Origin of the sequence: Streptomyces sp. NPDC048106 (assembly GCF_040706415.1) — a bacterium.
Lineage (GTDB): Bacteria > Actinomycetota > Actinomycetes > Streptomycetales > Streptomycetaceae > Streptomyces.
The window spans coordinates 113,648-171,318 of record NZ_JBEZND010000007.1; the positions used below are offsets into that span (position 1 = coordinate 113,648).

General features: G+C 74.2%; 39 protein-coding genes (2 of these 39 running past the window's edge). 16 read left to right on the plus strand and 23 right to left on the minus strand.

From position 1 onward, the window contains the following. Positions 1-1,510, plus strand: the 3' portion of a protein-coding gene (locus tag AB0927_RS09685) for an endo-1,4-beta-xylanase (protein ID WP_366666985.1). Its footprint begins 323 nt before the window's first position; only the last 1,510 of its 1,833 coding nucleotides appear in the window; its start codon lies off the left edge, out of view; the stop codon is at positions 1,508-1,510. A gap of 88 nt (positions 1,511-1,598) precedes the next feature. Here AB0927_RS09685 and AB0927_RS09690 read toward each other — a convergent pair whose 3' ends face one another. The 5 genes from AB0927_RS09690 to AB0927_RS09710 form a co-directional block, all read right to left on the minus strand. Then, complete coding sequence (locus tag AB0927_RS09690; RefSeq protein WP_366666986.1) at positions 1,599-2,174, minus strand: rhodanese-like domain-containing protein; 576 nt, start codon at positions 2,172-2,174, stop codon at positions 1,599-1,601. A 131-nt stretch (positions 2,175-2,305) separates the two neighbouring features. After that, positions 2,306-3,055, minus strand: a complete 750-nt coding sequence (locus AB0927_RS09695; RefSeq protein ID WP_366666987.1) for a sulfite exporter TauE/SafE family protein — start codon at positions 3,053-3,055, stop codon at positions 2,306-2,308. Continuing rightward, the gene (locus AB0927_RS09700; protein ID WP_366666988.1) at positions 3,052-3,417 is read right to left on the minus strand and encodes a rhodanese-like domain-containing protein; all 366 of its coding nucleotides are present in this window, start codon (positions 3,415-3,417) and stop codon (positions 3,052-3,054) included. The genes AB0927_RS09695 and AB0927_RS09700 overlap by 4 nt, the downstream gene beginning before the upstream one ends. 46 nt (positions 3,418-3,463) lie before the next feature. Beyond that, positions 3,464-4,822: an MBL fold metallo-hydrolase gene (locus tag AB0927_RS09705; RefSeq protein ID WP_366666989.1), complete on the minus strand. Its 1,359-nt coding sequence runs from the start codon at positions 4,820-4,822 to the stop codon at positions 3,464-3,466. Positions 4,823-4,917: 95 nt separating this feature from the next. Further along, positions 4,918-6,147, minus strand: coding sequence for an FAD/NAD(P)-binding oxidoreductase (locus AB0927_RS09710; protein WP_366666990.1), 1,230 nt, complete (start codon positions 6,145-6,147; stop codon positions 4,918-4,920). A 286-nt stretch (positions 6,148-6,433) separates the two neighbouring features. On the opposite strand from AB0927_RS09710, the gene AB0927_RS09715 reads away from it, so the two are divergent. Further along, complete coding sequence (locus AB0927_RS09715; protein WP_366666991.1) at positions 6,434-6,829, plus strand: hypothetical protein; 396 nt, start codon at positions 6,434-6,436, stop codon at positions 6,827-6,829. A gap of 90 nt (positions 6,830-6,919) precedes the next feature. Next, entirely contained in the window at positions 6,920-7,987 is a 1,068-nt protein-coding gene (locus AB0927_RS09720) for a sodium-dependent transporter (protein ID WP_366666992.1), read from the plus strand. Here AB0927_RS09720 and AB0927_RS09725 read toward each other — a convergent pair. The 3 genes from AB0927_RS09725 to AB0927_RS09735 form a co-directional block, all read right to left on the minus strand. Continuing rightward, positions 7,962-9,248 carry an MFS transporter gene (locus AB0927_RS09725; RefSeq protein ID WP_366666993.1) on the minus strand — a complete coding sequence of 429 codons (1,287 nt, stop codon included), beginning with the start codon at positions 9,246-9,248 and terminating at the stop codon, positions 7,962-7,964. The two genes, AB0927_RS09720 and AB0927_RS09725, sit on opposite strands and share 26 nt — an antisense overlap. A 75-nt stretch (positions 9,249-9,323) precedes the next feature. Continuing rightward, positions 9,324-9,479, minus strand: coding sequence for a hypothetical protein (locus AB0927_RS09730; protein ID WP_366666994.1), 156 nt, complete (start codon positions 9,477-9,479; stop codon positions 9,324-9,326). A gap of 70 nt (positions 9,480-9,549) precedes the next feature. Then, positions 9,550-10,923, minus strand: a complete 1,374-nt coding sequence (locus AB0927_RS09735; protein WP_366666995.1) for an MBL fold metallo-hydrolase — start codon at positions 10,921-10,923, stop codon at positions 9,550-9,552. A gap of 278 nt (positions 10,924-11,201) precedes the next feature. On the opposite strand from AB0927_RS09735, the gene AB0927_RS09740 reads away from it, so the two are divergent. Then, positions 11,202-11,696, plus strand: coding sequence for a hypothetical protein (locus tag AB0927_RS09740; protein ID WP_366666996.1), 495 nt, complete (start codon positions 11,202-11,204; stop codon positions 11,694-11,696). Positions 11,697-11,765: 69 nt separating this feature from the next. Here the strand turns inward: AB0927_RS09740 and AB0927_RS09745 are convergent, their stop codons facing one another. The 5 genes from AB0927_RS09745 to AB0927_RS09765 are packed head-to-tail and all read right to left on the minus strand — an operon-like array spanning position 11,766 to position 16,920. Beyond that, on the minus strand, positions 11,766-12,311 hold the full coding sequence (locus tag AB0927_RS09745) for a gluconokinase (RefSeq protein ID WP_366666998.1): 546 nt from the start codon (positions 12,309-12,311) through the stop codon (positions 11,766-11,768). Positions 12,312-12,323: 12 nt separating this feature from the next. Next, a complete protein-coding gene (locus tag AB0927_RS09750) occupies positions 12,324-13,772 on the minus strand; it encodes a glucose-6-phosphate dehydrogenase (RefSeq protein WP_366666999.1) in 1,449 nt (482 codons plus the stop codon). Next, positions 13,769-15,598 carry a glycoside hydrolase family 15 protein gene (locus AB0927_RS09755; protein ID WP_366667000.1) on the minus strand — a complete coding sequence of 610 codons (1,830 nt, stop codon included), beginning with the start codon at positions 15,596-15,598 and terminating at the stop codon, positions 13,769-13,771. Before AB0927_RS09755 ends, AB0927_RS09750 begins: the two co-directional genes overlap by 4 nt. A gap of 48 nt (positions 15,599-15,646) precedes the next feature. Continuing rightward, on the minus strand, positions 15,647-16,702 hold the full coding sequence (locus AB0927_RS09760; RefSeq protein ID WP_366667001.1) for an NAD(P)-dependent alcohol dehydrogenase: 1,056 nt from the start codon (positions 16,700-16,702) through the stop codon (positions 15,647-15,649). Continuing rightward, complete coding sequence (locus AB0927_RS09765) at positions 16,699-16,920, minus strand: hypothetical protein (protein WP_366667002.1); 222 nt, start codon at positions 16,918-16,920, stop codon at positions 16,699-16,701. The genes AB0927_RS09760 and AB0927_RS09765 overlap by 4 nt, the downstream gene beginning before the upstream one ends. Before the next feature lie 47 nt (positions 16,921-16,967). Between AB0927_RS09765 and AB0927_RS09770 the strand changes: the two genes are divergently transcribed. Continuing rightward, positions 16,968-18,017 (plus strand): lactonase family protein, encoded by a 1,050-nt coding sequence (locus AB0927_RS09770; RefSeq protein ID WP_366667003.1) that lies wholly within the window; start codon positions 16,968-16,970, stop codon positions 18,015-18,017. Positions 18,018-18,069: 52 nt separating this feature from the next. Further along, a complete protein-coding gene (locus AB0927_RS09775; protein WP_366667004.1) occupies positions 18,070-18,528 on the plus strand; it encodes a universal stress protein in 459 nt (152 codons plus the stop codon). 12 nt (positions 18,529-18,540) lie between these two features. On the opposite strand, the gene AB0927_RS09780 is transcribed toward AB0927_RS09775, so the two are convergent. The 9 genes from AB0927_RS09780 to AB0927_RS09820 all read right to left on the minus strand — a co-directional run bounded on the left by AB0927_RS09780 (position 18,541) and on the right by AB0927_RS09820 (position 26,510). Then, positions 18,541-19,503 (minus strand): hypothetical protein, encoded by a 963-nt coding sequence (locus AB0927_RS09780; RefSeq protein WP_366667006.1) that lies wholly within the window; start codon positions 19,501-19,503, stop codon positions 18,541-18,543. A gap of 105 nt (positions 19,504-19,608) precedes the next feature. Then, on the minus strand, positions 19,609-20,046 hold the full coding sequence (locus AB0927_RS09785; RefSeq protein WP_366667007.1) for a glutaredoxin domain-containing protein: 438 nt from the start codon (positions 20,044-20,046) through the stop codon (positions 19,609-19,611). 46 nt (positions 20,047-20,092) lie between these two features. Continuing rightward, entirely contained in the window at positions 20,093-21,181 is a 1,089-nt protein-coding gene (locus AB0927_RS09790) for a DUF5954 family protein (RefSeq protein WP_366667008.1), read from the minus strand. 149 nt (positions 21,182-21,330) lie between these two features. Continuing rightward, the gene (locus AB0927_RS09795; protein ID WP_366667009.1) at positions 21,331-22,506 is read right to left on the minus strand and encodes a DUF3103 family protein; all 1,176 of its coding nucleotides are present in this window, start codon (positions 22,504-22,506) and stop codon (positions 21,331-21,333) included. 182 nt (positions 22,507-22,688) lie between these two features. Then, positions 22,689-23,156, minus strand: coding sequence for a nuclear transport factor 2 family protein (locus tag AB0927_RS09800; protein ID WP_366667110.1), 468 nt, complete (start codon positions 23,154-23,156; stop codon positions 22,689-22,691). 203 nt (positions 23,157-23,359) lie between these two features. Further along, positions 23,360-24,427: a P1 family peptidase gene (locus tag AB0927_RS09805; RefSeq protein ID WP_366667010.1), complete on the minus strand. Its 1,068-nt coding sequence runs from the start codon at positions 24,425-24,427 to the stop codon at positions 23,360-23,362. Positions 24,428-24,460: 33 nt separating this feature from the next. Continuing rightward, on the minus strand, positions 24,461-24,631 hold the full coding sequence (locus AB0927_RS09810) for an MbtH family protein (RefSeq protein WP_366667011.1): 171 nt from the start codon (positions 24,629-24,631) through the stop codon (positions 24,461-24,463). Positions 24,632-24,656: 25 nt separating this feature from the next. After that, positions 24,657-25,487, minus strand: coding sequence for an ABC transporter permease (locus AB0927_RS09815; RefSeq protein ID WP_366667012.1), 831 nt, complete (start codon positions 25,485-25,487; stop codon positions 24,657-24,659). 39 nt (positions 25,488-25,526) lie between these two features. Further along, positions 25,527-26,510, minus strand: a complete 984-nt coding sequence (locus AB0927_RS09820) for an ABC transporter ATP-binding protein (protein ID WP_366667013.1) — start codon at positions 26,508-26,510, stop codon at positions 25,527-25,529. 112 nt (positions 26,511-26,622) lie between these two features. Between AB0927_RS09820 and AB0927_RS09825 the strand changes: the two genes are divergently transcribed. The 3 genes from AB0927_RS09825 to AB0927_RS09835 all read left to right on the plus strand — a co-directional run bounded on the left by AB0927_RS09825 (position 26,623) and on the right by AB0927_RS09835 (position 36,903). Then, the gene (locus AB0927_RS09825) at positions 26,623-28,953 is read left to right on the plus strand and encodes a M20/M25/M40 family metallo-hydrolase (protein ID WP_366667014.1); all 2,331 of its coding nucleotides are present in this window, start codon (positions 26,623-26,625) and stop codon (positions 28,951-28,953) included. An 80-nt stretch (positions 28,954-29,033) separates the two neighbouring features. Then, the gene (locus AB0927_RS09830; protein WP_366667016.1) at positions 29,034-29,531 is read left to right on the plus strand and encodes a GNAT family N-acetyltransferase; all 498 of its coding nucleotides are present in this window, start codon (positions 29,034-29,036) and stop codon (positions 29,529-29,531) included. A 109-nt stretch (positions 29,532-29,640) separates the two neighbouring features. After that, complete coding sequence (locus AB0927_RS09835) at positions 29,641-36,903, plus strand: amino acid adenylation domain-containing protein (protein ID WP_366667017.1); 7,263 nt, start codon at positions 29,641-29,643, stop codon at positions 36,901-36,903. A gap of 59 nt (positions 36,904-36,962) precedes the next feature. On the opposite strand, the gene AB0927_RS09840 is transcribed toward AB0927_RS09835, so the two are convergent. Continuing rightward, on the minus strand, positions 36,963-37,736 hold the full coding sequence (locus tag AB0927_RS09840; protein WP_366667018.1) for an alpha/beta fold hydrolase: 774 nt from the start codon (positions 37,734-37,736) through the stop codon (positions 36,963-36,965). 220 nt (positions 37,737-37,956) lie between these two features. Here AB0927_RS09840 and asnB point away from each other — a divergent pair, with 220 nt between their 5' ends. The 7 genes from asnB to AB0927_RS09875 all read left to right on the plus strand — a co-directional run. Then, positions 37,957-39,834: an asparagine synthase (glutamine-hydrolyzing) gene (asnB, locus tag AB0927_RS09845; RefSeq protein ID WP_366667111.1), complete on the plus strand. Its 1,878-nt coding sequence runs from the start codon at positions 37,957-37,959 to the stop codon at positions 39,832-39,834. Further along, on the plus strand, positions 39,831-40,589 hold the full coding sequence (locus tag AB0927_RS09850; protein ID WP_366667019.1) for an aspartate/glutamate racemase family protein: 759 nt from the start codon (positions 39,831-39,833) through the stop codon (positions 40,587-40,589). The genes asnB and AB0927_RS09850 overlap by 4 nt, the downstream gene beginning before the upstream one ends. Further along, positions 40,586-42,301: a non-ribosomal peptide synthetase gene (locus tag AB0927_RS09855; protein WP_366667020.1), complete on the plus strand. Its 1,716-nt coding sequence runs from the start codon at positions 40,586-40,588 to the stop codon at positions 42,299-42,301. The genes AB0927_RS09850 and AB0927_RS09855 overlap by 4 nt, the downstream gene beginning before the upstream one ends. Then, positions 42,298-49,059, plus strand: a complete 6,762-nt coding sequence (locus AB0927_RS09860; RefSeq protein ID WP_366667021.1) for an amino acid adenylation domain-containing protein — start codon at positions 42,298-42,300, stop codon at positions 49,057-49,059. Before AB0927_RS09855 ends, AB0927_RS09860 begins: the two co-directional genes overlap by 4 nt. Position 49,060: 1 nt before the next feature. Further along, on the plus strand, positions 49,061-49,798 hold the full coding sequence (locus tag AB0927_RS09865; protein WP_366667022.1) for an aspartyl/asparaginyl beta-hydroxylase domain-containing protein: 738 nt from the start codon (positions 49,061-49,063) through the stop codon (positions 49,796-49,798). Positions 49,799-49,967: 169 nt separating this feature from the next. After that, complete coding sequence (locus tag AB0927_RS09870) at positions 49,968-54,473, plus strand: SDR family NAD(P)-dependent oxidoreductase (RefSeq protein WP_366667023.1); 4,506 nt, start codon at positions 49,968-49,970, stop codon at positions 54,471-54,473. After that, positions 54,470-57,671, plus strand: partial view of an amino acid adenylation domain-containing protein gene (locus AB0927_RS09875; protein ID WP_366667024.1) — the 5' end (the start) only. Its footprint extends 5,459 nt past the window's final position; only the first 3,202 of its 8,661 coding nucleotides appear in the window; the start codon lies at positions 54,470-54,472; its stop codon lies off the right edge, out of view. Before AB0927_RS09870 ends, AB0927_RS09875 begins: the two co-directional genes overlap by 4 nt.

Here is a 57,671-nt window from a genome sequence, read left to right on the forward strand (position 1 = left end):
CGCCCAGGCCCACAACCAGCAGGTGCGCGGCCACAACCTGGTCTGGCACAACCAGTTGCCCGGCTGGGTGAGCAGCCTTCCGTCGAGCCAGGTACAAGCGGCGATGGAGAACCACATCACCAAGGAGGCCACCCACTACAAGGGCAAGGTCTACGCCTGGGACGTGGTCAACGAGCCCTTCAACGACGACGGCACCTACCGGACCGACGCCTTCTACAACGCCATGGGGAAGGACTACATCGCGGACGCGCTGAAAACCGCGCATGCCGCCGACCCCACGGCCAAGCTGTACATCAACGACTACAACATCGAGGGTTCCAGCGCCAAGGCCGACGCCATGTACCAGTTGGCCAGCGACCTGAAGAAGCAGGGCGTGCCGCTGGACGGCATCGGCTTCCAGGGACACCTGGCGATCCAGTACTCGATGCCGGCGAACATGCAGCAGAACCTCCAGCGCTTCGCCGCCCTCGGGCTCGACGTGGCGTTCACCGAGCTGGACGTGCGCATGCAGATGCCCGCCGACAGCACCAAACTGGCGACCCAGGCCGACTACTACCGCCAGGTGACCAACGCGTGCCTCGCCGTCTCCCGCTGTGTCGGCATCACCGTGTGGGACTTCGACGACAAGTACTCCTGGGTGCCGGGCACCTTCCAGGGGGAGGGCGCCGCCTGCCTGTACGACGAGAATCTCCAGACCAAGCCGGCGTACGCCGCGGTCCAGACCGCCCTCGGCGGCGGCGGTGGCGGCGGCACGGACACCACGCCGCCCTCCGCGCCGTCGGGCCTGACGGTGTCGGGGACGACCAGTTCGAGCGTGTCGCTGACCTGGTCGGCGGCCACGGACAACGTGGGTGTGACCGGGTACGACGTGTACCGGGGGTCCACGAAGGTGGGCAGTTCCACCTCGACGTCGTACACGGACTCCGGTCTCACGGCGTCGACGGCGTACTCGTACACCGTGAAGGCGAAGGACGCCGCGGGCAACGTGTCGGCGGCGTCGAGCGCGGTGACGGCGACGACGGCCGCGAGCGGCGGCGGTGGCACTCCGGGCACGGGTGCGGTGAAGGTGCAGTACAAGAACAACGACAGCGCGCCGACGGACAACCAGGTCAAGCCGGGCCTGCGTCTCGTCAACACCGGCAGCAGCGCGGTGGATCTGTCGAAGGTGACGATCCGCTACTACTTCACCGGTGACGGCGGCGCCTCCACCTTCAGCGCGTGGTGCGACTACGCGGCCGTGGGCTGTGCGAACGTGACCCAGAAGGTCGTCGCCCTGTCCTCGCCGAAGGCCGGCGCGGACCACTACCTGGAGATCGGGTTCACCTCCGGCGCGGGCTCCCTCGCCGCGGGGGCGAACACCGGGGACATCCAGAACCGGGTGAGCAAGACCGACTGGTCGAACTTCAGCGAGAGCGACGACTACAGCTACGCGACCAACACCGCCTACGCCGATGTGACGAAGGTGACCGCGTACGTCGGCGGCACCCTCGCGAGCGGCATCGAACCGTAAGCACTGGCGGCACCGAGAGCTCCGCCCAGTACGCCAACGCCCGCGCCAGGGCGGCGGCGTACTGGGCGGCGGCGTACCCGGCGAACGGTCAGAGGCCGCGCAGGCGCGCCAGCGTCGCGTCCAGGTCGGCCTTGGCGGGCCGGTTGTAGGGCAGCTTGGCGAGCATGGCGGCCATGCCGCAGGTGTTGGTCACGGCGGAGAAGATCAGACCGCCCGCGACGCCGGCGGACAGCAGCCGGAAGGCCGGGTGGACGAACTCGCCCAGCGCCAGTCCGGCCAGGACGATCGAGCCGGCGGTGAGACGGACCTGGCGGTCCATGCTCCAGGTCGCCTTGACGTCGCACGCCAGGGGACGGTCCAGCTCGTGGCCCTGGGCGGCCCAGGCGCCGGTGCCGCCCGCGAGGGTCGCCGTGTGGACGCCCTTCTCCGCGAGCTGCCGGCAGGCGTTCTCGGAACGGGCACCCGAGGCGCACACCACGAGGACCTCACCGCGCTCGGCGGCGCCGCGGATCTCGGGCAGCGCGCGGTCGAGCTGGTCCAGGGGGATGTTCAGGGCGCCGGGTATGTGACCGCCGGCGTACTCGCCCGGGGTACGGACGTCGATCACGATCAGCTCGTGCAGACGGTCCTGGGCCTGGCGGGGAGCGAGGGTGGTGAGGGTCATGGCAGATGTCGTCCTTGTGTTGTCGAGGGCGTCCGGAGCCGCGGTGTGCTCCATGGGGTGGGGGTTGTGGCAGGTGGCCCTGTCCGGGCGCCCGGCGCTGTCCACTGTGCCAGGGCTCTGTGAAGGCGAGGTCACACGAGTACGTCGGCGAGCATGAAGACCGCGACCGCGAGCAGTACCCAGGCGAAGACGCGTTGCAGCGTCTTGCCCTTGAGCTTCTCGGCCAGGCGCTTGCCGTCCCAGGCGCCCAGCATGGCCGCCGCGGTGAACGGCGCGATGACCGCCCAGTCCAGGTGCATTCCGGTGCCGGCGCGGGCGCCGAGCGCGGCCAGCGAGTTGATCGTGATGACCAGCAGGCTGGTACCGACCGCGCGGCGCATGGGCAGCGTGAGGACGCTGACCAGCGCCGGTACGGCGAGGAAGCCGCCGCCCACGCCCAGGAACCCGGTCACGGCGCCGAGACCGGCCCCCACCGCTCCGGCCTTGCCCGGGTTGACCCCGGCGCCGGACTCGGAGGCGGTGCGGGCGGGGCGCAGCATCCGCAGGGCGGCGAGCGCGGCGATGAGCGAGAAGGCGACGGTCAGCACGGCCTGGGGCAGATGGCCGGCGGCGGCCCCGGCGGCCATCGCGGGCACGATGCCCGCCGCGGCGAACAGCAGCCCGGTGCGCCAGGCGACGTTGCCGTCCCGTGCGTGCCCGGTCAGCGCGGTGACCGAGGTGAGCGTGACGATGACCAGGCTGGCCGTCGTCGCCTCGGCCGTGGTGAAGCCGAGGAGGTAGATCAGGGCGGGTACGGCGAGGACGCTGCCGCCCCCGCCGAGGCCGCCCAGGGCCAGGCCGATGACGGCGCCGGCGACGAGCGCGAGGATCAGAGCGGTCATGCTATCGAGCCGTTGTTCCCGTGTTCGTCGACGACCGGGTGACCGGCGGCGGCCCATTCCCGCATGCCGCCCTTGACGTCCACCGCCCGCGCGCCGTGTCCGGCCAGCAGTTCGGCGGCCTGCTGCGAGCGCTGTCCGCTGCGGCAGATGACCACGAGCGGCCGGGCCTGCGCCGCACTCGGCAGCGCGGCGCCCGCCACCAGGCCGGACAGCGGCGCGTGTACGGCGCCGGGCGCGTGCCCGGCGTCCCACTCGTGCTGCTCGCGCACGTCCAGCAGCACGGCCGGGGCACCGTCGCCCCGGGTGTGCCGGACGCCCTCGGCGACGGTGACGCGGTCCTCGTCACGGGGGAGGAGGGACATCACTCAACCTCTCAGGAAAACGGATGGATCAGAGCGGGGGAGTCGTTCACCCGGCCACGACGGCCAGTCCGGCGGCGGTGGCGGATTCGAAGCCGTCGTCGACGGCCACCACGTCCCGGCCGGACGCGTGCAGCAGGGAGGCGGCTATGCCGGCCCGCATGCCCCCGGCGCAGTGCACCCAGACGGTGCCCGCCGGGATCTCGTCCAGCCGCGTGTGCAGCTCGTGGATCGGGATGTGGACGGAGTTCTCGATGTGTCCGCCGGCGCGCTCCGAGTCGCGGCGTACGTCCAGGACGACGATGCCGTCCGTGCCGCGCCCGGCCAGGCCGGCGAAGGTGGAGCGGGGGAAGGAGACGAGGTCCTCGCCGTCGGTCACCCACTCCCGGGGCGCACCGGTCGCCGCGGCGGCGGGCCGGTCGATGCCGACCCGGGCCAGCTCGCGCTGGGCGGCGGCGAGCTGCTCGGGGGACTCGGCGAGCAGCGTGACCGGCTTGCCCCACGGGATCAGCCACGCCAGATACGTGGCGATCTTGCCGTCGGCCTCGAAGTTGAAGGACCCGGCGACATGGCCCTCGGCGAACGCGACCCGGTTGCGCAGGTCCACGACCCACTCGCCGGCCGCGAGCCGGGCCGCGATCTCCCGGGCGTCGGCGACGGCAGGCGGCGTGAGGTCCACCGGCGCGGGACCCGCGGCGTTGGCCGGGCCCATGTGCGTGTAGTAAGCGGGGATGTCGTCGAGCCCGGCGAGCAGCTCGGCGACGAAGGAGTCGACGTCCGTGGTGAGTGCGGCGTTGGCCGACTTCTCCTTGCCGATGGTGGTGGAGTCGCCCTCGGCCTGCGCGGAGGAGCAGAAGCTGCCGAAGCCGTGGGTGGGCAGTACGGACGTCTCGTCCGGCAGCTCGGCGGCCAGGCGGTGGGCGGAGGCGTGCTGGGCGCGGGCCAGATGCTCGGTCAGGCGGGGCTCGACCAGATCGGGCCGGCCCACGGTGCCGATCAGCAGGGAACCGCCCGTGAACGCCGCCACCGGCCGCCCCTGCTCCCGCAGCACGTACGAGGTGTGGTGGGGGGTGTGGCCGGGGGTGGCGACCGCCCGCAGCTCCAGCGCGTCGTCGACGGTGACGGTGTCGCCGTCGGCCACCGGCACCCGGGCGAAGGACACCCGCGCGTCGGCGGGCACCAGGTAGGCGGCGCCCGTCACCCGGGCCAGCTCCAGGCCGCCGGTGACGTAGTCGTTGTGGATGTGGGTCTCCACCACGTGGGTGATCCGCACACCGCGTCGCACCGCCGCCGCGAGCACCTGGTCGAAGTCGCGCGGCGGGTCCACCGCCACGGCCCCCTGCCGGCCACCGGCCAGGTAGCTGCGGTTTCCGAGGCCCTCGAGCTCGATGGTGTCGATGAAGAACACGGAGACGTTCCCTTCGATGATTACCCCCCGGGGTATATGTAGACCATAACACGAGTACCCCAGGGGGTATTCCGTACTCATGCGGGACGGGAGCGTCAGAGGCGGCCGGTGAGCATGCCGCGCCAGTAGATCTGCGGCAGCAGGTACCGCTTGAAGACCCACATGTCGCGCCGTTCCTTGAAGGTGTCGATCAGCGGGAAGGTGGGCCGGGGCCGCTGGTCGTAGTCGAACTCGGCGAGCAGCATCCGGTCGCGGGCGGTCACCAGCGGGCAGGACGTGTAGCCGTCGTACCGGTGCGTCGGCGTCCGGCCGTCCATCACGTCGAGCAGGTTGGCGGCGACCACCGGGGCCTGCTTGCGCACTGCGGCGCCCGTCTTCGAGGTGGGCAGGTTCGCCACGTCGCCGAGCGCGAACACGTCCGGGTACCGCGGGTGCCGCAGGGTGTGCTTGTCGGCGGCGACGAACCCCAGCGCGGCGGCGGGATCGGCGAGCGGGCTCCGCTTGACCCAGTCGGGCGCGCTCTGCGGGGGCACGGCGTGCAGGAGGTCGTACGGGACGGTCTCCGCCCGGCCGCCGGCGTGGTCGGTGACGACGATCTCGCGGCGGTCGCCGTCCACGGCGGTCATCTCCGACCTCAGCCGCACCTCGATGCCGTACCGGTCGGCCACCCGCTCCAGGACGCGGCCCCATTCGGGCACCTTGAACAGGGTGGCGTCGGGGATGACCAGGATGATCCGGATGCGGTCCAGGACCTTGCGCCTGCGCCAGTGGTCGGCGGCCAGGTAGGCGATCTTCTGCGGCGCCCCGCCGCACTTGAGCGGCGTGGCCGGGTGGGTGAAGACGGCCGTGCCGGAGCGCATGTTCCTGATCAGCTCCCAGGTGCGCGGGGCGTACTCGGGCGCGTAGTTGCTGGACACCCGGTCGTGTCCCACCGCCTCGGCGAGGCCGGGCACGGCGTCCCAGTCCAGTTGCAGTCCGGGGGCCATGACCAGGTACTCGTAGGTGAGCGCGGCGCCGCCGGAGAGGGTGATCGTGTGCGCGTCGGGATCGACGGCGAGGGCGTGCCGGCGTATCCAGCGCACCCCGTCGGGGATGACGGCGGCCTCGGCGCGGCGGGTGCCGCGCAGGGATGCCTGGCCGCCGCCGACCAGGGTCCACAGGGGCTGGTACCAGTGGCTGTCGGACGGCTCGACGAGCGTGATGTCGGTGACACCCGCACGGCGCAGCCGGGCGGCGACGCTGATTCCGGCGCTGCCGCCGCCGATGATGGCGACGCGGTGCCGGCCGGTGATCGTCTCGGTGTCGGGCGTGGGGCTGGCGGCCATGGTGGAGTCCTTCCTGTACCGGCTCTGGAGCCGTGGGGCCGAGGGCTGTGCCGGTGTGCGGGTCGCGCCGCGCACATCATTTGGTTGTCTCCTCAAATACCCCCGGGGGTTTCCGTGACCGAAGCTATGACCGTCCGGCGAGACGGTCAAATACCCCGTCGGGTATTTGCCCCAGAGGTAAATCCAGGGCCTGCCGCGCCCGCCGTGGACCCGTGCGAGGGGACGCGGCGGCGCGTCGCGCGCGGCGCACGCCCGGTGTCCGCGCGGGCGTCGTAGCGTCCGAGGCGTGCGTCTGTGGGACGAGGAGCCGAGGCCACCGGCGTGCGCGCGCCCCGTCTGGGCGGCCCTCCTCGCCGCCGCGCTCGTCTGCGCCGTCCTCGCCGCCGCGCTCGGCGGCTGCCCGCGCATGCGCGCCCTGGCCGGATCCGCCCCGGACTCCTCGCACCGGGCGTATGCCACGGCCGCGCCCCAGGCCGTGGCGGCGGACACGCGGCAGCCGGCGGGCACCCGGTGCCATGGCGCCAAGACGGTCGCCGCGCCGGCCCCCGCCCCGCGAGCCCAAGTGCGCCTCCCGCACGGCTCGCACCCCGGCGCGCCCGCGAGCGCGCCGCTGCCGTCCCCACCGCCGCCGTCGTCCCGGCGGCCCCCTGACGGCTGTCCGGAACCGCCGCTCAGGGTGTAGGGCGCTCCAGGTGGCGGGTGCCTCTAGGGGGGTGCCTGTCGCACCTTTTCGCGTACCTGAAACCGCCCGCGGCACACCAAGGAACTCCTCATGCCCGCTCGTCCTGCCCTGGGCAGTCGGCTGTCCGATCGGATCCACCGGCGGCTGGGCCCGGCCGTCCTCGTCTGCTACCTGCTCGCCCTGCTCGTGCCCGGGCCCGGTGCTCGGCTGCGGGGGGCCGCGATCGGCCTCCTCGGGCTGCGCCTCGACGCGTCCGCCGTCGCGCTGTTCGTCATCCTCTTCGCTGCCGCCTTCCAGGTGGCGCCCGGGCGGGCCCTGGCCGCCGCCCGGCAGCCCAAGGTCGTGGTCGCGGGGCTGGCCGCGCATCTGCTGACCGCGTTCGTCCTGGCGCCGGTCACCGCCCTGGTGGTGTACGGCGCCGGGCTGCGGGGGCCGGCCGGCGGCCTGGCCGCCGCCGTCGCGCTGGTCACGGCGGCCCCCGTGGCCGCCGCCGCGACGGTCTGGCTCGGCCGGGACGGCGAGGTCACCGCCCTGCTGGCCGTCGTCCTCCTCTCCGCGCTGCTCAGCCCCCTGACCATGCCCGCGACGCTGGACCTGCTGGGCCATGTCCTGCCGTCGGCCGTCCGCACCCGGGCGCTGGTGGACAGCGCGGCCGGCCAGGCGCGGGCGCTGCTCACCGGTGCCGTCGCCCTGCCCTGCGCGCTCGGCCTGCTCGCCCGGAGGACCGTGCCCCGCTCCGCCACGGGACGCCTGCTCGCCGGGGCACCGCTGACGGCGATGGCGGCGATGCTCACGCTGACCTACGCCAACGCGACCGCCGCGGTTCCCGTGCTGCGCGACGAGCCCTGGACGGCCGTCGTGCTCTGCGTCGCCGTGGGGTGGGGCGCCTGCCGGCTGGCCTTCCTCGCCGGTTCGCTCACCGCCCGTGTCCTGCGCCTGCCGCCCGCCGCCGGGGCCACGGTCACCCTGGCGTGCGGCATGAGCAATGTCAGCGTCAGCGCGGTCGTCGTCGTACAGGCGCTGCCGGGGCAGCCGCACGCGCTGCTGGCGGTCCTGGTCTACGGGCTGGTGCAGAAGGTCGCGGCCCACCGCGCCGTCGCGAGGGGAACCGTCGTATCGCCGTGCCGGACGGTCACTGGCCGGCGCGCCGTTCGGTGATCCAGCGGGCCGCGAGCAGACCGGAGACCGCGGTGAGGGCGGCGGCCGCGAGCACGGTCGTCCGCAGGCCGAACGCGTCAGCGAGGACGCCGGCCACCAGGGCGCCGGCGGCGTAGCCGATGTCACGCCAGAAGCGGTAGGTGCCGAGCGCGTTGGCCCGCCAGGCGGGGTGGGCGTGGTCGGAGACGGAGGCGATGAGCGCCGGGTAGACCATGGCGGTGCCGATGCCGAGCGCGACGGCGGACAGGAGGCCCGCGAGCAGCGGGGTGTCCAGCAGGGCGAGGGCGAGGAGGAAACCGGCGGCCTGGACGAGCATCCCGGTGACGATGAGGGGCTTGCGGCCGACGCGGTCGGCGAGCTGGCCGGTGGGGATCTGCCCGAGGCCCCACAGGACGGGGTAGAGGCCCTTGATGAGGCCGACGGCGGCCAGGCCGAGGCCGTGGTCGGTGAAGAGCAGCGGGAAGACGCCCCAGGTGAGGCCGTCGTTGAGGTTGTTGACCAGCCCGGCCTGGCTCGCCCCGCGCAGGGAGCGGTGGCGCCAGGAGACGCGGGCGAAGACCGCGGCCACGCCGGTGCTCTCGCCGCTGGGCAGTGGCTCGGTGTGCCGGGCCAGTTCGAGGGCGACGTGGGCGGCGGTGTCGCGCACGACCAGGGCGAGGGCGAGGCCCGCGACGACGAAGACCGCGCCGATCAGTTCGGGGACGGGGCGCAGGCCGTAAGCGGTGGCGAGGTAGCCGGTGAGCAGGGCGGTGACGCCGACGGCGGTGTAGCCGGCCGCCTCGTTCAGACCGGTGGCGAGGCCCCGGCGGGCGGGCCCTACCAGGTCGATCTTCATGTTGACGGTCATGGACCAGGCCAGGCCCTGGTTGAGTCCGAGCAGCACGTTGGCGGCGACGATCCATCCCCAGGACGGCGCCCAGGCGAGGACGAAGGGGACGGGCACGCCGAGGAGCCAGCCGGCCAGCAGGAGCTGCTTGCGGCGGAAGCGGGCCGTGAGCGCGCCGGCGGCGAGGTTGGTGAGGGCCTTGGTGAGACCGAAGGCGATGATGAAGGAGAAGACGGCCAGATCGCTGGTCAGGCCGAAGGTGTCGGCGCCGATGAGCGGCACGGTGGTGCGTTCCAGGCCGACCAGGCCGCCCACGCAGACGTTGACGACCACGAGCAGCGCGAACTGCGGCCAGTTCGCGCGCAGCCCGAGCCGGACGCCGTCGCCCCGCTTTTCGGCGGCGGGCGGTACGAGGGGGGCGTCGGCGCGGCTCACGGAGGTTCTCCAGGATCGGGGGTGCGGGCGGGGGGCACGGTGATCACCGTGCCCCCTCGTCGTCGTGGCCGGTGATCAGCGGCGGCCGAAGGGCCACCAGGAGCGCTTGGGCGCGGGCGGGCAGGCGCACCGCTGGGACTGCGGCACGCCCGCGAGTACCTGGTCCACGTGGTTCCCGCAGCCCTCGTACGTGGCCTTGCCGCAGGTTCGGCAGGCGATGCGTCGGCACATGGGTGACTCTCCTCGTCGTTGACTTCTCTGTTGTTCGCGTTCGTCTGTGTTGTCTACATGGGCCGGCGGGTCAGGCGGCCGGTTCCCAGGCGCCGTATCCGCCGAGCAGGTCGTAGACGTCGGTGCGGCCGCTGTGCCGGATGAGGCTGGCGGCGATGGAGGAGCGGTGGCCGCCCGCGCAGTGGACCACCAGACGGCCCTCGGCCGGGATCTCGTCGAGGCGCTGGGCCAGCTCGGCCAGGGGGATGTGCAGAGCGCCCTCGATGGAGCGGCCGTCCTCGCGCTCGCCGCAGTTGCGCACGTCCAGCACCAGCGGGGGCCGGGCGGAGGAGAGCTCCTCGCGCAAGGCGTCCGCGGTCAGCCGACCGGCCCGGCGCGTCTGGTCGGGGTGGGCGAGGAAGAGCCGCGCGGGATCGGCCGCGTACCCGTGGACGCGGTCGAAGCCGATGCGGGCGAGACGGGTGACGGTCTCCTCGGCGCGCCCCTCGGGGGCGACGATGAGGATCTCGTCCTCGGGGGTGAGGACGCTGCCGGCCTGCTCGGCGAAGCGGCCGTCGAGCGGGACGTTGACCGAGCCGGCCAGGTGGCCCGCGGCGAACTCGAACTGGTCGCGTGCGTCGAGCACCACGGCGCCCGCGGTGTGCAGGCGGGCGAACTCGTCCGCGTCCAGCGCGGGGGCGCTCTCGACGGCCTGGAACAGGTCGCGGTTACGGCGGTTGAGGTCGGCGTCGTAGGAGAAGTAGCCGGGGGCGGCGGACTGGCCCGCGGTGACGAGCCGGACGAAGGTGTCCTGGTCCATGGGCCGGCAGGCGCAGTTGGTCAGGCGCTGGTTGCCGATGGTCGACTGGAGTTCGGTGGAGAGGTTCTTGCCGCAGGAGGAGCCGGCGCCGTGGGCGGGGAAGACGCGGACCTCGTCGGGCAGGGCCATCAGCTTGTGGTGGACGCTGTCGTAGAGCATCGCGCCCAGTTCCTCGGCGGTGACGCCGGCGGAGGCGAGCAGGTCGGGGCGGCCGACGTCGCCGATGAACAGGGCGTCGCCGGTGAGCACCCCGTAGGGGACGGTGTCCTGGGGCTTCTCGAAGACGAGGATGCTGATCGACTCGGGGGTGTGGCCCGGCGTCTCCAGGATCTGGAGGGTGACCTCGCCCAGGGAGATCCGCTCGCCGTCGGCGAGCTTCCGGATGGGGTACTCGGTCACGGCGCGCCGCCCGTAGCCGATCCAGGCGCCGGTGCGCTGGGCCAGCTCCAGGTGGCCGGCGAGGAAGTCCGCGTGGAAGTGGGTGTTGATCACCGCCTCGACGGTGAACCCGTGCGCCTCGGCGTCCGCGACGTACTCGTCCACGTCCCGGCGGGGGTCGATCACGACCGCTTTGCCGCTGGTGGGGTCGCCGATGACGTACGAGGCCTGGGACAGGCAGTCGAGGTAGTGCTGGGCGAAGTGCACGGGGTGCCTCCTGGTGCAGGCGGAACGGAAGGGCCGGAGGGGCGGCCCTCATACCCAGGGGGGTATATGGAAGCGTAAGGGATACCCAGGGGGGTATCAACTGGGAGCCAGCGTATACCCATGGGGGTATGGGAGGGCAAGTCGTCGCCCTCGGCGGCGGGAGGTGCGGCTGATGCCGATCGTCTCTGGCGGACACGCGGGGATCTCTGGCATCATCCCCAGGCACCACCTGCACAGTCGCCCCATAAGAAGCCCGGCCTAACGCAGGAGGCTCCCCCATGAAGGTCCGCTCGACCCTGACCGCTCTCGCGCTGGTCGTCGCCCCCGGTGTCGCCGTCGTCGGCACCGCGACGGACGCGTTCGCGGTCACCAAGATCACCCAGGCCACCGCGACCCAGATGTTCCGCGACGCCGGCATCACCTGGTCGTCGTCCGGCAACTGCTCGGACCGCAACAACTCGACCTGTACGTCGTTCGACCAGCTCAACCTGGCCACCGCCCAGGGCGCGGTGACCCTCAAGCACGCCAGCGGCTGCGCCCTGAACATCACCGGCGGCACCGAGACCGGGCACGCCTCCGGCACGTACTCCCACTGGAACGGCTACAAGCTCGACTACGGCAAGAACACCTGCATCACCAACTACATCAAGAACAGCTTCACTTACTCCGGCCTGCGCGGCGACGGCTACCCGATGTGGACCGCGGCCAGCGGCAACGTCTACGCCGACGAGGGCACCCACTGGGACGCCCTCTACTACAGCTGCGGCTGCTGACACCCTCGTGGCCGGCATCCGGGCGACCGCCGTCGTCCGGATCCCCGCGCCCTGACGACCCGGCGCCGGTCACGGCTCCTCGGTGTCGGCGCGCCCCTCGGCCATGAGCTCCAGGACCGCCTCGACGACGACCTCGGGAGCCGGGCCCGCGTCCACGGCGCCGCCCCGTTCGTCGGGCCCGAGCGGTTCCAGCGTCGCCTCCTGCGACTCCAGCAGCACGCGCGGCATGAAGTGGCCGGAACGCTCGCTCATCCGCCGCCCCACCTCATCGTGCCGGGCCGTCAGATGCACGAAGAAGGCGTCAGGGCAGGCAGCCCGCAGGGTGTCCCGGTAACGGCGGCGCAGCGCGGAGCAGGGCACCACACCACCCGTGCCGGCCTGGTCGCGTTCGCGCAGCCAGCGGCCGATCGACTCCAGCCAGGTCTGCCGGTCGGCGTCGGTGAGCGGCACGCCCGCCGACATCTTCGCGACGCTCTCGGGGGAGTGGAAGTCGTCCGCCTCCGCGAAGGGGACGCCCAGCCGCCCCGCGAGCAGCCGGGCCACCGTGGTCTTGCCCACCCCGGACACCCCGACCACGACGACGCACGGCGGACGCTGCCCAAGGTCACGGCGCATCGGGCTGCTCCTTCACGGCCGGCCGTCGTCGGACGCCGTGTGCAGCACCGTCTCCTCGTGCAGCAGCGCGTCCCTGGTCAGCGGGCCCGGACCGTAAGGATGCCGGGGCGCCGGTCCGTCCGAGCCCGCCGGGTACTCCTCCAGGGGGACGAGTCCGCGCTCCCACGCCGTGAGGACCGGGGTGAGCACCCGCCAGGCCTCCTCCGCCTCGTCGCCGCGGATGGACAGGGCGGGATCGCCCCGCAGGACGTCCAGCAACAGTCGTCCGTAGGCGGGCAGTTCGGCGGGCTCCAGCTCGGCGGACAGCGCCAGCTCGGTGAGGTGCCCGGCCCGGGAGCCCGTGCCCATCAGATCCAGGGCCAGCCCCTCCGGCTCCAGCCCGAAGCGCAGCACGTTGGGCTCCACCTCCCCGGTGTGCCCGAACGGCAGATGGGGCACGGGCCGGAACCGCACCGCGACCTCCTTGCGGTCCGACCCCAGCCCCTTGCCGCTGCGCAGCCGGAACGTCGTACCCGCCCAGCGCCAGTTGTCCACTTCGAGCTCCACCTCGGCGAAGGTCTCGGTCCCGCGCAGGGGGTCCACGCCCTCCTCGTCGGCGTACGACGGCACGTCGTGGCCCTCGATCCGGCCCGCCGAGTAGCGGGCGCGGCGCGTGCGGTGCACCACGTCGTAATCGGTCAGCAGCCGCACGGAGCGCAGCACGTCCACCTTGCGGTCCCGCAGGTCGCGTTCGCCCAGGGTGACCGGCGGTTCCATGGCGACGAGGCAGAGCACCTGGAGCAGATGGTTCTGCACCATGTCCTTCAGGGCGCCCACCTGGTCGTAGTAGCCGGCCCGGCCCTCCAGCGCGAGGCTCTCGTCCCAGACGATCTCCACCTCGGCGATGTGGGTGCTGTTCCACAGGGGCTCCAGCACCCGGTTGGCGAGCCTGCTGCCCAGCACGTTCTGCACCGTCGTCATGGCCAGGAAGTGGTCCACCCGGAACACCGCCTGCTCCGGCACCAGTTCGGCGAGCAGAGCGTTCAACTCCCGTGTGCTGTCCAGGTCTTCGCCGAACGGCTTCTCCAGCACGATCCTGCTCCCGGCCGGCAGGCCCGCCGAGCGCAGCGCGGAGACCACCCGGGGGAAGAGCACGGGCGGCAGCGCCAGGTACAGCGCCACGGGCTCGTCACCGGCGACGACCGCCCGGACGTCCTCCGGGTCGGTGACATCGGCCCGCTGGTAGTGCGCCGACTCCACGACCGCCCGCCGGGCGTCGGCCGGAAGGTCACCGTCCTGCCGGTCGAGCCACTCGGTGATCCACTCCCGGAACCGCTCCGTGGTCCACTCCTCGCGGCTCGCCCCGGTCAGCCGGAACCCGTCGCCGAGGTGTCCCGCGGCGCGCAGGGCGGCGAGGGCCGGCATGAGGAAGCGCCCGCTGAGGTCCCCCGTCGCACCCAGGACGACCAGACGCCCGATCATCGCCGGCTCGCCGCCCTCGCCCGCTGGAGGTTCACGCCGCTCGCGATGATGCCGATATGGCTGAACGCCTGGGGGAAGTTGCCCATGAACTCTCCTGTGGTGGGGTGGATCTGCTCCGACAGCAGCCCGAGCGTGCTGGCCCGCGCGCACAGGGAGGCGTACAGCTCCCCGGCCTCCTCGGTGCGGCCCTGCCCGACCAGGTTGTCGACCAGCCAGAAGCTGCACAGCACGAACGCGCCCTCGTCACCGGCCAGACCGTCGGGGGCCTCGTCGTGCAGGTAGCGGTAGAGCAGTCCGTCCCCGGCCGACAGCCGCTCCGCGACGGCCTTCGCCGTGGCCACCATCCGCGGGTGACCGGCCGGTACGACCTCACGCAGAGGCAGTGCCAGCAAGCTCGCGTCGAGGACACCGCCGCCGGACAGATGCGCGCTGAGGGTGCGCGACTTCTCGTCCCAGGACTCCTCCAGGATCATGCGGCGCACGTGCTCCGCCGCCGTCCGCCACTGGTCGATCCGGCCGGGCAGACCGTGCCGCTCGGCGATGCGCACCGCCCGGTCCAGGGCCACCTGGCACATCCCGGCCGAAAAGGTGAACGCCCGCCCCTCGCTGCGGACTTCCCAGATCCCCTGGTCGGGAGTGTGCCACGCCTGCTCCGCCGCGTCGGCGAGCCCGGCCAGGCCCGCCCACAGCGCCGGCTGGATCTCCCCGCCCGCGAGCAGCCACCTGTCGGCACAGTCGAGGATCTCGCCGTAGACGTCGTGCTGGCGCTGGTCCGCCGCGCCGTTGCCCCAGCGCACGGGGGCGGAACCGCGATAGCCGGCCAGCTCGCCGTCCTCCACCTCGTCCGGCACCGTGTCGCCCTGGACGGTGTACATGATGCGCGGCTGCCGGCTTTGCTCGAAGGCGTCGAGGACCCAGCCGAGGAAGGAGTCCGCCTCGCCGTCGAACCCGATGCGGCGCAGCGCGAACACGGCGTACGCCGCGTCACGGATCCAGGCGTAGCGGTAGTCCCAGTTGCGGATGCCGCCGATCGGCGCGGGCAGCGAGGAGGTGGGCGCGGCCACCAGTGAGCCGCTGGCCAGGTCGTCGCACATCTTCAGCGTGAGCGCGGCCCGTCTGACCAGGGCCGTCTGGGGACCGGCGTAGTCGCAGTGCCGCATCCAGCGGCGCCAGGCGTCGGCGGTGCCCTGGAGCATGGCGTCGGTGTCGAAACGGTGGTGGCGGTGGAAGCGCCCCCAGGACAGCACCAGGTCGAGGCGCTCGCCCTGACGGAGGTCGTGCGTGCTGTGCAGACCGGTCAGCGGACGGTTGGAGCGCAGGTGCAGGCGCAGGCCGGGCTGCCGGTGGGGTCGTACCCCGAGCCCGCTGAACAGCGCCTGCGTCTCTCCGCCGCCGCGCGGCTCCAGCTCGGCCCGCAGCCGTACGTGCCCGTCCAGGACCACGGCCGAGCGCACGAGTTCCGCCCGCCCGGCCGGCACGTCCTCGGTGAGGTCGGCGCCGGACCGGAGGGCGAGCGCGTCGGTGAGGCGCACCAGGCCGGTGCGGGAGCGCAGTTCGGTGACCAGCACACCCGTGTCGGGCTGGTAGCGCTGCCGCGCCTCCACCAGGTCCTCGGGCGCCACGGTGAAGTGGCCGCCGCGCGCGGGATCGAGCAGAGCGCAGAAGGGCGGGTCCGAGTCGAAGCGGGGCAGGCACATCCACGGGATGGAGCCGTCCAGGCCGACCAGGGCTGCCGTGGTGCCGTCCCCGATCAGGCCGAGATCCTCCAGCGGGAGACAGCCGTCCCGCCTGCGGACGGGCCGGAAGGGCGGATCGGGATCGTACATGCGGCCTCGCTTCTCTGACGCCGAGCGGTGCTGCCGGGCCGGGACGCGTCACTCGTCGAAGCTGATCAGGACCTTCACGGTGTCCTCCAGCTTCTTGTCCGAGACCTCGAAGGCACGCTCCATCTGGCTGAAGGGGAACCGGTGGGTGGTCAGCCGGGTCGGGTCGACACGCTTGGTCTCCAGCACCCGCAGCAGCCGCTCCATGCGGAGCCGCCCGCCGGGGCACAGGCCGGTCGCGATCGTCTTGTCCGCCATGCCGACACCCCATTCGACGCGCGGGATGTGCACGAACTCGCCCTGGCCGAAGTAGCCGATGACGGAGATCGTGCCGCCCGGCTTGGTCACCTTGACCGCGGTCTGGAAGGTCACGTCCGCGCCGAGCGCCTCGATGGCGGTGTCCACGCCCTGGCCGCCGGTCAGCTCATGGATCCGCGCGACCACGTCCTCCTTGCTGAAGTCCACGATCACGTCCGCGCCGTAGAACCGGGCGAGTTCCTGCCGGCTGGGCACCGACTCGACGCCGATGACCAGGCCCGCGCCCCGCAGGCGCGCCCCGACCGTGGCCATCAGCCCGACCGGGCCCTGCGCCAGCACCGCCACCGTGCCGCCGATCGGGATGTTGCCGTGCTCGGCGCCCATGAAGCCGGTGGACAGCATGTCGGCGCAGTAGACCGCCACCTCGTCGGAGATGCCCTCGGGAATCCGCGCCAGGTTGGCGTCCGCGCCGCTCACATGGAAGTACTCGGCGAACACCCCGTCCTTGAGGTTGGCGAACTTGAAGCCGCCCAGCGGTCCGCCCGACTGCGAGGGGTAGCCGTTCTGCGAGGCGAGGTCGCCCCAGTCGGGGGTGATGGCCCCGACCAGCACCCGGTCGCCGGGACGGAAGTCCTTCACCTCGCCGCCCACCGCGTGCACGATGCCGACGGCCTCGTGGCCGAGGGTCAGGTCCGTTCGGGGCCCGATGCCGCCCTGCACGGTGTGCGAGTCGGAGGTGCAGATCAGCGCCTTGGTCGTGCGCACCACGGCGTCGGTCGGCCCCGGCTCGGGAACGGGCTTGTCCATGAAGCCGACGCTCCCGATCTTCTTCATCACGAATGCCTTCACCGGCCTTCGCCCTCCTGTCGGATGACCACCGCCACGGCCCCGGCGGCCGCATGGTTCTCCCGCCGTCTCCGGCGGTCGGCGGCGACGTCGCACACCGTGATCACCGTCTCACGGGGCTGCGGGGAGCGCGCGTCGACCGCGGGGCCGTTGATGCGTTCCGGTGAAAGCAGGGCCATGTCGCACGGCGAATCCGCCGCGCTTTCGCGGTCCGCCCGCATCGTGGTGACTCCGTCGTGCTGCGCGCGGGGCGGAGGGCGGAGGGTTCATGTCCGGCAGTGCCGCAGGGCGCGCCTTCATCGGGTCGTTCACGTCGGCGGGTGGGCCGGGGATCGTCGTGGCCGACATCGACCCGCGCACCGGGGCGCTGACCTGGGCGGGTGTCGTGGAGTCCGTTGCGAACCCGTCGTACCTCGCCGTCGGGCACGGGGAGCCGGGCCCCGTCCTCTACGCGGTCTCGGAGACGGTGGCGGGGGCGGTGGCCGCGTACGACGCCGCCGAGGCGGTGCCCCGCCCGCTCGGCGAGCCCGTGCGGGTGGGCGGCGACGAACCGACCCATCTCGCGCTGATCCAGGGGCATCTGCTGACCGCCAACTACGGCTCGGGCAGCGTCAGCGTGCTGCCGCTGACGGCCGAGGGAGCGCCGCTGCCCCCGAGCGGCGTGCTGCGCCACGAGGGCTCGGGACCGCACCCGGAACGCCAGCGGTCCCCGCACGCCCATCAGGTCGTGCCCGATCCGACGGGCCGCTGGGTGCTCGCCGTCGATCTCGGCACCGACTCGGTACAGGTCTGCTCGCTGGACGAGCGCACGGGCGAACTGCGCCCGCACGGCGGGACCGCGCTGCCGCCGGGCACCGGCCCCCGGCACCTGGCCTTCCATCCGTCCGGAGACCACGCCTACGTCCTCGGTGAACTGCGGCCGACGGTGACCGTGTGCCGCTGGGACGCCGCCGCCGGGGTGCTGCGAGCGGTCGGCGAGACCCCGCTGTTCCCGGACGGGCCGGCCGTCCCGGTGCAGCCCTCCGCCCCGGTGGTGGCACCGGACGGCCGGTATCTGTGGGCGGCGGTGCGCGGCACCGACACCGTGGCCGTCCTCGCGCTCGACGCGTCCGGGGAGCGGGCGGAACGGGTGACGGACGTGCCCTGCGGTGGCCGCCGGCCGCGTGACCTGGCACTCGATCCGTCGGGTCGGCGCCTGTACGCGGCCAACGAGCTTTCGGGCGAGGTGAGCTGGCTCGATCTCGACACCGCGACGGGCGTCCCCCGGCCCGCCGGATCGCTGCCCGTGCCCGCCGCCAGCAGCGTCGCCTTCGGGTGAGGGCACCCCCGTACGCGGACCAGGGACGAGGGACGAGAGACGAGGGAAGAGGATGGCCGAGCGACAGGACGAGAGAGAACGCATCGTGGTCGGCGTGGACGGCTCGGAGGGGTCCAAGCAGGCCCTGAGCTGGGCGGTGCGCCAGGCGGACCTCACCGGCGGGTGGGTGGAGGCGGTGATCGCCTGGGACGTCCCGCAGTTCCACGGCGCCCTCGGCTGGCTGCCGCCGTCCAGCTCCGACGAAGCCGCTCTGGCGGGACGGGCGCAGAGCGAACTCACGGCCGCGGTGGAGGAGGCCGCCGCGGCACACCCCACCGTGCAGGTCAGCACGGTGGTGCGCTACGGCAGCCCGGCCAGCGTCCTGCTTGAGGCCTCCCGCGACGCCGCGCTGCTCGTGGTCGGCAGCCGGGGCCTCGGCGGCTTCCGGGGCCTGCTGCTCGGCTCGGTCGCCCAGCACTGTGTCCAGCACGCCGCCTGCCCGGTCCTCGTCCTGCGGGGCAAGGAGGAGTGAGGCGCGGCGGGCTCACCGAGCCGGCGCGGGGGAGGGCTCGCGCACGGTCCACCGGTCCCGGTCCTCCGCCTCATCGCGCATCGGCACGCCGGCGAGGAGGGCCAGGGCACCCGCCGCCATGCTCAGCGGGAGACCGGCCCAGCCGGGGACGACCCCCAGGGCACAGGGCAGGACGAGCAGGGCGCCGGCCGTCGCGATGACCAGCCGGAAGAAGTGCACCCGGGGGAAGTCGATGTGACGGGACGGCCGGGTGAGCGGCTTCACGGCGAGGGCCGGGTCCGTCTTCCGTACCGGCGCGGCACCGGCACGCAGGTACTTCCTGTGGTCCTTGTCCGGTGTGACGCCCCAGACGACGTGACCGGAGTCGGAGACGAAGGCGGCCGCGGCTCTGCGCTGTGGGTCCGCGCCGATGCTCTCCCGCCACCGCTCGGGCCGGCACAGCCAGCCGCCGTGGCCCACGAGGGCCGCGTGGGCGAGGTGCCGGTCGCCGGGGGAGATGCGGACGTGGCGCTTGGATATCGCCGGTATGGCCTGGAGGCGGATGGTCCGCTGCCGGTCGGCGTCGTCCTCGGGCACCAGTTCGACGCAGTAGGCGCTGGAGGTGGCGACCCTGCGGGCGCGGTCCCCGGTCATGTACGGGTTCGTCTCCCGGACCGGGCAGCGGACCCGGACGCGGATCGCGTGGACGCCGCCCGCGGCCGCGTCCTTCCTGAGGACGCGCTGCCCGGTGCGCAGGGGGCTTCGCAGCAGCACGGTGGCGTACACGGACAGCACTACGCCGAGGAGCCAGGTGAGCACGACGTACAGGGCGGTGAACGATGACTGCCCGTTGTCGAAAGCGCTGTTGGCCGCCGCGTTCGGGGCCCAGACGACGTCCGTCCGGCCCTCGGTGTACGTCATGACCCAGGAGACCGCCGCGGCCGACGGGGCCGCCGCTCCCAGTGTTTTGGCGAGCGGCGTGGAACGACGCTGCATGTGGCCTCCCCCTGGCCGTGGTGTGAAGATCTTGTGCGCGAAAGGAGATTACGCCTCGGCGATCGGCTCCCGAAAGGCCTGTGGACAACTGTCGGCAGCCCCGCCTCAGGGGGACGGAAGGAGCTGCTCACGCACCCAGGCGGGGTCGGGATTGGTGTAAGCCCGGCCCGCCACGACCACGGTCGGCACGGTCTCGTCGCCGTCGTTGGCCGCCCGCACCGCCGCCGCGCCGTCGGGGTCGCGCCAGATGTCGACCCAGTGCAGGCGGCGGGCGCCGAGGCCCAGCCGGAAGCGCAGGCGCAGACAGTATGTGCAGCCCGGCCGCCAGTACACGACGGGCCGGCCGTCGGCCGTGCTGCGCCGCCGGGCCTCCGACGCGCTGACGGAACGCGGGAAGACCAGCGGCGAGTTCACGGCGGCGAGCAGCACGAACACCGAGGCGAAGGCCGTGGCCGTGCCGCGGTCGCCCTTGAGGAACATTCCCGCCGTCGCGACGGAACCGCAGAGGATCAGCACTGTCGGCAGGGACCAGGAGCGTCTCATGGTGACGCAGGCTATCCGTACGGCCGCCGGGAAGGCCCCGCGGCCGTCAGTCGTCCTCCTCGTCGTGGTCGTGATGGACGACGCCGTCCTCGTCGAGCCGGGGGTGGATGCGTTCGGGGCCGTGGTCGCTGGTGTCGGACGGGCGCGGTCCCTCGGGGCCGTCGGATCCCCAGCGCAGCATGCGCCGGGTGCGGATGATCCGGTACGTGGTGTCGAGGACCTCCAACTGGTTGACACGGCCGGAGCGGAGCCGCCGGGAGGCCTCGGCGTACGCGATCAGCTCGGGATCGGCACCGGGGTCGTCGGCCGCGACGGTGCGGGCGTCGACGAGCCGGTCGGCGTCCACGGGGATCAGGCCGCGGGTACGCGGTTCGAGCCACGTCAGGAAGAAGTCCAGCGACTTGCGGGCGCCGAGCGCGGTGGTGTGCGGGCGGCTCACCGGCCCCCAGCCCTTGCCGTCGCGTTCCGCGACCGTGAACGTGGCCGGCAGCAGCACGACGTCCGGATGGGTCCGCCGGGCCCGGCGGGACTCGCGGATCACGAAGTCGGGGAACCGGGAGCCGGCGTAGACGAAGTCGCGCAGCGCCAGCCGCTCGGTGGCCAGGGCAGGGGTGAGCGGCGCGTCCGGGTCCAGGACCAGATCGGCGTCGACCTCCGGCTCCCGGCTGCCGAGGCTCCAGTCGGCGGAGAGGGGCTCCGGGTCGGTCGGGCGCGGCAGTTCGATGCCGCCCGCGCCCGTGCCGGCGTACTCCTCGGCGCGGACGATCCGGTAGCGCGTGCCGAGGACGGTGAGTTCGTCGACGGGCTCGGTCTCCAGCCGGGCGACCGCCGCGAGCAGGGCACGGCGCTCCGCCCTGTCCTTGGCCTCGTCCTTCGCGCGGAACCACAGCCGGGAGTTCAGGCTGTCGCGTGACATCTGCGGGAAGGGGGCCGTGATCGAGGTCACCGCCCGCCAGCGCTGCCCGTCCCGCGCGCTCTGCGCGACGACCCCGAACAGCGGGCCGCGCACGGCCACTTCGCCGGCGTTCACCACGGCGTCGAGGGCGTCGGCCTCCATGGCGGCCTCGACCGGCTCCACCGGCACACGCACGACCACCGGCCGCACCCCGTCCGGCCTCACATTCCCAAGGTCCATGCGCCCTATCCTGCCGACCGGAGGACGCGTCCAGCGCGGTTTTTGGTGAAATGCCGCTCCTCGGGCGAAAAACCAGCCATCCGTGGTGGAATGACGGCGGGGCCTGCCGGGAACTTCTCTCCCGGCAGGCCCCGTTCGGTGCGCGTCCGTCAGAACTGCTCGACGAAGTACGGCTCGACGGTCATCCAGCCGTTGCCCCGGGCGCCGTAGTACGTGCCCTGGTTGCTCTGGGCCAGGGTGTACCAGGAGTCCACGTAGTCGGGGTCGTCGGTCCACCAGTCGTCCGGGATGGCGTCCAGGATCGCGTTCACCAGCGGGATGTAGGTGCCCTGGTCGGTGATGGTGAGCAGCGCCGTGGCGATCGCCTTGGCGAGGTCACGGTAGTTGGTGCTGCCGTCCTCCTCCATCATCACGGCGTCGGCCAGGTTGTACTTGTAGTTCGACCAGTTGACCAGGATCTGGTTGGGCTTGTAGACGGTGCCGGCCTTGTCGAGGTAGGGCATGTCCACGGGGTCGACGCGGACCTTGCCGTCCTGGCCGAAGCCGCTGACCAGGGTGTAGATCTCGGCGTCGCCCTTGATCCAGGGCTCCTCGTCGTCGGCCACCTCGACCGACGTGATCTTCGTCGTCCAGTAGCCGGCGGTGGCCGTCGCCTGCGGGGTGGTCGTGGTGTTCACCGCCGTCGGTGCCGCGGACCGCACCCCGTCCTTCACCAGTTCCTGGCGCAGGACGTCCATACCGGCCGCCAGCGCCTTGGAGCTGTCGACGTCGACGACGTACACCGGGTGCGCCGGGGTCTCGCGGGCGTCCAGGAGGTGGGCGCCGCCCTGGCTGTCGTAGGCGGTGACGGTGCCGGCGTGGTCGTCCGAGGCGGCCGCCGCGACCCAGGGGGCCGTGCCGGCCGACAGTGCGGCGCGCATCGAGGGGTCCCCGAGGCGCAGCTGGAGCAGCGAGCCGGTCTTCGCGTCGAGGCCCTTGGCCGCGGCGATCTGCCCGTCGGCGGCGGCGAGTTCCGACTTCAGCGAGCCGCTCGCCCGCTCGGTGACGGACACCTCGCGCGACGTCAGAGCGGCCGTGCGCAGCCGGGTGTTCCAGGACGCGTCGCCGAGCGAGCGCGCGATGGCCCGGGCGGCCCGGTCCTGGGCGGAGGTGACGGCGGACGCGGTGGCGGAGGGGGCGTGCGCCGCGCGGGTGGCCGCCGGGGTGGGGGCCGGGGCCGCGAAGGCCGAGGGGGCGGCGGCCAGGGTCTGGGCCGCGCAGAAGGTGAGCAGGGTGGCCGCGGCGGCGGTGAGGGTGCTGCGTCCGCGGGTGTGACGAGGTCTCACGAGGATCGATCCTCCGGACGTGGAGTGGTCGGTGACGGAACCGGCTCCCGCAGAGGTCTATGCGAGTAGATGATTCCCCGTCAATAATGACGCGGGCATGTCATATGCACAAGGTTCTCACAGCGTGAACAGACGCACCTTCTACCGGAACTCCCTGCCCCTACAGAGAAATTGACGGTGTATCAGGCAAGAGGGATCTCGTGCCCGGGGCCCCGCTCGCTGTCCGGTCGGGGGCCGAAGTAGCGGCGGTCCGCCTCCTCGATGGGCACGTCGTTGATGGAGGCTTCGCGGCGGCTCATCAGGCCGTTGGCGGCGAACTCCCACAACTCGTTGCCGTACGAGCGGAACCACCGGCCCTCGGTGTCGTGCGACTCGTACTGGAAGCGGACGGCGATGCGGTTCCCGCCGAAGCTCCACAGGCTCTTGCGCAGCGCGTAGTCGAGTTCGCGTTCCCACTTGGCGGTGAGGAACGCGATGATCTCGGCACGGCCGGTGAGGAAGAGGTCGCGGTTGCGCCAGACGGAGTCCTCGGTGTAGGCGAGGGCGACCCGGTGCGGGTCGCGGGTGTTCCACGCGTCCTCGGCGGCCTGGACCTTGGCCAGGGCGCCGTCGAGGTCGAAGGGAGGCAGGGGCGGGCGGGCGTCGGTCATGGCGCGGCTGTCCTCTCGGTCGGTCACCGGATCGGTCGTACCCTCTCGGCGCGCGTCCGGGGCGGCGCGCCCCAGGGGTGGAGGTGCGCCCTGCGGCACCGAAGGCACGGACACGCCTGAAAGATACTCGAAGTGATCATGGGATCACGTGTGCCTGCCCGGGGAGGGGCGGGGGAGCCGTCGTTCCCCGCCTTCGCCGCACGTCAGCCGGGCCGGCCCGGGTCCCGCCCCGCGAGGGCGTCGAGGAGTCGGTCCGCCGGGAGGGCCGGCAGGGTGTGGCCGGCGCGCCCCGTGGTGGTCGTCGCGGCGAGGAGGGAGTTGAGGACCGCCTCCTCGACGGCGTCCATGACGGCCTCGAACAGCGGGCTCAGTTCGCTGTCCGCCACCAGGGGGCCGGAATCCGGGCGGGTGGCGAAGGCGAGGGCGTAGTCCCCGCTGCCGTGGCTGTAGGCGGCGCCCGTGCGGGCCAGGGCGAACACGGCGCGGCGCGCGACCCGGCCGAGCCGGCGGGCGTCGAGCGGGGCGTCCGTGGCCACCACGATCATGCAGGAGCCGGTCTCCGCGGCCGGTCCCGGGGCGCCGGTCAGGCCCAGGGAGCGCGGCGTGACCGGGCGGCCGAGCACCCGCAGCGTGCCGCCGAAGTTCGCCTGCACCAGGACCCCGGCGGTGTACGGCCGGCCGCCGAGGTCCGTCGTGCGGGAGGACGTTCCGATGCCCGCCTTGAACCCCAGGGCGCCGGTGCCGGTGCCCGCGCCGACACAGCCCTCGGCCACCGGGCCGCCGGACGCCTGGTCGAGCGCCGCCCGCACGTGCTCCTCGCGCACCGGGCGGGCGCGGATGTCGGACAGGTACCCGTCGTTGCACTCGCCCACGACCGGGTTGAGGCTGCGCACCTCGCCGCAGCCGGGCCGCTCCAGCATCCAGCCGACGAGGGCGTCGGCGACCCGGAACGCCGACAGGGTCGAGGTGAGCAGGACCGGGGTCTCCAGCGTGCCGAGTTCGGTGAGCTGGGTCGTGCCGATGAGCTTGCCGTAGCCGTTGCCGGTGAACACCCCGGCGGGCAGCGGCGCGTGGGGGCCGACGGTGCCGGGCACCACGGCGGTCACCCCGCTGTGCACGCCGGGCGGCCGGCGGACGGTGGCGTGCCCGACCCGGACGCCCGGCACATCGGTGATCGCGTCGAGCGGCCCGGGGGCGAACTCCCCGATGACGATGCCGAGATCACGGGCCCGGGCGCGCCGTCCCGGCCGCGGACGAGTCGTGGGTTCCATGGGCTCGGACGTCACTCGTCGCCGCCGATCCGGTCAGGCCGCCTGGTTCTCGACATAGTCCAGGCAGGCCTGCCTGGAGTCCTCGGCGTGGACGACCTCCCAGCCGTCGGGCACGGCGATGCCCGCGGGCCAGAGGGAGTACTCGGCACGGGCGTTGCGCAGCACGACGTAGGAACCGTCCGCGCGGTCGAAGGGGTTGGTCATCGGGTGCTCCCGTCGATGGGGTCGGTCAGTCGAACAGGCGGCGGCTCATGCCGCGTACCGCGAGGAACCAGGCGGCCGCGGTGCAGCAGCCGAGCACCGCCAGGTGCAGCAGGTCGACGGCGCCGAGCGTGCCGAAGGCCGCGTGCCGCACCAACCGCATGCAGTGGTAGATGGGGTTGACGGCCGCGACGATCCGCAGCCAGCCGGACAGCCCCGACAGCGGGAAGAAGACGCCCGCGGCCATCACCAGCGGGGTGAGGACGCCGGAGACGACGAGCCGCAGCCAGTCGATCGCCGGGACCAGCGTGGAGACCCACATGCCGCCCAGCGCGAAGGTCAGCCCCGACAGCAGGGTGATCAGCGGCACGAGCAGCAGCGACGGCCCGAGGGGCAGACCGATGGCGATCGTGACGAGCAGCGGCACCGAGCTGTAGACGGCGGACTTCACCGCGATCCACGACGCCTCGGCCGTGACCAGCTCCCACACGTCCACCGGACGGCTGAGCACCGCGTCGTAGAGGTGCTGGTAGCAACGCCGGTTGTAGCTCTCGAACATGCCGGCGAACGCGGAGGCGAACAGGACGGAGGTGACGACCATGCCCACGCCGAGGAACTGCGGGTACGGGCGGCCCTCGGCCGAGTCCACCAGGTGGTTGAAACCGGCGCCGAAACCGGCCAGGTACACCAGCGGCTCGATCAGCGAACCGAAGGTGATGGCGGGCCAGTAGCGCCGGAAGAGCAGGAGTTCACGTCGCCACACCGCGCGCAGCGCCGGCAGCAGGGCGGGGGCCGGGGCGTCGCCGGCGGCCGCGGGTGCGAGGGTGTCCGCCGGGGGAGCCGGTGCGGCACTCGTCATGAACGGGTCCCTTCTGGTGGGGCTGATGAAGTGGCGGCGTCAGACGAACAGTTCGCCGGTCAGGATGACGAACACGTCCTCCAGCGTGGTCGGGCGCAGCACGTCCGCGGGACCCAGCGCCTCGCGCAGCGACGCGGGCATCGTCTCGGCGCGCAGCACCGACACCGACAGTCCGGTACGACGGCTGGGCAGCCCCGCCCGCCGTACCCGCTCCTCCACCTCCGCGCGGCGGGCCGCGTCGCCCCGGTACTCGGCGGCCTGGGCGCCCGCGTGGACGCGCAGCAGTTCGTCCGGGGCGCCCTGGGCGATCAGCCGGCCCGCGAAGACGACGGCGACCTCGTCCGCGAGGCGTTCGGCCTCCTCGATGTAGTGCGTGGACATCAGCACCGTCGTACCCGACTCGCGCAGCGCCTCGATCACGTCCCACAGGCCCTGCCGGATCTGGGGGTCGAGGCCGACCGTCGGCTCGTCGAGCAGCAGCAGCCGCGGCGAGGTGAGGATGCCCCGGGCGAGCAGCAGCCTGCGCCGCATTCCGCCGGACAGCTCCTCCACCCGGCTGTCCGCCCGGTCGGTCAGCCGGACGGCGGCCAGCGCGCGGTCCACCGCCCCGTCGTACCCGGAGGCCGGCAGGGAACTGAACCGGACGAACACCTCAAGGTTCTGACGAACCGTCAGTTCGATGTCGAGGTTGTCCTCCTGGGGTACGACACCGAGCAGCGAGCGCACCCGGCGCGACCCGGACGGCATGGCGTGCCCCAGCACCTCCACCGTTCCGCGGGTCGCCCGGCTCTGGCCGGTGATGAGCCGCATGGTGGTGGACTTTCCCGCGCCATTCGGCCCGAGGAGACCCATGAAACGGCCCGGCGAAATATCGAGACTGAGTCCGTCTACGGCGTTCGCCGAGCCATAGGTCTTTACAACATCCCGAAAAAGGACAGTGGGGACGCTCACCCGGTTAATTCCCCCTTTGGATACGCGGCACGGACGAGGTCCCAAGGCGTCGAGCCCGCCGCAGCAGCCCATACAAGCGTAAGGGGCACCCCCTTGTGAACCCCCTTCTGCCAGCGCGATGTTGTTGGTAGGGTGCCGACATGATCAAGCCCCGACGTGGGCAAGTGCCAATCCGGGGGGTTTGATGAGGGCACGCATAGTCGTGCTTGTCGCCGGGCTGCTGCTGGTGCTCATCGGCGCCGAGTGCGCATTGGCCGTAGGCGCCGTACCCGATCCGGTAGCGGCCGATGCCGCGCCGTCGGTGTTTTCCGCCTATCGCGCCAAGGCCGATATCGCGCAATTCGCGGATGCCCCGCATCCATCGGGCAGCGCGGGGGCGGAACGGACCCGCGCTTATGTGAGTGACCGGCTGACGCGTCTCGGACTGGAACCGGTGGAGGACGAGGCGACCGAGGTGGTCCCCGGAGACGGCGCCTCCCATCTGGCCGGCCGGGTGCACGACATCACCGCCACCATCCGGGGCACCTCTCCCACCGGCCAGGTCCTCCTGGTCGCGCACACCGACTCCGTTCTCACCGGCCCCGGCGCCTCCGACGACGGCCTCGGCGTGTCGTCCCTGCTGGAGATCGCCCGCATCCTGACCAAGGGCCCCCGCCCGCGCAACGACGTCGTCCTGCTGTTCACCGACTCGGAGGAGACCGGCCAGCTCGGGGCGCGCGCCTATGTGCACGGCCTCGGCAAGGCCACCGGCGAACCCCGCGTCGTCCTCAACCTGGAGGCGCGCGGCACCTCCGGACGCGCCGTCATGTTCGAGACGGGCAGCCACAGTTCGGCCTTGGTCGAGGCGCTGGGCGGCCACCCGCCCGTGGCCACCTCGCTGTCCGCCGAGGTCTACCGGCGGCTGCCGAACGACACCGACTTCACCCAGCTCCGCAAGGGCGGCATGACCGGGCTGAACTTCGCGGTCATCGGCGACGGCGCCGACTACCACGCCCCCGGCGACGACGTGGCGCACGTCCACCCGGGCAGCCTCCAGGACCTCGGGGACACCGTGCTCTCCGCCGTGCGCCGGCTGTCCGCCACCGACCTGCGGGCGGTCACCCGGTCCTCCGACGCGACCTGGTTCAACGTCGGTCCCCTGCTGGTGCGTTACCCGGCGGGCGCCGTGCTTCCGCTGGCCGTCGCCGCGCCGCTCGCCCTCGTGGCGGCCGGCTGGTACGCGCGCCGTCGCAAGGCGCTGCGCCCCTCGGCGGTGCCGCGGGCCGCGCTCACCTTGCCCCTCGTCCTCGTGGGCGCGGCCGCGCTCGGCTGGGCCGGCTGGCGGATCCTGCTGCTGATCCGCCCCTATTACGCGTCGTTCCTCACGGGCGACCCCTATCGCACCGCCCCCGTCGTCGTCGGCCTGCTGCTGCTCACCGCCGCCCTCACCGGACTGTGGGCCGCGTGGACGGGCCGGCGCGCCGGTCAACTGGAGACGGCCGTGGGCATCGCGGTGTGGCCCGCGCTGCTCGCCGTACCCACCGCCCTGCTGCTGCCCGGCGCGGCGTACGTGTTCACCTGGACGGCGCTCGGCGTGTCGGCCGGTGTCGCCCTCGGCGCCCGCGCCGCGGAGGACTCCCCGTGGCGCACCACGGCCCTCGTCGGCGCGGCGCTGCCCGCGGTGATCGTCCTCGTGCCGCTCGTCACCCTCCTCTTCCCGACGCTCGGCCTCGCCGCGGCGGCGGCCCCGCTGGCCCTCGCCGCCCTGGTCCTCGCCGTCCTGGCGGCCCCGCTCACCCGCTGGTTCCGCGGCCTGCGGGCCAGGCGCCTGATCGCCCTCGCGGCCGTCGTCGCGCTGGCCGGCACCGTGTGCGTCGGGGGCGCGGTCGCCGCCGACCGGCCCGACGCGGACCACCCGCGGCCGGTCAGCCTGATGTACGCCCTCGACGCGGACCACGGGCGCGCCTACTGGGTGTCCGAGGACGCCGACCCGGTCTCCTGGGTCACCGGCCACACCGGGCACCGGCGCACGGACACGCTGGAGGCCTGGTCGCCCGCCCTCGCCGCGCCGCCGGGCGGCCTGCTCGCCGGACCGGCCCCCGTCGCCCCGGTCGCCACACCCGAGGTCACCAAGGTCTCCGACACCCGCGAGGGCGCCACCCGGACGGTCCGCCTCAAGGTCGGGCCCGGGAGCGGCAAGCCCGCCATGCTCGCCCTGTACGTCGACACCTCCACCACGCACGTCGTGCGGGCCCGCGTCGCGGGCGCGCCCGCCGGGATCCCCGACCTGTCCGGCGGGGAGAACCGCCCGCACGCCGGATCACCGTGGAAGTGGGGCCTGCTGATGGTCGCGCCCGACCCGCGGGGCCAGGAAGTGACCCTCGTCGTCCGCGGCGACAAGCCGCTGCGCCTGCTCGCCATGACGGAGGACGCCGGGCTGCCCGCCCAGGCCCTGCGCAGCCCGCGCCCCGCCGGCCTCACCTGGGAACCCGGCGCGGCCGGCCTCTCCTTCGCCAGCCGCCGCTACACGATCTGACCCGGTCCCCTGGCCGCCATCCGGCCGGGGCCATATCTCCGGCCAGGCGATCCCTGGTCCCGACAGAAGAGAGCGTCCTGATGACGTCCACCCCTCACCACGACGGCACCACCGGGGAACCGGAGCCCTTCCGCCTGCGCGAGGCGGGCGCGGCCGACGCGGCGGCGATCACCGCCGTCTTCCTCGCCTCGCGCGGCGCGGCCCTGCCGTACCTGCCCCGGCTCTACAGCGACGAGGAGACCCTCGGCTTCTTCGAGCACGTCGTCCTGCCCTCCAGCACCGTGTGGGTGGCCGAACAGGGCGAGCCGGCGCGGATCGTGGGCTTCGCCGCCCTCGACAAGACCGTCCTCGACCACCTCTACCTGCACCCCGACGTGCGGCGGCGCGGCATCGGCACCGCCCTGCTCGAAACCGTGAAGCGAGCCTCCCCCGAAGAGCTTTCGCTGCACTGCTTCCAGCGCAACACGGACGCCCGCGCCTTCTACGAGCGGCACGGCTTCACCGCCGGCGAGTTCAACGACGGCAGCCGCAACGAGGAGAACGAGCCCGATGTGACCTACCACTGGACCGCTCGCTGACCCACCGTCGGGGCCCGACCCGACCACGCACCACCACGCAGTGCATCCATCAACGGCGGGCCGCGGCAGAAACCTTCCGGCGGCCGTGATCAGGGGAGGGAACACCCAAGTGCAGGGCGAAGGCACCGTCGCGGGCGAGATCCCACTGTCCTACGCACAGCTCGCGCTGTGGTTCAACGACCGGCTCCAGCAGGGCGACGCCTCCTACAACATGCCGGTGGCGCTCCGCCTGCGGGGCCCGCTCGACATCGAGGTGCTGCGCGCCGCGCTCGCCGACGTCATCGGACGGCACGCCACCCTGCGGACCGTGTTCCCCGACCAGGACGGCACCCCCTACCAGCGGATCCTGGACGCCGCCGACGTCGAGACGCCGCTGACGGTGGAGCCCGCCGACGAGGCCGCCCTGCCGGAGCTGATCGCCGCGGCCTGCCGCGAGTGCTTCGACCTGGCCACCGAAATCCCCCTGCGCATACGGGTGTTCGCGCTCGGACCGCGGGACCACCTGGTCCTGCTGGTCCAGCACCACATCGCCGGCGACGGCTGGTCGATGGCCCCGCTGGCCCGCGACCTGAACACCGCCTACATCGCCCGCCTCGCCGGCGAGGCGCCCGGCTGGCCGCCCCTGACGGCCGACTTCGCCGAACACGCCGTCGCCCAGCACCGCTCCCTGGGGAGCCTGGACGACCCCGACAGCGGCATCAGCGCGCAACTGGCCTACTGGAAGGAGGCGCTCGCCGGAATACCCGACTGCCTGCCGCTGCCCACCGACCGGCCGCGCCCGGCCGTCATGTCCCACGAGGGCGACTACTTCCCCTGGGAGATATCCGCCGGCCTGCACCACGACCTGCTGGCCCTCGCCCGCTCCTGCCGGGTCAGCCTCTTCATGGTCGTCCAGGCGGCGCTCGCCACCGTGCTCAGCCGCTCGGGCGCCGGGGACGACATCCCGCTCGCCAGCCCGACCGCCGGGCGCGGCGACTCCCGTTACGACGACGTGGTGGGCTACTTCGTCAACCCGCTGGTGCTGCGCGTCGACACCTCGGGCGACCCCACCTTCCGGGAACTGCTCAAGCGGGTGCGCCGCACGGACCTCCAGGGCTTCACCCACCAGGACATGCCGATCGAGCGGCTGATCACGGCCCTGAACCCGCCGCGCTCGCTCGCCTGGCACCCGCTGTTCCAGGTCATGCTGGCCTTCCAGAACCTGCCCGAGGCCACCCTGCGACTGCCCGGCGTCGACTGCGAGGTGGTCGAGGCCGACCCCGGTGGCGCCAAGTTCGACCTGTCGTTCAACGTCATGGAACGCAAGGACGCCGACGGCGCCCCGGCCGGGCTGACCTGCTTCGTCGAGTACAGCAGCGACCTGTTCGAGCGGGCGGGCGCCGAGGACTTCACCCGGCGGCTCGTCCTGTTCCTGGAGCGGGTCGCCAAGGACCCCGACCGGCACCTCGGCGAGATCGACCTGCTCACCGACGACGACCACCGCACCCTCACCTCGCTGTGGCGGGGCCCGGCGACCGAGGTCCCCTCCCTCGCCTACCACCAGGCCTTCGAACAGCGCGCCGCCGCCGACCCCGGCGCGCCCGCGCTCGTCGCCGGGGACACCCGGCTCACCTTCGGCGAACTCGACGCCCGCGCCAACCGGTTGGCCCGCGAGCTGGTCGAGCGGGGCGCGGCCCCCGAAGCGCCGGTCCTCGTGCTGCTCGACCGCACGGCCGACCTCGTCGTGGCGCTGCTCGCCGTCCTGAAGTCGGGCGCCGCCTTCGCCCCGCTCACCCCGGACACCCCCGCCGAACGGCTGGCCGCCGTCGCCTCCACCCTGCGGCCGGTCTGCGCCGTCACCACCGCGGACACCGCGCCCCGGCTGCCCGCGGGCACGCCCGCCCTGGTGCTGGACGACCCCGCTACGCGCGAGCGGATCGCCGCCCGCCCGGCCACCGGCCTCACCGACGCGGACCGCGCGGCCCCCGCCCGCCCGCGGGACACGGCCTACGTCATCCACACCTCCGGCTCCACAGGCACGCCCAAGGGCGTCGCCGTCACCCACGAGGCGCTCGGCCACCTCGCCCACCACCACCGGTCCCGCATGGCACGCCGGTACGCGCCCGACGGCACCCCCCGCTTCCAGGTCGGCCTGGTCGCCTCGATCACCTTCGACACCGCCTGGGAGCCGTTCTTCTGGCTGCTCGAAGGGCACTGCCTGCACCTGCTCGCCGACGAGGTGCGCCTCGACCCCGAGGCGCTCGTCGCGCACGTGCGGAGCGAGGGCCTCGACTTCCTCGACCTCACCCCGACCTACGCCCAGGCCCTGCTGGCCGCCGGACTCCTCGACGAGGGCCGGCACCGGCCGCGCGTCCTCATGCTCGGCGGCGAGGCGGTCGGACCCGAGCTGTGGACGAGGCTCGCCGCGGTCGAGGGCACGGCCGTGCACAACTACTACGGGCCCACCGAGTTCACCGTCGACGCGCTCACCTGCGAGCTGAGTGACAGCCCCGCGCCGGTCATCGGACGGCCCCTGGACAACGTCCGCGCCGCCGTCCTGGACGAGCGCCTGCGCCCGGTGCCCCTCGGCGTGCCCGGCGAGCTCTACCTGGCCGGGCCCCAGCTGGCCCGCGGCTACGTCGGCAGCCCCGCGCTGACCGCCGAACGGTTCGTCGCCGACCCCTACGGGCCGCCCGGCTCCCGCATGTACCGCACCGGCGACCTGGCCCGGCTGCTGCGCGACGGCCAGGTCGAGTACCTCGGCCGCGCCGACGACCAGGTCAAGATCCGCGGCTTCCGCGTCGAACCGGGCGAGATCGAGGCCGTACTCGCCCGGCACCCCGGCGTCGCCCAGGCCGCCGTCGCCGTACGCGGCGAGGAGAGCGGCGACCCGTACCTCGCCGCCTACGTCGTCCCCGCCCCCGGCCCCCGGCCGCCCGGCGCCGCCGAGCTGCACGACCACCTCGCCGAGCACCTCCCGGCGTACATGCTGCCCGCCGCCTTCGCCCATCTCGACCGGCTGCCGCTGACCAGCAGCGGCAAGCTGGACCGGCGCGCCCTGCCGGAACCGGACCTGCGCGTCACCGACGGCGGGGGCCGCCCGCCCGCCGACGAGCGGGAGGCCGGCCTGTGCGCGCTGTTCGCCGAGGTGCTGCGCGCCGACCGGGTCGGTCCCGACGACGACTTCTTCCGCCTCGGCGGCCACTCGCTGCTGGCCATGCGCCTGGTCAGCCGGGTGCGCGCGGTGACCGGCGCCGAACTGCCCATCCGCGCCGTCTTCGAGAGCCGCACCCCCGCCCGGCTGGCCCGCCTGCTCGGCGGCACGGAGCGGCGCCCGGCGCTCGTCCCGGCCGAACGCCCCGCCGAGACACCGCTGTCGCACGCCCAGCGCCGGCTGTGGTTCCTGCAACGCCTGGAGACCGAGAGCCCCGCCTACCACATCCCGCTGCCGCTCCGGCTCGACGGCCCCCTGGACATCGGCGCGCTCAGCGCCGCGCTGCACGACGTCGTCGTCCGCCACGAGGCGCTGCGCACGGTGTTCCCCGACCGCGACGGCGTACCCCACCAGCGGGTCCTGGACCCGGCGGAACTGCCCTCGCTGCTGGACATCGCCCCCCTCGACCCCGCCCGCGCCGACGGCGAGGGACTGGCGGCCGAGCTGCGGGCCGCGGCGTCCGTGCCGTTCGACCTGGCGAACCGGCCGCCGCTGCGGGCCCGGCTCTACCTGCTCGGGCCCGGCCGCCACGTCCTGCTGCTGACCGTCCACCACATCGCCTGCGACGGCTGGTCCCTCCAGCCGCTCGCCGCCGACCTCGCCACCGCCTACCGCGCCCGCGCCGAGGGACACGCCCCCGACTGGTCGCCGCTGCCCGTGCAGTACGCCGACTACACCCTGTGGCAGCACCGGCTGCTCGGCGACGTCCGCACCCCGGGCACGCTCGCCGCCGGACAGTGGGAGTACTGGCGTACGGCCCTGGCGGGACTGCCCGACGAGGTCCCGCTCCCCGTCGACCGGCGCCGCACCCCCGAGACCGGCCACGCGGGCGGCACCGTCCCGCTCCGGATCGACGCCGGCACCCACCGGGCCCTCGCGGACCTCGCGCAGGCGGGCGGCGCGAGCCTCTTCATGGCCGTACAAGCCGCTCTCGCCGCCCTGCTGACGCGCCTCGGCGCGGGCACGGACATCCCGCTGGGCACCCCGGTGGCGGGCCGTACCGACGCGAACCTGGAGGAGCTGGTCGGCTTCTTCGTCAACACCCTCGTGCTGCGCACCGACACCGGGGGAGACCCGACGTTCCGGGAGCTGCTGGCGCGGGTGCGGGACCGGGACGTGGCCGACTACGCCCACCAGGACCTGCCCTTCGAGCAGCTGGTGGACCTGGTCAACCCCGAGCGGCAGCCCGGCCGGCACCCGCTGTTCCAGGTCGCCCTCGTGGTGGACCAGGGCGACGGCGTCCGCCTCGACATCCCCGGCGTCACCGCGGAGCGGATCACCGTCCAGCTGGCCCCCGCCAAGTTCGACCTGACGGTGACGCTGGCGGCCGAGCGCGCCGCGGACGGCACCGAGGGCCCGCTGACCGGCACCGTCGAGTACCGCACCGACCTGTTCGACCAGGCGGGCGCGGCGGCGCTGGCCGACCGGCTCGCCCGGCTGCTCACCGCCGTGGCCGCCGACCCCGACCAGCGCATCGGCGGGGTCCCCCTGCTCTTCGACGACGAGCGGCGGCTGATCCTCGACAAGTGGAACGACACGCGGCACGAGCTGGCGCCGACCACGCTCGCCGCCTCGGTGGCCGAGCAGATCGCCCGGACCCCCGAGGCGAGTGCGGTCGTCTTCGAGGGCGAGGAGGTGACGTTCGGCCGGCTCGGCACGCTCATCGACGGCCTCGCCGCACGGCTCACGGCGCACGGCGTGGGCCGGGGCGACAGCGTCGCCGTCGCCGTACCCCGCTCCGTCGAACTGGTCGTCGCCCTGTGCGCGGTGCACCGCGCCGGGGCCGCCTACGTGCCCCTCGATCCGGACTACCCCGCCGACCGGCTGGCGTTCATGCTCCAGGACGCGCGGCCGACGGCGGTCGTCGGCACGCCCGCGGAGGCGGAGCGGCTGAGGGTGCCGCAGGGAGTCCCGCTGCTCTTCCCGGCTGCGGAAGGCACGGTGGACGTACCGGCCCCGGAGGAGCCGGCCGGACCCGCCGACCCCGCCTACGTCATCTACACCTCCGGCTCCACCGGCCGTCCCAAGGGTGTCGTCGTCCCGCACAGCGCCGTGGCCAACCGCCTGCGGTGGGGCCAGGACCAGTACCTGCTCACCGCCGAGGACCGGGTCCTGCACAAGACGCCGTCCAGCTTCGACGTGTCCGTGTGGGAGATCTTCTGGCCGCTGACCACCGGCGCCACCCTCGTCGTGGCCCGGCCCGAAGGCCACCGCGACCCCGGGTACCTGTGCGAGCTGATCCGCGCGGAGCGGGTGACCGTCGCGCAGTTCGTGCCGTCCATGCTGGACGCGTTCCTCCAGCACCCCGACGCCGGCCTGTGCGACTCGCTGCGGCTGGTCATCGTCGGCGGTGAGGCGCTGAGCGCCGCGACCGCCCGCCGCTTCCACCAGGTGCTGCCGGGGATCCGGCTCGTGGACCAGTACGGGCCCACCGAGGCCGCGATCGAGGTGACCGCCTGGACCTGCCGGCCGCAGGACGACGACGGCCGCCCCGTGCCGATCGGGCGGCCCGTGTGGAACACCCGCGTGCACATCCTCGACGCCGGGCTCCAGCTGGTCCCGCCGGGCGTCGCGGGCGAGCTGTACCTCGACGGCGCCCAGCTCGCCGACGGCTACCTGGGCCGCCCGGCGCTGACCGCCGAGCGGTTCGTGGCCAACCCCTACGGGCCGCCCGGCTCCCGCATGTACCGCACCGGCGACATCGCCCGCTGGCGCGCCGACGGCGCGGTGGAGTACCTGGGCCGCGTCGACGGCCAGGTGAAGGTCCGCGGCTTCCGCATCGAACTCGGCGAGATCGAGGCCGCGTTGAGCGACCACCCGGCGGTCGCCGCCGGGGTGGTCCTGGTGCGCGAGGACCGGCACGGCGCGCCCCGCATCGTCGCCTACGTGGTGCCGGTCGCGGAGGGTCCCGAGCCCACGGCCGGGGAACTGCGCGAGCACCTGCGCGCCCGGCTGCCCGAGCACATGGTGCCGACCGGGTACGTCACCCTCGACGTGCTGCCGGTCACGCCCAACGGCAAGCTGGACCGGGCCGCCCTGCCCGAGCCCGCGGCCGTCCCGGACGCCGAGGAGCGGACCGCCCGGGAGCCCGCCACCCCGCTGGAGCGGGTGCTGACGGCGCTGGTCGCCGAGATCCTTGAGGTCCCCGGGGCCGGTCCGGACGACGACTTCTTCCTGCTCGGCGGGCATTCGCTGATGATGGTCCGGCTGGTCGAGCGCATCCGCGCCGAGACCGGCGTGCAGCTCCCCGTGCGCACCCTCTTCGACCATCCGACGGCCGCCGGACTCGCCGAGCGGATCGCGAACGACCCGGGCCTGGACGGCCGGTTCACGCGGGAGCGGGCGGCCTGGGAGCCGGTGCTGCCGCTGCGCGCCCAGGGCAGCCGCAGGCCGCTGTTCTGCGTGCACCCCGTCGTCGGCGACGGCTTCGGCTACGTGGGCCTGCTGCGCGGCCTCGGCCCCGAGCAACCGGTGTACGCCCTCCAGGGCGCGGGCCCGGCCGGCAACGGCCCCCGCCCCGCGACGATCGCCGGGCTGGCCGCCGAGTACCTCGCGCGGATACGGCGGATCCAGCCCGCGGGCCCCTACCGGCTCCTCGGCTGGTCCTTCGGCGGCGTCCTCGTGCACGAGATGGCCGTGCAGCTCCGGGAGGCGGGCGAGCGGGTCGAACTGCTGGCGCTGATGGACAGCGTGCCGCCCATGGAGCACGACCGGCGCGCGCCCGACGACCCGGTGAGCGAGAAGGACGTGGTGCTGGGCCTGCTCGACGGCGTGGGGGCGCCGGCGGCGGACCTCGCCGCCGTACGGGACGGCAGCCGGGTGCCCGAGCCCGCGGAGCTGCTGCGGCTGCTCGCCCCGGCGATGGGGGCCTCCGCCCCGCAGGACCCGGCCGCGCTCGCCGCGATGGTCGACGCCTGCCGCTACCACGGCGAGCTGATGGTCCGCTGGACGCCCCGCGTCTACGACGGCGGCCTGCTCTCCTTCACCGCGACCGCCGAGACCCGGCGGGCGGCCCTGCTGGGCGGGGCGAGCACCGCCGAGCTGTGGGCGCCGTACCTGATCGGCGAGGTCACCGACCATCCGATGGCGGCCCGGCACCTGGAGCTGGTCGAGCCCGGCCACATCGACTTCATCGGCCGCGTCCTGGCCGCCGAACTCGACCGGCTGGAGGAGCGGTGAACCCCGCGTGTACCCGCCGTCCGGGGGCCGCCGCGGCCCCCGGACGGCGGGGCGCGGCCTCAGCCCGCCGTGCCGGCGTGGTCCGTCACGGCGGCGGAGATCTCCGCCATCACCTCGTCCACCCGGCTGTGCAGGAAGAAGTGGTCGCCGGGCAGGACCCGCTGCCGGAAGCCGCCCGCGGTCACCGCGCGCCAGCCGCCGACCCACTCCGCCCCGGACAGCAGGTCCTCGGCCCCGCCGAGCGCGACCACCGGGCACGGCAGCACCGTCGGCCGGACCGTGTCCATGTAGGTGTTGAGCAGGGTGAGATCGGCGCGCAGCACCGGCAGCAGCATCGCGAGCAGGTCCCGGTTCTCCAGGATCTCGGCCGGGGTGCCGCCCAGTTCGAGTATGTCCTTGATCAGCCGCTCGTCGTCGCGGTCGTGCAGGGGCAGCGCGGCCGGGGAGCCGGGCGGCCGGCAGCCGGAGACCACCAGCGCCCGCGGCAGCGGCCGCACCTCGGCCACCAGGCGGCGCGTCGTCTCGTACGCGATCTGGGCGCCCATGCTGTGCCCGAAGAGGATGAACGGCTCGTCGGCCGGCCGCTCCTGGAGCACCGACAGCAGCCCGTCGACCACCTCCCGCATGGAGGTCGGCAGCGGCTCTCCCATCCGGGTGCCGCGGCCGGGCAGTTCGACCGGCACGAAGTGCAGCCCCGGCGCCTGCCAGGAGCGCGCCCAGGCGAGATAGGCGCCCGCCGAGCCGCCTGCGTGCGGCAGACAGTAGACCCGGACCGGATCCGTGCCGCCGCTCGCGGGGGCCGAGTCCCAGGGAGTCCATCGGTTGCGTGTCACTGCGTTGTGCCCTTCTGCCGTCGTGGAGTTCCGTACCGGGCCGGGGCCCGCACCGCGAGCCTATTTGGGTTTTCGCCCGTCAGGCCAGTGCGACGGATCGTCAAATGCCTTGTCGGACCGTGTGGTCGGAAAACTTTCCGTTGATCTCGAAAAACTTGTCGGCTAGTGTGACACTCGCATCCGGCAATGCCGTGCGAACGTGAAACGGGGATTCTCCAACGTGTGTGGAATTGCGGGAATGTTTTCCCTCGGCGGGGCGCGCCATTGTGAAACGGCTGTTATTCGTGAAATGACATCCGAACTGATTCACCGGGGCCCCGACGATGTCGGTCACTACACCGGCGAGGGAATCGCGCTGGGTTTCCGCAGACTCGCGCTCAACGATCTGGAGCACGGAAACCAACCGCACCTGTCCGAGGACGGCGGCCTGGTCTCCGTCTGCAACGGTGAGATATACAACCATCGCCGGCTGCGCGCCGAACTCGGCGCCGCCGGCCACCGGTTCCGCACCGAGTGCGACACCGAGGTGCTGGTCCACCTCTACCGGCGCCACGGCATCGGCCTCACCGACCGGCTCGACGGCCAGTTCGCCTTCGCCCTGTACGACGTGGCCGCCCGCCGGCTGATGCTGGCCCGCGACCACGCCGGCATCGTGCCGCTGTTCTACACGGTCGTGGACGGACTGCTGGTCTTCGCCTCCGAGATCAAGGCCATCCTGCGGCACCCCGCGGTAAGCCCCCGCGTCGACCTGCGCGGCCTCGACCAGGTCCTCACCCTGCCCGGACTCGTCAGCCCCCGCACCATGTTCGAGGGCATCCACTCCCTGCGCCCGGGCGAGCGGCTGCTGGCCGACGCCTCCGGGGTGCGCGTGGAGCGCTACTGGGACCTCGACTACCCGGCCGCCGCCGACCTGGACCCCGCCCCGGCCGGCCTCGACGCCGAACTCGGCCGCGCCGCCGACCACATGGCCACGCTCCTCGACGACGCGGTGCGCGACCGGCTGGCCGCCGACGTCCCCGTCGGCCTCTACCTCAGCGGCGGACTCGACTCCAGCCTCCTCGCCGCCCTCGCCGCCCGCGCCCGCCCCGGCCACGCCTGGCCCAGCTACTCCGTCGTCTTCCCGGGCCACGACTTCGACGAGAGCCGCCACCAGCGGCTGGTCGCCGCCAAGCTCGGCACCCGCCACCACGAGGTGCCCGTGGACGCCGACGACCTCGCCGGCCGGCTCCGGCAGATGGTCCGGCACGCCGAGACACCCGTCCGCGAGTCGTACAACGTCTGCTCCCTTCAGTTGTCCGAGGCGGTCCGCGCGGACGGCACCGTGGCCGTGCTCACCGGCGAAGGCGCCGACGAACTCTTCGGCGGCTACCCCGGGTACCGCTACGACGCGGCCGGCCTGGGCGGCAGCCGCCTCGACGGGCTCGACGCCCTGCTGGAGCGCGAGATACGCGAGCGCATGTGGGGCGTCGACCTCGGCTACGAGCAGGACCAGATCACCGCCCAGGAACTGCGCCGGGACCTCTACGCCCCCGAACTGGCGGCCTTCTTCGAGGAGTTCACCGTCACCGGGCAGCGGCTGGTGGACGCCGACCGGCTCAGGGGCCGCCACCCCCTGCACCAGCGGTCGTACCTCGACTTCCACCTGCGGCTGGCCGACCACCTGCTCGGCGACCACGGCGACCGCATGGCCCTCGCCCACGCCGTCGAACCGCGCTTCCCCTTCCTCGCCCGCCCGGTGGTCGAACAGGCCCAGCGCCTCCACCCCGACCTGATGGTGGCCGGCGGCACCGAGAAGGCGGTCCTGCGCAGACTCGCCGCGCCCCTGGTCCCCGGGGAGGTGCTCGCCCGCCCCAAGTTCGGCTTCCGCGGGCAGACCAGCAGCCATCTGCTGCACACCGGCGCCGCCTGGTTCGAGGAACTCCTCTCACCCGAAGTCGTGCGCAAGCAGGGGTACTTCGATGCGGACGCGGTCTCCGCGCTGGTGCGCCACCAGCGGGCCGGCGGTCAGGTGCACGCGCACCTCGACACCGACTACCTGATGGTCGTCGCCACCTTCGCGCTCTTCGTAGAGGAGTTCGGCCTGCCGTGTCTCGGATGACCCGACTCTCCGTACCACCGGACCTCCCCGTTCCCGCGCCCTCGCACCACGCGTACGACGCACCGCCCGCCCTGCCTCTGGTCGGCGTGGTCGGCGGCATGGGCCCCCTGGCCTCCACCGAACTGCTGCGCAGCGTCTATCTCCCCGCCGACGGCCGCCCCGAACAGCAGGCCCCGCGCGTGCTGTTGTGGTCCGACCCCGCTGTGGTCGACCGCACGGAAGCCATCGGCGCGGGCCGCCTGGAGGCCCTCCGGCGGGCCGTCGAGAAGGCCGTCGAGGGCCTGGTCACCGCGGGCGCCGAACGGGTCGTCGTCGCGTGCGTCACCGCCCACCGCGTCCTCGGCGACCTCCCGCCCGCCCTGCTGCGCCGCTGCGTCTCCCTGGTGGACGTCGTCCACGAGGAACTCGCCCGCGACGGGCGCCCCCATCTGCTGCTGTGCACCAAGGGCACCGCCCAGGCCGGAATCCTCACCTCCGAGGGCCCCGCCGCCCGCCACCTCGTCCCGCTGCGCCCCGACGACCAGGAGGCCCTGCACCGCGAGGTCTACCGCCTCAAGAGGGGCGGCGACCCGCTGGTCACCCTGGACTTCCTGCGCACCGCCCTGCCCCGCTACGGCGTACGGCGGTTCGTCGCGGCCTGCACCGAACTGCACCTCGTCACCCGGGCCATCGAGACCGCGGGACTGTCCGCCGAGTTCCCGGCCATCGACCCCCTGGCCGTGGTGGCCGGGCGGATCAAGAACGGAGAGCTGTGAGCCACACCACGATCCTGCGCCGGTGGGCCGACCACGTGGAGAAGGACCCGCAGGCCCTCGCGATCGCCACGCCGGGACGCCACTGGACCCGCCGTGAACTCGCCTGGCACGCCGCCGGGCTGAGGGAGCGGCTCGCGGACGGCGAGGGGCCCGTGCTCATCGCCTGCGCCGAACCCGTCCCCGTCGTCGCCGCCCTCCTGGCCTGCGCCGCCCTGGGCCGCGCCTTCGCCCCCGTCGACACCCGCCAGCCCGCCGCGCGCTGGACCGCCCTCCTCGAAGACCTCGCCCCGACGGACGCCGTCGTGGACGAGAGCGGCCGCGAGGCCCTCGCCGGACACGCCGTACGACTCGTCGACGCCGGGCAGGCCGAGAACGGCGCCTGGCACGCCGACGCCTGGCGCGACCCCGACGTGCCGGACGCCGGATACGTGTACTTCACCTCCGGCACCACCGGCCGCCCCAAGGGGATCCAGGGCAGCCTCGCGGCCGTGGAGCACTTCCTCGACTGGGAGACCAACGAGTTCGCCGTCGCCGAGGGCACCCGCGTCTCCCTGCTCACCTCGCCCGGCTTCGACGCCTTCCTGCGCGACACCCTCCTGCCGCTGCGCGCCGGAGGCAGCGTGCACGCCGCCGCGCCGGGCACCCCGCCCGTCGATGCCGGACTCGCCGCCTGGCTGGAGGCCGAGCGCGTCGAGGTCCTGCACTGCGTGCCCACCGTCTTCCGCACCCTTCGCGCCGCCGGCCTCACCGCCGGCTCGCTGCCCGACCTGCGGACCGTGCTGCTCGCCGGAGAGGCCGTACGGCCCGCCGACATCGCCTGGTGGCGCGGCCTGTTCGGCGACAGCAAGGCTCTGGTGAACCTCTACGGACCCTCCGAGACCACCATGACCAAGACCTTCCGGCGGCTGCGCGCCGAGGACGCCGGCGCCGGCACCGTCCCGGCCGGACTGCCCCTGCCCGGCGTGGAGATACGGGTCCTGGCCGCCGGCCGCCCCGTCACCGGCACCATCGGCGAGATCGAGATCCGCACCCCGTTCCCGCTCCGCGGCTACCTGGACGGCCGCCCCGGCGGATTCACCGAGAGCCACGCCTACCGCACCGGCGACCTCGGACGGCTGCGCGAGGACGGCGCGCTGGAGGTCCTCGGCCGCCGCGACCAGCAGGTCAAGGTCAACGGCGTGCGCGTCGAACTCGGCGAGGTGGAGGACGTGCTGCGCCGCCACGCGGGTGTACGGGACGCCTGCGCCGCCGCCGTGGCGGAGGGCGACGCCGATCCCGCGCTGTGCGCCTACGTCGTCGCCGACGACACCGTCACCGACGAGGAACTGCGCGCCCACGCCGGCGCCGGACTCCCGCCGGGCAGCCGGCCCGCCGTCTACGTCCGCCTCGCCGCCATCCCGCGCACCCTCAACGGCAAGGCCGACCGGCGCGCCCTGCCGGTGCCCTCGGCGGCGCGGGCGGTCGCGGCGGACGAGCGCCCCCGGGAGGGCGTGGAGGCCGGGATCGCCGCGCTCTGGTGCGAGCTGCTGCACCTGCCCGCCGTGGGCCGGCGGGACAGCTTCACCCTGCTCGGCGGCGACTCGCTGGCCATCGCCCGGCTCCTGGACCGGCTCCGCTCGCGCTTCGGCACGGACGTCCCGCTGCGCGTCTTCGCCGCGGACCCCACCGTCGCCGGTCTCGCCGCCGCCGTGACCGCCGGGAGCAGCCGATGACCGCGCCCTTCCCGCCGCGCCCGCACCGGGACCGCGCCCCGCTGTCCTACGCCCAGCGCGCCATCTGGCGTGCCGAGCAGGTCGTCCCCGGCAGCGCCCTGCACAACGAGACCGCCGCCTTCCGGCTCACCGGCCCCGTGGACGCCGACGCCCTGGAACGCGCCCTCGCGGAGATGGCCGCCCGGCACGAGGTCATGCGGTGCGCGATCGCCACGGACCGCGCGGGCGAGCCGTACCAGCGGTTCGCGGACCGGGTCCGCCCCACCGTCGAACGCGTCGACCTCACCGGCCTGCCCGAACAGCGGCGGGAGGCACGACTTCGCGAACTCGTCGCCCACGCGGCGGCCGAGCCCCTCGACCTCACCAGGCCGCCGCTCATGCGCACCTGCCTGTTCCGGCTGGGGGAGGAGCGGTACCTGCTCTTCTTCGTCGCCCACCACATCGTGGTGGACGCCTGGGCGTTCGGCCTCTTCCTGGAGGAACTCGCCGCGCGGTACGCCGGGAGCGCAGCCCAACTCCCGGCCGCCGACGTCGACTTCGGGGACTACGCGGCCTGGCAGCGCACCGACCCGGATGCCGGGGCGGGCCTCGCCCACTGGCGGGAGCGGCTCGGCACCGACCTGCCCGTGCTGAGCCTGCCCGCCGACGGAACCGCGGGGACGGGCCCGGCCGACGCCCTCGCGGGCGGCATCCACCACTTCGTCATCCCCGCCGATCTGGTCACCGCACTCGCCGCCCTCGCCCGCAGCCGCGTCGCCACCCTGCCCGCGACCCTCCTGACCGCCTACAGCGCGGTCGTCCAGCGCTACACCGGACAGGACGACCTCGTCGTCGGCATGCCGGTGGCCACCCGCAACCGGCCCGCCCTCGGCGCCGTGATCGGCCCGCTGCTCAACGTCATCGCCCACCGCGTCGACCTCACCGGCACCCCCACCTTCGAGGAGGCCCTGGCCCGCACCCGGCGTGGCCTGAAGGCCGACCTCGCCCACCGCGACACGCCGTTCGACCTCGTCGTCGAGGACCTCGCCCACGCCTCCGGCGGCCGCTCACCGCTGTTCCAGCTCATGTACGCCTTCCACAGCGGGCCCACCACGACCCTCGCCCTGCCCGGCGTCGAGACCACGCCGGTGCCCTCGCACAGCGGCGCCGCCAAGTACGACCTCTCCCTGTTCCTGCGGCCCCGGCCCTCCGGCGACCTCGATGCCGCCCTCGAATACCGGAGGGCGGCGCTCTCCACGGCCACCGTCGAGGGCATCGCCGACGGACTGCTGTGCCTGCTGCGGGCGGCCGTCGCCGACCCGGGCCACCGCCTCGCCGACCTGCCGGTGACCACGCCGGACGCCTACGAGCGGATCGTCACCGGCTTCAACACGGCGGACCGGACCCCGCCGCCGTGGGAGACCGTGCCGCAAGCGCTGCGGGCCCTGGCCGCCCGCGAGGGCGACGCCCCGGCCGTGTCCGACGGGGACCGGCTGCTGAGCCGGGCCGAGATGGACCGGGCGGCCGACCGGGTCGCCGCCCGGCTGGCCGGCCGGTACGGCGTGCGCCCGGGGGACCGGGTGGCCCTGCTGGTGCCGCGTGACGCCGCCCTCGTACCCCTGGTGGTCGGGCTGTGGCGGGCCGGGGCGGTGCTCGTCCCGCTGGACGCGGGCCTGCCCGAGGAACGCGTCGCGCAGGTCGTGCGCGACAGCGGGGCACGGCTGGTCGTGACCGGCTCCGGGGAATCGCCGGGGCCGGCCGACGGCCCGGCCTGTGCGGCGGCCGGGACACTGCTGGCAGACGGTCCGGCTCCCGAGACCGCCCCCTTCCCCGACGGCCCCCCGGCCGACGCGCTCGCCTACCTCATGTACACCTCGGGTTCCACCGGCCGTCCCAAGGGCGTGGCGGTACCGCACGACCGCGTCGCCAATCTCCTGCACGGCATCGTCCGCGAACCCGGCATCGGCGCCGAGGACGTCCTGGTCGCCGTCACCGCGCTCACCTTCGACATCTCGGTCCTCGAACTGTTCGCGCCGCTCGTCGCGGGCGCCCGCGTCGTGATCGCCCCGCACGAGACGGTCCGCGACCCGCGCCGGCTCGCCGCCCTGCTGCGCGACAGCGGCGCCACCCTGATGCAGGCCACCCCGTCCCTGTGGCGGGCACTGCTCGACGACGGCTGGCAAGGGCTGCCCGGACTGCGGGCACTGTGCGGCGGCGAGCCCCTCGACCCGGCGCTCGCCGGGCGGCTGCTGGAGCGCTGCGCCGAACTGTGGAACCTGTACGGCCCCACGGAGACCACCATCTGGTCGACGGTCGGACGGGTCCTGCCCGGCGAACCGGTGACCGTCGGCCGCCCGGTGGCCCGCACCTACTGCCACATCCTCGACCGGTACGACCGCCCGGTCCCGCTCGGCGCCGTCGGCGAACTCGTCATCGGCGGCGCCGGTGTCGCGGCCGGGTACTGGAACCGGCCGGACCTCACCGCCGCCGCGTTCGTCCCCGACCCGGTCGCCGCCGACCCGCTCGGAACCGGCGACCCGGGCGCCCTCGTCTACCGCACCGGCGATCTGGCGCGCTATCTGCCCGACGGGCGGATCGTGGTCCTCGGCCGGTCCGACCAGCAGGTCAAGATCCTCGGTCATCGCGTCGAACTCGGCGAGATCGAGGCCCGGTTGACGGCCCACCCGCTGGTGCGCGCCGCCGTCGTGGTCGCGGACCGGGAGCGGCCCGCCGCGCCCCGTCTCGTCGCCTTCGTCGTACCCGGGGCCCAGGACGGCACCGAGGCGGCGGCCGCCTCTGGTTCCCTCGGCGCCGAGCTGCGCCGCCATCTGCGCACCCAACTGCCCGCCGCCGTCGTCCCCGCCGTCTTCGCCACGGTCGGGGAACTCCCGCTCAACAGCAGCGGCAAGGTGGACCGCCCCGCCCTCGCGCGCACGGCCCGCACCCTGCACGAAGCCACCGCGCCCACGGCTCCCGTCACCGACACCGAGCGGACCGTGCTCGGGCTGTGGGCCGAACTCCTCGGCACGGACCCGGAATCCGCCGGCACCACGGACGACTTCTTCGCCGCCGGCGGCCACTCCATCGTCGCCACCCGCCTCCTCGGCCGCGTCCGCGAGACCCTGGGCCGGGCACCCTCGCTCGCCGCCTTCTACGCCGACCCCACCCCGAAGGGCCTGGCCCGCGCGGCCGACGCCGCCGAGGTCCAGGACGCGCTCCCCGGCGAACAGCCGGTTCCCGACGGTCCCGTCCCGCTCACCGACCAGCAGCGGCAGCTATGGCTCACCCAGCGCCTGGCGCCCGAGTCCGCCGCCTACAATCTGGCCGCCGCCGTCCGACTCGACCAGCCCGTCGACCTCGCCGCCCTGACCCTCGCCCTGCGGGACCTGGTCACCCGCCACCCGGTCCTCGCCGCGCGCTGCGCCCTCACCGACGAGGGGCCCGTGCTGCTCCGGCTGCCCGCCGACTCGGTGCGCCCGCGGGTCGTGTCCGGGGAGACCCGCTCCCCGGACGACCTCGCCGAGGCCGAGGCCGGGCGCCCCTTCGACCTGGCCGAAGGCCCCCTGCTGCGGGTCACCGTGCTGGACGGCGACGACGTACACCTGATAGTGACGGCCCATCACATCGCCGTCGACGGCTGGTCGATCGGCGTCGCCGTACGCGAACTGGCCGCCCTGTACGCGCACCACATCGGAGGCACCGGACAACTCCCGCCGCCCACGACCGACTTCCTCGGGTACGCCGCCGCCCAGGCCCGTCCCGCCGCGCTGGCCGTGCAGGACGAGCATCTCGCGTACTGGCGCGACCGCCTCGACGGCCACCCCGGCGTGCTGGAACTGCCCGCCGACCCCGACGCGGGCCCCGCCCCCGCAGGCGCGGGCGGCACCGTGCCGTTCGTCCTGGAGCCCGCCCTCACCGCCCGGCTGCGCACCGTGGCCGCGCGGCTGCGCGTCACCCCGTTCACCGTCCTGCTCGGCGTGTACGCGTCCCTGCTCGGCCGGTACGGCGGTACCGACGACGTCGTGGTCGGGGTGCCCGCCGCCAACCGGGGAACACCCGGGACCGAGGGGCTGATCGGCTCCCTGGTCAACACCCTGCCGGTGCGCGTCGACCTCACGGGCGAGGTGTCCTTCGCCGAGCTGGCCCACCGCACCGCGGCCCTGCTCGCGGCCGACCTCGACCGGTCCCTCGTCCCGCTGGACCGGCTGGTGGACGCCCTCGGCGTGAGCCGCGACCCGGCACGGCCCGCCCTCGCGCAGGCCACCCTCGTGTTGCAGGACGCGCCCGAGGACCGGCTCCGGCTCGGCGACGCCACGGGCGTACTGCGGCCGGTGTCCACCGGCACGGCCAAGTACGACCTGACGGTGGCCCTGGAGGAACACCCCGACCGGATCGAGGGCGTGCTGGAGTACGCCGCGGGCCGCTTCACCGCCGCCTGGGCGAACCGTTTCGGGCACCATCTGCGCACCCTGCTCCAGACGGTCCTGGACGACCCGGACACAGAGGCCGCCCTCGCCCCCGTCGACCCGCACGAGCGGGAGACGCCGTCCCCGCGCCCGGCGGGCACCGGCCGCGACGGCCACACGATCCCCGTGCACGAGCTGTTCCGCGCCCGTGCGGCCGCCCATCCCGACGCCCCCGCCGTCCGCCACGACGGACAGGTCGTCAGCTACGGCGCGCTGGACGCCTGGAGCGACCGGATCGCCCTGCGCCTGCGCGACCGGGGCGCCGCGCCGGGCCGCTTCGTCTCGGTCCTGCTGCCCAGGGGCCCGGCGCAGACCGCCGCGATCCTGGGTGTGGCCAAGACCGGGGCCGCGTTCGCGGTCCTCGACCCCGACACGCCGGAACTGCGCCTGCGGGCCGTCCTCGCGGACGCCGAGCCGGTGTGCGTCCTGGCCGCGGACGAGTGCCTGACCGCCCAGCCGGGTCTGTGGGACGCCGGCCGGGGGACGTTCGGCGAGGTTCCCGTCGAACCGCTGGCATCCCTGGAACCGGGGCCGCCGGAGCCGGGCGTCGCGAAGGCCCTGCCCGCGCCCGCCGTCACCGGCGACGACACCCTGTGCCTGGTGTACACCTCCGGCTCCACCGGGGCGCCGAAGGGCATCGCGCTGCCGCATGCGACGCTCGCGCAGTTCGCCCACTGGCAGGGCGAGTACTTCGGCATCAGACCCGGCAGCCGCGTCGCGCAGTGGGCGCCGTTCACCTACGACGCCGCCTACACCGAGGTGTTCGCCGCCCTGTGCCACGGCGCCACGCTGTCGGTCCCGCCCGAGCACGTCCGGCGCGACCCGGTGGCGATGGCCGGCTGGCTCGGCACCGAACGCGTCACCCAGATCCAGACCGTGCCCGGCTTCTTCGCCGTCCTCACCGAGGCCCTGGACCGCACGGGCGGCGAACTGCCGTACCTGGAACACGTGTTGCTCGCCGGGGAGGTACTGCCGCCGTCCCTCGCGGCCGCCTGGGCCGACCGGGTCGTACGCCCCCGGCTGCACAACCTGTACGGGCCCACCGAGTGCGTCCTCGCGACGTACCGCGAACTCGCGCCCGGGGAACGGTTCTCGTCCTCCGTCCCCATCGGCAGGCCCATCCCCGGACGGCAGGCCCTGGTGCTCGACCACCGGGACCGGCCCTGCCCGGTCGGGGTGGCCGGGGAGATCCATCTGCGCAGCGACTTCCTGGCCGGCTGCTACCACCGCCGCCCCGAGGAGAGCGCGCGGGCCTATGTGCCCGACCCCTGGGTGCCCGGCGGCACCCTGTACCGGACCGGCGACCTGGGCCGCTGGCTGCCCGACGGGGAACTCGCCTTCACCGGCCGCACCGGCAGCCTCGTGAAGATCAACGGCAACCGGGTCGAACTGGAGGAGATCGAGGCGCTGTTGGAGGCCCACCCGGCGGTACGGGAGGCCGCGGCGGCCCTGCACGGCACGGCCACCGCGCCCCGGCTGATCGGGTACGCCGTGGTGAGCGGCGACGTCACCGCCGGGGAGCTGCGGGCCCGGCTGGCCGAACGGCTGCCCGCCGCGGTGGTACCGGAACGGGTGCTGCTCCTGGACGAGTTGCCCCGCACCCGGACCAACAAGCGGGACCGGGCGCGGCTCCCGGTGCCCGAGGACGCCGCCCCGGACACGGCCGCGCCGCCGAGGGGCACCACCGAGCAACTGGTCGCCGACGCCTGGCGGCGGGTGCTGGGCGCCGACCGTCCCGTGGGGCGGCACACCAACTTCTTCGAGGCGGGCGGCAGTTCCCTGCTCGCCGCCCGGCTCCAGCTCGACCTCGCCGACCGCCTCGGCCGCCCGGTCCGCCTCGTGGACCTCTTCGCCCGGCCCACCGTCGCCGAGTTCGTCGCGGGCCTGGACGACCCGGCCGAACCGGGACCCGGCACCCCGGACACCTCCACCGACGCCGCCGCCACACGCGGCACCCGCCGCCGCTCCGCCAACCGCGCCCGGGGCCGCGGCCGGTCGGGTGGACCCGGCGGGCGGGGCGGGGTCGTCGCGCGGGGTGGGGCCGAGGCACGGGGTGGGTCCGATGCACCGGCGGGGTCCGACGCGCGGGCAGGAGTGGCCCCTCGGACGGAAACCGACCCCCGCACCGAGACCGACCCCCGCACCGGCACCACCCCCCGCACCGGCACCGCCCCCGGGACCGCCCCCGGACCGCTCACCGACCCCCCGGCAGAGCCCGCCCCCCGTACCGTCACCGGCCTGCGGCAGGGAGCCGGCGCGCCGGGACGGGGCGGCCCGGCCACGGGGTCCGACACACCGACAGGGAGAGACTGACATGGACGTGCAGAGCATGATGACGGAGCTGCGGAACGCCGTGGGCGGCGATGGCCTGGAGCGGGTCGAGGAGTGCCTGGCGATCCTCGTCGGCGAGAAGGCCCCCGAGTACCTGCACGACGACCAGGAGCCCACCCGGCTCTTCTTCCCCGGGATCAGCGCGCTGCCCTGGCACGACAGCGCGGCCCAGCCCTGGGCGGCCGGCGTGGAGGCCGCCTTCGAGGACATCCGCGCGGAGTTCCTCGCCCTGCGCGAGGCGGAGGCCCGTTTCGCGCCCTACGAGGACCTGTACACCAAGGAACTCGGCTGGCAGGGCTGGGACACCTACCAGATCTACCGCGACGGGAAGTGGCGCGACGAGGCCCGGCAGCGCTGCCCGAAGACCTGTGAGGCACTCGCCGCGACCCCGCACGGGCCCCGCGACGGCATGTTCACCATCCTCAACCCGGGCGTGCACATCACGCCCCACACCGGCGGGGTCAACCTGCTCCTCACCGCGCACCTGCCGCTGATCGTGCCGCCCGGCTGCGCCATCAAGGTCGGCGACGACGAGCGCGGCTGGCAGGAGGGCAAGGTCATCCTCTTCGACGACAGCTTCATCCACGAGGCGTGGAACCGTGGCACCCAGCAGCGCGCCGTACTGCTCTGGGACGTCTGGCACCCGGAACTCACCGAGGCCGAGGTCCGCGCGCTGGAACACCTCATGCCGCGGTTCCAGCGCTACCTGATGGCGGTCTGACACCCGGTCGTCGCACCGAACCGGCCGTCGCCGTACGGGATCGGCCGCGTGCCGGCGCCCCGACCGGCCCCCCGTACCGACCGACACCGCCCGGACCCCACCTCATTCCCGCCCCGCCCCTCGCCCGCCGCCGCGCGGTGTCCGCGCCGAGCCACCAACGGAGACCAACGTGAACGCAGAGCCAGTCCAGCCCGACCCGGACGACGTCGAGGGCCGTATCGCCGTCGTCGGCATGGCGGGCCGCTTCCCCGGCGCCGACTCGCCCGACGAGCTGTGGCGCCTGCTGGATTCCGGGGCGGACGCCGTCACCCGCTTCTCCCCCGAGGAACTGCGGGACTCCGGCGTGCCGGCGAGCGAGGCGGCCGCGCCGGGCTACGTCCCGGCCAAGGGCGCCCTCGACGACATCGCGGGCTTCGACTCCCGGCTCTTCGGCTACGGCGCGCTGGAGGCCTCGGTCATCGACCCCCAGCAGCGCATCTTCCTGGAGTGCGCCTGGGCGGCCCTGGAGGACGCCGGCTGCGACCCCGACCGCGCGCCAGGCCCGATCGCGGTGTACGCGGGGTCGCTGCTGAGCACCTACCTCGTCCACAACCTGCTGCCCCGCGCCGACCTGCGCGCCTCCCTCGGCGTGCCGCTGCTGTTCCAGAGCAACCAGCCCGACCAACTGGCCACCCGCGCCGCCTACAAGCTCAACCTGCGCGGCCCCGCCATCACCGTGCAGACCGCCTGCTCCACCTCGCTCGTCGCCGTGCACCTGGCCGTCCAGAGCCTGCTCGGGCAGGAGTGCGACGTGGCCCTCGCGGGCGGCGTCACCGTCACCGTGCCGCACCGCTCGGGCTACCTCCCCGTCGAGGGCGGCATCGAGTCGCCCACCGGCCGCTGCCGCCCCTACAGCGCGGACGCCGACGGCACCGTCTTCGGCAACGGCGCCGGCGTCGTCGTACTCAAGCGCCTGTCCGACGCGCTGGCGGACGGCGACCGCGTGCACGCCGTCATCCTCGGCTCCGCGGTCGGCAACGACGGCGCGGCGAAGGCCGGTTACACCGCGCCCGGCGTCCTCGGGCAGACGGCCGTGATCCGCGAGGCGCTGTCCGTGGCCGACGTCTCGCCCCGCACGATCGGCTACGTGCAGGGCCACGGCACGGGCACCGCGCTCGGCGACCCGATCGAGATCGAGGCGCTCACCCGGGCCTACCGGGCCGCCGGATCGGCGGACGAGGACATGGCCGGCGACGACACGGCCTGGTGTGCCCTCGGTTCGGTGAAGTCCACCGTCGGCCACCTCGACACCGCCGCCGGCGTCACCGGCCTGATCACGGCCGTGCAGGCGCTGCGCCACGGCAGGATCCCCGCCACCCTGCACGGCGACGCCGCCACGCCCGGCGAGGCGCTGGCGGGGACGCCGTTCCACGCGCCCGGCCGGTCCGCCGAATGGCCCGCGGGCGAGTCGCCCCGCCGGGCCGCCGTCAGCGCCTTCGGCATCGGCGGCACCAACGCGCACGTCATCCTGGAGGAGGCGCCGCGGCCCGCCGCCCGCCCCGCACCGGACAGGCCCGCCGTGCCGGTCGCCCTGCCGCTGTCGGCCCGCACCGCCACGGCCCTGGACACCCTCGCCGAACGGCTCGCCGCGCACCTGGAGACACACGCCGGGGTACCGCTCGCGGACGTCGCCCGCACTCTGCGCGGCGGACGCCGGGAACTGGACCACCGGCGCGTCGTCCTCGCCCACGACACCACAAAGGCCGCGGCGGCCCTGCGTGCGGGCGGGCGGCGCGACACCGTGACGGCCCGCACCGGGCGCGTCGACGCGCCGGTCGCCTTCCTGCTCCCCGGCCAGGGCGGCCAACCGCCGTCCATGGCCATGGGGTTGTACGACGCCCACCCCGTCTTCCGCGCCGCGCTGGACGAGTGCGCGGACCACCTGCGGCCCGTCCTCGGCCGGGACCTGATCGCGCTGCTGCGTGACGGCGAGGAGGAACTGCGCGGCACCGAACTGCTCCAGCCCGCCGTCGTCGCCGTCGGCCATGCCCTCGCCCGCCTGTGGGAGCACTGGGGTGTCCGGCCGGCCGCGCTGCTCGGGCACAGCCTCGGCGAGTTCACCGCCGCCGCCCTGTCCGGCGTCTTCACCCTGCCCGACGCCCTGCGGCTGGCCGCCGTCCGCGGCCGCCTCATGGCGGACACCGCGCCCGGCGCGATGCTCGCCGTGCCGCTGGCCGAGTCCGCCGCGGCGGCGGAGGCCGCCGCCCACGGCCTCGACCTGGCGGCGGTCAACGGCCCGGAGGCGGCCGTGCTGTCCGGACCGGTCGAGGCCGTCGAACGCGCCGCCCGCGCCCTCACCGAGCGCGGACTGCGCCCCCTGCGGCTCCCGGCGGACCGGGCCTTCCACAGCCGGCTGTGCGACGAGGCGGCGGCCCGGTTCGCCGACGCGGTGGCGCAGACCGAGCGCGGCGCGCCCCGCGTCCCGTTCGTGTCCGGCGTGACCGGCGAGTGGATCACCGACGAGGAGGCCACCGACCCCGGCCACTGGGCCCGGCAGATGCGCGAGCCGGTCCGCTTCGACTGCGGCCTCGCCACCCTCACCGCCCTGGACGACGGGCTGGTGCTGGTGGAGAACGGCCCCGGCAGCGTCCTCACCGACCTGGTGCGCTCCGTGCGCACCGGCGGCGACACCCCGCGCATCGCCCCGGCGCCGCTGCCCACCCGCGGGCGGCGCGGCCCACAGGACGAGCCCGCGAGCGCCGTCCTGTCCCTGGCCGGGCTGTGGACGCGGGGCGCCGCCGTCACCTGGGAACCGGCCGGCGAGCCGGGCCGGGTGACCGGACTGCCCGGCTATCCGTTCGAACACCTCGACCATTGGATAGACCCCGGTACCTCCCCCGCCGGGGAACCGGCGGAACGGGAGCCGGCGGTACGGGAGCCGGCCGACGCCGTGCTCGCGGAGCTTCGCTGGCACCCCCTGGACACCGCCCCGGACGACGCGGAGCCGCTGCGCGGACGCCGCCTGACCTGGCTCGTCCTCATGGACCGCGCGGGCGCCGCCCAGCCCGCCGTGGACCTGCTGACCGCGCGCGGCCAGATCGTGACGGTGGTCACGCCCGGCACCGAGTACCGGCGCGTCCGCCGGGGCGTCTACGAACTCGACCCCCGCGACCCCGCCCAGTACACCAAGCTCATGGCGGACCTGCGCGCCCTCGTCCGCACCCCCACCGCCGTCCTCTACGCCTGGGGTCTGGACGCCGCGCACGGCGGCGAACCCGACGAGACCGCCTGCTACTTCGGGCTCGTCCGGCTGGCCCGCGCCATGTCCGAGGAGAGCGTCGTCAACGAGGTCCGCGTCGGCGTCGTCACCTCGGGCGCCTTCCGCACCACCGACGGCGAACGCCCCGACCCGGCCGCCGCGATGCTCAGCGGCCCGGTGCAGGTGCTGCCCGAGGAGTACGGCAACCTGCGCTGCGCCCAGATCGACCTGGCGCCCGACGCCGCGCTCGACACCGCCACGGCCGAGACCGTCCTCGGCGCCGTCCTGACCGCGCCGTCCCGGCTCCTCGCCCTGCGCGCCGGCACCCTGCTCACCCGCACCGTCACCACCGCGTCCCGCCCCGCCACGGCCGCCGCCGAGCGCCTCGCGGACGGCGCGACCTGGGTGGTCACCGGAGGTCTCGGCGGCATCGGCCGGACCCTCGCCGCGGAGCTGGCCCGCAGCCGGGGCGCCCGCCTCGCCCTGCTCGGCCGCACCGCCGCCGAGGAGGACGGCTTCCCGCGCGAGCTGCGCGCCGCGGGCACCGAGGTCATCGCCCTGCGCGCCGACGTCACCGACCCCGCCTCCCTCGGCGCGGCGCTGGACGAGGTCCGCGCCCGCTTCGGCCGCATCGACGGTGTCGTGCACGCCGCCGGCGTCCCCGGCGGCGGCTCGGTGGCGCTGCGGGAGGACGCCGACGCCCGCGCCGTCTTCGCTCCCAAGATCACCGGCATGCGCAACCTGCTCGCCGCGCTCCGCCCCGACGAGGCCCGCGTGCTGCTCGTCTGCTCCTCGCTCGCCACCCTCGTGCCCACCTACGGCCAGGCCGACTACGCCGCCGCCAACGCCTACCTCGCCGCCGCCGCGGAGGCCGAGGCGCAGGACGGCACCCGGCACGTCCTCGCCGTCGACTGGGACATGTGGCGCGAGGTCGGCATGGCCGCCGACGCCGAAGTCCCCGCCGACCTGCGGGCGTTGCAGGAACGGATGCTCGCCGGGGCACTCACCCCGCGCCAGGGCGCCCGCGCCTTCGCGGCACTCCTCGACGGAAGCGCCGGCCGCCATGTCGTGGCCCGCGCCTCGGCGGTCGTCACGGACGGGGCGCTGCGCCTCACCGAGGAGCCGGCCGCCGCCCGGCCCGCCGCCGTCGCCCTGCCCCGCCCGGACCTCGCCACCCCGTACGTCGCCCCGCGCACGCCCACCGAGGAACGCCTCGCCGCCATCTACGCCGAGATGCTCGGCCTGGACCGGGTCGGCGTGGACGACGACTTCCTCGATCTCGGCGGTCACTCGCTGCTCGCCGCGCAGGTCGTGGCCCGGCTGCGGGCCGAGTTCGACGTCGAGGTGCCCGCCCGCGCGTTCTTCGAGGGCGGCCGGGTGGCCGACCTCGCCGAGCTGATCGAGGACAGCATCCTCGCCGAACTGGAGAACCAGTGACGAAGCCGACCGGCCGGGAGCACCGACTCGCCCGGCTCACCCCCGAACAGCGGGCCGCCTTCGAGGCACGCACCCGCGGCCGCGCCACCGCCGCCCCGGCGGCCACGCCGTCCGACGACGGCCCCCGGACCGCCACGATCACCCCGGCCGCCGAGGGTCCCGTGCCCCTGTCCTTCGGGCAGGAACGACTCTGGTTCCTGGAGCAGTTGGCCCCCGGACTCGGAGTCCACAACGAGTACGTGGCGCTGCGGCTCACCGGCGCGCTCGACCTCGCGGCGCTCGACGCCGCCCTGACCGGGCTGGCCGACCGCCATGACGCGCTGCGCACCGTGGTCGAGGTGGCCGACGGGGTGCCGGTGCAGCGGGTGCTGGCGCCGGGACGCTCCGTTCTCGACGTCATCGAGGCCGACGACGGCGACGGCGGCGCCCTCTCCGTCGCCGAGCAGGAGGCCGCCCGGCCCTTCGACCTCGCCCAAGGGCCGCTGTTCCGCGCCGTGTTGATCCGCTCGGCGCCCGACCGTGCCCTGCTGCTCGTCGTCAACCACCACATGGTCGGCGACGCCTGGTCCCGCGCCGTCCTGGTGGACGAGCTGTGTTCCGGCTACCGCGCCCAACTGGAAGGGGACGGCGCCTCGCCCGCCCCGCTGCCCCTGCGATACGGGGACTGGGCCGCCTGGCAGCGCCGTGAACTCACCGACGAACATCTCGCGGAGCACCTCGCCTACTGGCGCGAGCGGCTGGCCGGTACGCCGCCGCTGCTCGACCTGGTCACCGACCGGCCGCGTCCCGCCGTACCCACCCACCGGGGCGGCCGCAGCCGGTTCACCCTGGACGCGGGGCTCACCGAGGCCGTGGAGACGGCCGCGCGGCAGGCCCGGGCAACCCCGTTCATGGTGACCCTCGCCGCCTGGCAGGCCGTGCTGATGCGGCACTCCGGACAGGAGGACGTCGTCGTCGGGGTGCCCACCGCGGGCCGGGACCGGCCCGAACTGGCAGGGCTCGCCGGGATGTTCGTCAACAGCCTGGTACTGCGCGCCGACCTGTCCGGCGACCCCACCTTCGAGGAGCTGCTCGCCCAGGTGCGCGAGGCGTCGCTCGGCGCCTTCGCCCATGCCGAGGTGCCCTTCGAACGGCTCGTGCGCGAGCTGAGCCCCGACCGGGCCCTCGGCCAAGCCCCGCTGTACCAGGTGCAGTTCGGCTACCGGAACGTACCGGAGCGTGCGCTGTCCCTGCCCGGTGTCCACGTCGAACCGGTCGAACTCGACAACGGCCTGTGCCGCGTCGACCTCAGCCTCGAACTGGCCCGCAGCGGCGAAGTCACCGAGGGAATCTGCGAGTTCAGCCGCGACCTGTTCGACGCCACGACCGCCGAGACCCTCACCGAGGCACTCGAACGCGTGCTGCGGCGCGCCACCGCCGACCCCCGGCTGCGGCTGTCCGAGCTCCTCGCCCTCACCCCCGCCGAACAGGCCCTCCTCGACGCGGCCGGGGACGGCGGACCCGTACCGGACGGTGCCGCGGACGTGCTCGCCGCGTTCACCGAGGCCGTGCGCAGCCACCCCGACGCCGAAGCGGTCGTCTCCGGCGCCACCACCCTCACCTTCCGCGCCCTGCACGAGCGCGCCCGGCTCATCGCCGCCCGCCTGCACACCGCGGGCGTCCGCCCCGGCGACCGGGTCGGCATCGGCCTGCGGCGCTGCGCCGACCTGCCGGCCGCGCTGCTGGCCGTGCTCATGACCGGCGGCGCCTATGTGCCGCTCGACCCCGACTACCCGGCGGAGCGGCTGCGGTACGTGTGCGGGGACGCCACCCCCACCGCCGTGCTCGTGCACACCCCGACCCGCGCCACCTTCGCCTCGGACATCGTGCCCGACGGGGTTCCGCTGGTGGACGCGGACGCGGACATCGACGCGGAGGAGCGGGACACCGTGCCCGCGGTCGACCTCCCGGCGGCCGACCCCGAGGCTCCCGCGTACGTCATCCACACCTCCGGCTCCACGGGCAGGCCCAAGGGCGTCGTGGTCCTGCACCGCAACCTCACGGCGTTCCTCGCCGCGATGGACAAGGCGGTGGGGACCGCCGGCGGGCCGGTGACCTGGCTCGCGGTGACGAGCGTCTCCTTCGACATCTCCGTCCTCGAACTGCTGTGGACCGCCAGCCGCGGACACCGGGTGGTGATCGGCCCCGACAAGGACACAGCCGTTCCGGCCGCCGTGGAGACCGCTCCGGCCGCCACCGCGACGCGTCCGGTCGGCGCCGAACCCGCCCAGGCCGCCCCCGAGTTCAGTTTCTTCTACTTCGCCAGCGACACGGGCCACACCCTCCCCGGGCCCGACCAGTACCGGCTCCTCATGGACGGCGCCCGGTTCGCCGACGAGCACGGGTTCAGCGCCGTGTGGCTGCCGGAGCGGCACTTCCACGCCTTCGGCGGCCCGTTCCCCGCGCCCTCCGTGCTGGCCGCGGCGGTGGCCACCGCCACCCGCCACATCGGCATCCGCGCCGGCAGCGTCGTCCTGCCCCTGCACCACCCCGTCCGGGTGGCGGAGGAGTGGGCCGTGGTCGACAACCTCTCCGGCGGCCGGGTGGGCCTGTCCTTCGCGTCCGGCTGGCACATGGACGACTTCGTCCTCGCCAAGGACGCCTACGACGACCGCCGGCGCCGCACCGTCGAGGGACTGGACACGGTGCGCCGGCTGTGGCGCGGCGAGCGCGTGCCCTTCGAGGGGCCCGGCGGCCGCACCGTGGAGGTCGGCGTCCTGCCCCGCCCGGTCCAGGGCGAACTGCCCGTCTGGCTCACCTCGTCGGGCAGCCCGGAGACCTGCCGCCGGGCGGGCGAGGCGGGCGTACGGCTGCTGACCCATCTGCTCGGCCAGAGCGTCGAGGACCTCGCCGAGCGCATCGCCGTCTACCGCGATGCCTGGCACCGCGCGGGCCACCCGGGCGAACCGCACGTCACGCTCATGCTGCACACCTTCCTGGGCGCCGACGCAGAGGAGGTGCGGGCCCACGCCTGGGAGCCGTTCCGCGAGTACCTGCGGTCCTCCGTCGGCCTGATCGAGAACATGGCCCGCGCCCTCGGCGTCGACATCGGCGCCGACGACTTCACGGCCGACGACCAGGAGGCCCTGCTCGACCACGCCTGCGCCCGCTACCTCGCCGACAGCTCCCTCATCGGCACCGTCGAGGACCGGCTGCCGC

Coding starts and splice junctions, on each gene's coding strand:
- AB0927_RS09690 (WP_366666986.1), bottom strand. CDS start 2,174: ATGACCCTCACCACCCTCGCTCCCCGCCAGGCCCAGGACCGTCTGCAC.
- AB0927_RS09695 (WP_366666987.1), bottom strand. CDS start 3,055: ATGACCGCTCTGATCCTCGCGCTCGTCGCCGGCGCCGTCATCGGCCTG.
- AB0927_RS09700 (WP_366666988.1), bottom strand. CDS start 3,417: ATGTCCCTCCTCCCCCGTGACGAGGACCGCGTCACCGTCGCCGAGGGC.
- AB0927_RS09710 (WP_366666990.1), bottom strand. CDS start 6,147: ATGGCCGCCAGCCCCACGCCCGACACCGAGACGATCACCGGCCGGCAC.
- AB0927_RS09720 (WP_366666992.1), top strand. CDS start 6,920: ATGCCCGCTCGTCCTGCCCTGGGCAGTCGGCTGTCCGATCGGATCCAC.
- AB0927_RS09730 (WP_366666994.1), bottom strand. CDS start 9,479: ATGTGCCGACGCATCGCCTGCCGAACCTGCGGCAAGGCCACGTACGAG.
- AB0927_RS09740 (WP_366666996.1), top strand. CDS start 11,202: ATGAAGGTCCGCTCGACCCTGACCGCTCTCGCGCTGGTCGTCGCCCCC.
- AB0927_RS09745 (WP_366666998.1), bottom strand. CDS start 12,311: ATGCGCCGTGACCTTGGGCAGCGTCCGCCGTGCGTCGTCGTGGTCGGG.
- AB0927_RS09750 (WP_366666999.1), bottom strand. CDS start 13,772: ATGATCGGGCGTCTGGTCGTCCTGGGTGCGACGGGGGACCTCAGCGGG.
- AB0927_RS09755 (WP_366667000.1), bottom strand. CDS start 15,598: ATGTACGATCCCGATCCGCCCTTCCGGCCCGTCCGCAGGCGGGACGGC.
- AB0927_RS09765 (WP_366667002.1), bottom strand. CDS start 16,920: ATGCGGGCGGACCGCGAAAGCGCGGCGGATTCGCCGTGCGACATGGCC.
- AB0927_RS09770 (WP_366667003.1), top strand. CDS start 16,968: ATGTCCGGCAGTGCCGCAGGGCGCGCCTTCATCGGGTCGTTCACGTCG.
- AB0927_RS09775 (WP_366667004.1), top strand. CDS start 18,070: ATGGCCGAGCGACAGGACGAGAGAGAACGCATCGTGGTCGGCGTGGAC.
- AB0927_RS09780 (WP_366667006.1), bottom strand. CDS start 19,503: ATGCAGCGTCGTTCCACGCCGCTCGCCAAAACACTGGGAGCGGCGGCC.
- AB0927_RS09785 (WP_366667007.1), bottom strand. CDS start 20,046: ATGAGACGCTCCTGGTCCCTGCCGACAGTGCTGATCCTCTGCGGTTCC.
- AB0927_RS09790 (WP_366667008.1), bottom strand. CDS start 21,181: ATGGACCTTGGGAATGTGAGGCCGGACGGGGTGCGGCCGGTGGTCGTG.
- AB0927_RS09800 (WP_366667110.1), bottom strand. CDS start 23,156: ATGACCGACGCCCGCCCGCCCCTGCCTCCCTTCGACCTCGACGGCGCC.
- AB0927_RS09805 (WP_366667010.1), bottom strand. CDS start 24,427: ATGGAACCCACGACTCGTCCGCGGCCGGGACGGCGCGCCCGGGCCCGT.
- AB0927_RS09810 (WP_366667011.1), bottom strand. CDS start 24,631: ATGACCAACCCCTTCGACCGCGCGGACGGTTCCTACGTCGTGCTGCGC.
- AB0927_RS09815 (WP_366667012.1), bottom strand. CDS start 25,487: ATGACGAGTGCCGCACCGGCTCCCCCGGCGGACACCCTCGCACCCGCG.
- AB0927_RS09820 (WP_366667013.1), bottom strand. CDS start 26,510: ATGGGCTGCTGCGGCGGGCTCGACGCCTTGGGACCTCGTCCGTGCCGC.
- AB0927_RS09825 (WP_366667014.1), top strand. CDS start 26,623: ATGAGGGCACGCATAGTCGTGCTTGTCGCCGGGCTGCTGCTGGTGCTC.
- AB0927_RS09830 (WP_366667016.1), top strand. CDS start 29,034: ATGACGTCCACCCCTCACCACGACGGCACCACCGGGGAACCGGAGCCC.
- AB0927_RS09850 (WP_366667019.1), top strand. CDS start 39,831: ATGACCCGACTCTCCGTACCACCGGACCTCCCCGTTCCCGCGCCCTCG.
- AB0927_RS09860 (WP_366667021.1), top strand. CDS start 42,298: ATGACCGCGCCCTTCCCGCCGCGCCCGCACCGGGACCGCGCCCCGCTG.
- AB0927_RS09865 (WP_366667022.1), top strand. CDS start 49,061: ATGGACGTGCAGAGCATGATGACGGAGCTGCGGAACGCCGTGGGCGGC.